This window comes from Roseateles sp. P5_D6, assembly GCF_054049415.1.
Genome location: NZ_JBFUMK010000008.1, coordinates 223,523 through 281,017 on the forward strand (window position 1 = coordinate 223,523; position 57,495 = coordinate 281,017).

General features: G+C 67.2%; 46 protein-coding genes (2 of these 46 only partly in view). 24 read left to right on the forward strand and 22 right to left on the reverse strand.

Annotated features, from left to right (window positions below; translation table 11 throughout):
- The 6 genes in view from pcnB to murJ are tightly spaced (at most 26 nt apart) and all read right to left on the reverse strand, a layout consistent with a single transcriptional unit that may run on beyond the window.
- Positions 1–1,211 carry the 5' portion of a polynucleotide adenylyltransferase PcnB gene (gene pcnB, locus ACXJKM_RS13440; RefSeq protein ID WP_457352885.1) on the reverse strand. The gene continues 325 nt to the left of window position 1, outside the view, so only the first 1,211 of its 1,536 coding nucleotides appear in the window; it begins with the start codon at positions 1,209–1,211; its stop codon lies beyond the left edge, outside the window.
- Entirely contained in the window at positions 1,208–1,876 is a 669-nt protein-coding gene (locus tag ACXJKM_RS13445) for a histidinol-phosphatase (RefSeq protein WP_457352887.1), read from the reverse strand. Before ACXJKM_RS13445 ends, pcnB begins: the two co-directional genes overlap by 4 nt.
- Positions 1,873–2,571 carry a DnaA regulatory inactivator Hda gene (gene hda, locus ACXJKM_RS13450; protein WP_457352889.1) on the reverse strand — a complete coding sequence of 233 codons (699 nt, stop codon included), beginning with the start codon at positions 2,569–2,571 and terminating at the stop codon, positions 1,873–1,875. The genes ACXJKM_RS13445 and hda overlap by 4 nt, the downstream gene beginning before the upstream one ends.
- 7 nt (positions 2,572–2,578) lie before the next feature.
- Positions 2,579–3,640, reverse strand: a complete 1,062-nt coding sequence (locus ACXJKM_RS13455; RefSeq protein WP_457352891.1) for an AI-2E family transporter — start codon at positions 3,638–3,640, stop codon at positions 2,579–2,581.
- 26 nt (positions 3,641–3,666) lie between these two features.
- On the reverse strand, positions 3,667–4,524 hold the full coding sequence (locus ACXJKM_RS13460) for a SirB1 family protein (RefSeq protein ID WP_457352893.1): 858 nt from the start codon (positions 4,522–4,524) through the stop codon (positions 3,667–3,669).
- Entirely contained in the window at positions 4,524–6,086 is a 1,563-nt protein-coding gene (gene murJ, locus ACXJKM_RS13465) for a murein biosynthesis integral membrane protein MurJ (RefSeq protein WP_457352895.1), read from the reverse strand. Before murJ ends, ACXJKM_RS13460 begins: the two co-directional genes overlap by 1 nt.
- Before the next feature lie 120 nt (positions 6,087–6,206).
- Here murJ and rpsT point away from each other — a divergent pair, with 120 nt between their 5' ends.
- Positions 6,207–6,503, forward strand: a complete 297-nt coding sequence (gene rpsT / locus ACXJKM_RS13470) for a 30S ribosomal protein S20 (RefSeq protein WP_056201882.1) — start codon at positions 6,207–6,209, stop codon at positions 6,501–6,503.
- Positions 6,504–6,591: 88 nt separating this feature from the next.
- On the opposite strand, the gene ACXJKM_RS13475 is transcribed toward rpsT, so the two are convergent.
- Together ACXJKM_RS13475 and ACXJKM_RS13480 are read right to left on the reverse strand one after the other, a co-directional pair.
- Positions 6,592–7,467 carry an alpha/beta fold hydrolase gene (locus ACXJKM_RS13475; RefSeq protein WP_457352897.1) on the reverse strand — a complete coding sequence of 292 codons (876 nt, stop codon included), beginning with the start codon at positions 7,465–7,467 and terminating at the stop codon, positions 6,592–6,594.
- Between the two features lie 76 nt (positions 7,468–7,543).
- Positions 7,544–7,882 carry a DUF3579 domain-containing protein gene (locus ACXJKM_RS13480; protein WP_457352899.1) on the reverse strand — a complete coding sequence of 113 codons (339 nt, stop codon included), beginning with the start codon at positions 7,880–7,882 and terminating at the stop codon, positions 7,544–7,546.
- A 150-nt stretch (positions 7,883–8,032) separates the two neighbouring features.
- Between ACXJKM_RS13480 and ACXJKM_RS13485 the strand changes: the two genes are divergently transcribed.
- Together ACXJKM_RS13485 and argF are read left to right on the forward strand one after the other, a co-directional pair.
- Positions 8,033–9,238 (forward strand): acetylornithine/succinylornithine family transaminase, encoded by a 1,206-nt coding sequence (locus ACXJKM_RS13485; RefSeq protein WP_457352901.1) that lies wholly within the window; start codon positions 8,033–8,035, stop codon positions 9,236–9,238.
- Complete coding sequence (gene argF / locus ACXJKM_RS13490; protein ID WP_056201873.1) at positions 9,235–10,197, forward strand: ornithine carbamoyltransferase; 963 nt, start codon at positions 9,235–9,237, stop codon at positions 10,195–10,197. Before ACXJKM_RS13485 ends, argF begins: the two co-directional genes overlap by 4 nt.
- A gap of 67 nt (positions 10,198–10,264) precedes the next feature.
- On the opposite strand, the gene ACXJKM_RS13495 is transcribed toward argF, so the two are convergent.
- Positions 10,265–10,834, reverse strand: a complete 570-nt coding sequence (locus tag ACXJKM_RS13495) for a PEP-CTERM sorting domain-containing protein (RefSeq protein ID WP_056201870.1) — start codon at positions 10,832–10,834, stop codon at positions 10,265–10,267.
- Between the two features lie 160 nt (positions 10,835–10,994).
- Between ACXJKM_RS13495 and ACXJKM_RS13500 the strand changes: the two genes are divergently transcribed.
- From ACXJKM_RS13500 to atpE, 9 genes are all read left to right on the forward strand, one after another.
- Complete coding sequence (locus tag ACXJKM_RS13500; protein ID WP_457352903.1) at positions 10,995–11,450, forward strand: copper chaperone PCu(A)C; 456 nt, start codon at positions 10,995–10,997, stop codon at positions 11,448–11,450.
- 103 nt (positions 11,451–11,553) lie between these two features.
- A complete protein-coding gene (locus ACXJKM_RS13505) occupies positions 11,554–13,836 on the forward strand; it encodes a hypothetical protein (RefSeq protein ID WP_056201865.1) in 2,283 nt (760 codons plus the stop codon).
- A 179-nt stretch (positions 13,837–14,015) separates the two neighbouring features.
- Positions 14,016–14,855, forward strand: a complete 840-nt coding sequence (locus ACXJKM_RS13510) for a peptidylprolyl isomerase (protein ID WP_457352905.1) — start codon at positions 14,016–14,018, stop codon at positions 14,853–14,855.
- Complete coding sequence (locus ACXJKM_RS13515) at positions 14,852–15,811, forward strand: HupE/UreJ family protein (RefSeq protein ID WP_457352907.1); 960 nt, start codon at positions 14,852–14,854, stop codon at positions 15,809–15,811. The genes ACXJKM_RS13510 and ACXJKM_RS13515 overlap by 4 nt, the downstream gene beginning before the upstream one ends.
- A complete protein-coding gene (locus tag ACXJKM_RS13520) occupies positions 15,808–16,434 on the forward strand; it encodes a TIGR02466 family protein (protein ID WP_457352909.1) in 627 nt (208 codons plus the stop codon). Before ACXJKM_RS13515 ends, ACXJKM_RS13520 begins: the two co-directional genes overlap by 4 nt.
- On the forward strand, positions 16,431–18,860 hold the full coding sequence (locus ACXJKM_RS13525; protein ID WP_457352911.1) for a fused MFS/spermidine synthase: 2,430 nt from the start codon (positions 16,431–16,433) through the stop codon (positions 18,858–18,860). Before ACXJKM_RS13520 ends, ACXJKM_RS13525 begins: the two co-directional genes overlap by 4 nt.
- Before the next feature lie 45 nt (positions 18,861–18,905).
- Positions 18,906–19,682 (forward strand): metallophosphoesterase family protein, encoded by a 777-nt coding sequence (locus ACXJKM_RS13530; RefSeq protein WP_457323550.1) that lies wholly within the window; start codon positions 18,906–18,908, stop codon positions 19,680–19,682.
- 56 nt (positions 19,683–19,738) lie between these two features.
- Positions 19,739–21,142, forward strand: a complete 1,404-nt coding sequence (locus tag ACXJKM_RS13535; protein WP_457352913.1) for a protein kinase domain-containing protein — start codon at positions 19,739–19,741, stop codon at positions 21,140–21,142.
- 120 nt (positions 21,143–21,262) lie between these two features.
- On the forward strand, positions 21,263–21,505 hold the full coding sequence (gene atpE, locus ACXJKM_RS13540) for a F0F1 ATP synthase subunit C (protein ID WP_056201848.1): 243 nt from the start codon (positions 21,263–21,265) through the stop codon (positions 21,503–21,505).
- An 8-nt stretch (positions 21,506–21,513) separates the two neighbouring features.
- Here atpE and ACXJKM_RS13545 read toward each other — a convergent pair whose 3' ends face one another.
- Complete coding sequence (locus ACXJKM_RS13545; protein WP_457352915.1) at positions 21,514–22,185, reverse strand: plastocyanin; 672 nt, start codon at positions 22,183–22,185, stop codon at positions 21,514–21,516.
- Positions 22,186–22,243: 58 nt separating this feature from the next.
- Between ACXJKM_RS13545 and ACXJKM_RS13550 the strand changes: the two genes are divergently transcribed.
- Positions 22,244–22,570, forward strand: coding sequence for a YkgJ family cysteine cluster protein (locus ACXJKM_RS13550; protein ID WP_457352917.1), 327 nt, complete (start codon positions 22,244–22,246; stop codon positions 22,568–22,570).
- Between the two features lie 6 nt (positions 22,571–22,576).
- Here ACXJKM_RS13550 and ACXJKM_RS13555 read toward each other — a convergent pair whose 3' ends face one another.
- On the reverse strand, positions 22,577–23,794 hold the full coding sequence (locus tag ACXJKM_RS13555; protein WP_056201840.1) for a tetratricopeptide repeat protein: 1,218 nt from the start codon (positions 23,792–23,794) through the stop codon (positions 22,577–22,579).
- 290 nt (positions 23,795–24,084) lie between these two features.
- On the opposite strand from ACXJKM_RS13555, the gene ACXJKM_RS13560 reads away from it, so the two are divergent.
- Both ACXJKM_RS13560 and ACXJKM_RS13565 read left to right on the forward strand, forming a co-directional pair.
- Positions 24,085–27,672, forward strand: coding sequence for an alpha-1,6-glucosidase domain-containing protein (locus ACXJKM_RS13560; protein ID WP_457352919.1), 3,588 nt, complete (start codon positions 24,085–24,087; stop codon positions 27,670–27,672).
- 11 nt (positions 27,673–27,683) lie between these two features.
- Positions 27,684–28,235 (forward strand): PEP-CTERM sorting domain-containing protein, encoded by a 552-nt coding sequence (locus ACXJKM_RS13565; protein ID WP_056201838.1) that lies wholly within the window; start codon positions 27,684–27,686, stop codon positions 28,233–28,235.
- A gap of 42 nt (positions 28,236–28,277) precedes the next feature.
- Here ACXJKM_RS13565 and ACXJKM_RS13570 read toward each other — a convergent pair whose 3' ends face one another.
- Positions 28,278–29,426 (reverse strand): GGDEF domain-containing protein, encoded by a 1,149-nt coding sequence (locus ACXJKM_RS13570; RefSeq protein WP_457352921.1) that lies wholly within the window; start codon positions 29,424–29,426, stop codon positions 28,278–28,280.
- A 147-nt stretch (positions 29,427–29,573) separates the two neighbouring features.
- The gene (locus ACXJKM_RS13575; protein ID WP_457352923.1) at positions 29,574–32,282 is read right to left on the reverse strand and encodes an alpha-1,6-glucosidase domain-containing protein; all 2,709 of its coding nucleotides are present in this window, start codon (positions 32,280–32,282) and stop codon (positions 29,574–29,576) included.
- Positions 32,283–32,408: 126 nt separating this feature from the next.
- Between ACXJKM_RS13575 and ACXJKM_RS13580 the strand changes: the two genes are divergently transcribed.
- Both ACXJKM_RS13580 and ACXJKM_RS13585 read left to right on the forward strand, forming a co-directional pair.
- Entirely contained in the window at positions 32,409–34,034 is a 1,626-nt protein-coding gene (locus tag ACXJKM_RS13580; RefSeq protein ID WP_457352925.1) for an alpha-amylase family glycosyl hydrolase, read from the forward strand.
- Positions 34,031–35,860 carry a glycoside hydrolase family 13 protein gene (locus tag ACXJKM_RS13585; RefSeq protein WP_457352927.1) on the forward strand — a complete coding sequence of 610 codons (1,830 nt, stop codon included), beginning with the start codon at positions 34,031–34,033 and terminating at the stop codon, positions 35,858–35,860. The genes ACXJKM_RS13580 and ACXJKM_RS13585 overlap by 4 nt, the downstream gene beginning before the upstream one ends.
- 48 nt (positions 35,861–35,908) lie before the next feature.
- On the opposite strand, the gene ACXJKM_RS13590 is transcribed toward ACXJKM_RS13585, so the two are convergent.
- The 5 genes from ACXJKM_RS13590 to ACXJKM_RS13610 form a co-directional block, all read right to left on the reverse strand.
- The gene (locus tag ACXJKM_RS13590) at positions 35,909–36,586 is read right to left on the reverse strand and encodes a PEP-CTERM sorting domain-containing protein (RefSeq protein ID WP_457352929.1); all 678 of its coding nucleotides are present in this window, start codon (positions 36,584–36,586) and stop codon (positions 35,909–35,911) included.
- A 159-nt stretch (positions 36,587–36,745) separates the two neighbouring features.
- Positions 36,746–38,257 (reverse strand): 4-alpha-glucanotransferase, encoded by a 1,512-nt coding sequence (gene malQ / locus ACXJKM_RS13595; RefSeq protein WP_457352931.1) that lies wholly within the window; start codon positions 38,255–38,257, stop codon positions 36,746–36,748.
- The gene (glgX, locus tag ACXJKM_RS13600) at positions 38,254–40,332 is read right to left on the reverse strand and encodes a glycogen debranching protein GlgX (protein WP_457352933.1); all 2,079 of its coding nucleotides are present in this window, start codon (positions 40,330–40,332) and stop codon (positions 38,254–38,256) included. The genes malQ and glgX overlap by 4 nt, the downstream gene beginning before the upstream one ends.
- An 86-nt stretch (positions 40,333–40,418) precedes the next feature.
- A complete protein-coding gene (gene glgB, locus ACXJKM_RS13605; RefSeq protein WP_457352935.1) occupies positions 40,419–42,596 on the reverse strand; it encodes a 1,4-alpha-glucan branching protein GlgB in 2,178 nt (725 codons plus the stop codon).
- A 2-nt stretch (positions 42,597–42,598) separates the two neighbouring features.
- Positions 42,599–45,055 carry a glycogen/starch/alpha-glucan phosphorylase gene (locus ACXJKM_RS13610; RefSeq protein WP_457352937.1) on the reverse strand — a complete coding sequence of 819 codons (2,457 nt, stop codon included), beginning with the start codon at positions 45,053–45,055 and terminating at the stop codon, positions 42,599–42,601.
- Positions 45,056–45,417: 362 nt separating this feature from the next.
- Here ACXJKM_RS13610 and ACXJKM_RS13615 point away from each other — a divergent pair, with 362 nt between their 5' ends.
- The 7 genes from ACXJKM_RS13615 (at position 45,418) to ACXJKM_RS13645 (ending at position 54,846) form a co-directional block, all read left to right on the forward strand.
- Positions 45,418–46,539, forward strand: a complete 1,122-nt coding sequence (locus ACXJKM_RS13615; RefSeq protein ID WP_056201815.1) for an ABC transporter ATP-binding protein — start codon at positions 45,418–45,420, stop codon at positions 46,537–46,539.
- Positions 46,536–47,777, forward strand: coding sequence for a maltose/maltodextrin ABC transporter substrate-binding protein MalE (gene malE, locus ACXJKM_RS13620; protein ID WP_457352939.1), 1,242 nt, complete (start codon positions 46,536–46,538; stop codon positions 47,775–47,777). Before ACXJKM_RS13615 ends, malE begins: the two co-directional genes overlap by 4 nt.
- Before the next feature lie 5 nt (positions 47,778–47,782).
- Positions 47,783–49,366: a maltose ABC transporter permease MalF gene (malF, locus tag ACXJKM_RS13625; RefSeq protein ID WP_457352941.1), complete on the forward strand. Its 1,584-nt coding sequence runs from the start codon at positions 47,783–47,785 to the stop codon at positions 49,364–49,366.
- 278 nt (positions 49,367–49,644) lie between these two features.
- Complete coding sequence (gene malG, locus ACXJKM_RS13630) at positions 49,645–50,535, forward strand: maltose ABC transporter permease MalG (RefSeq protein WP_056201809.1); 891 nt, start codon at positions 49,645–49,647, stop codon at positions 50,533–50,535.
- A gap of 5 nt (positions 50,536–50,540) precedes the next feature.
- Complete coding sequence (locus tag ACXJKM_RS13635) at positions 50,541–52,913, forward strand: glycoside hydrolase family 13 protein (protein ID WP_457352943.1); 2,373 nt, start codon at positions 50,541–50,543, stop codon at positions 52,911–52,913.
- Positions 52,910–53,788 carry an aldo/keto reductase gene (locus tag ACXJKM_RS13640; RefSeq protein WP_457352945.1) on the forward strand — a complete coding sequence of 293 codons (879 nt, stop codon included), beginning with the start codon at positions 52,910–52,912 and terminating at the stop codon, positions 53,786–53,788. The genes ACXJKM_RS13635 and ACXJKM_RS13640 overlap by 4 nt, the downstream gene beginning before the upstream one ends.
- Positions 53,770–54,846 carry a hypothetical protein gene (locus ACXJKM_RS13645; protein WP_457352947.1) on the forward strand — a complete coding sequence of 359 codons (1,077 nt, stop codon included), beginning with the start codon at positions 53,770–53,772 and terminating at the stop codon, positions 54,844–54,846. The genes ACXJKM_RS13640 and ACXJKM_RS13645 overlap by 19 nt, the downstream gene beginning before the upstream one ends.
- Before the next feature lie 230 nt (positions 54,847–55,076).
- On the opposite strand, the gene ACXJKM_RS13650 is transcribed toward ACXJKM_RS13645, so the two are convergent.
- The 4 genes in view from ACXJKM_RS13650 to ACXJKM_RS13665 are tightly spaced (at most 31 nt apart) and all read right to left on the reverse strand, a layout consistent with a single transcriptional unit that may run on beyond the window.
- Positions 55,077–55,916, reverse strand: a complete 840-nt coding sequence (locus ACXJKM_RS13650) for a PA4780 family RIO1-like protein kinase (protein WP_457352949.1) — start codon at positions 55,914–55,916, stop codon at positions 55,077–55,079.
- A 31-nt stretch (positions 55,917–55,947) separates the two neighbouring features.
- Entirely contained in the window at positions 55,948–56,331 is a 384-nt protein-coding gene (locus ACXJKM_RS13655; protein ID WP_457352951.1) for a RidA family protein, read from the reverse strand.
- Entirely contained in the window at positions 56,324–57,070 is a 747-nt protein-coding gene (locus ACXJKM_RS13660) for a sugar nucleotide-binding protein (protein WP_457352953.1), read from the reverse strand. The genes ACXJKM_RS13655 and ACXJKM_RS13660 overlap by 8 nt, the downstream gene beginning before the upstream one ends.
- Positions 57,067–57,495, reverse strand: the 3' end of a protein-coding gene (locus ACXJKM_RS13665) for an alpha-amylase family glycosyl hydrolase (RefSeq protein WP_457352955.1). Its footprint extends 864 nt past the window's final position; 429 of the gene's 1,293 nt are visible here — the last part of the coding sequence; its start codon lies beyond the right edge, outside the window; it ends in the stop codon at positions 57,067–57,069. Before ACXJKM_RS13665 ends, ACXJKM_RS13660 begins: the two co-directional genes overlap by 4 nt.

Below are 57,495 nucleotides of genomic sequence, written 5' to 3' on the forward strand. Positions count from 1 at the left end.
AACACACCCGAGCCGGTACGGCGCTCGAAGCGGGTCTGCATCATCCAGATTTCGCGCATGTCGGCCGCCAGCTTGCCGCGGCCGGAGATGTCGCCGATGCGGGCATCGAAGACGGCGTCGATCGCCTGGGCCAGTGCCGGCACGGGCGGCTCGCCGCCGTTGCGGATCTTGGTCCAGCGGTCCAGCACTTCATGCCAGAGCATGCAGGCGAGCATGAAGCTGGGGCTGACGCCGCGGCCTTCCTGCACGCGCCGGTCGGTGTCCTCGAAGGCCTGACGCACGAAGTTGCCGCGAATACCCTCGTGCAGGTCACCTGTTTCGGTCAGCATGGCGTCCAGCACTGCGAACACGCCGCGCCCCAGGCCCAGCTTCTTCAGCTGCGCGATGCTGGCCAGGGAATGGCCGGTCTGCAACAGCTTGATCATCTCGTCGAAGAGGCGCGAAGCCGGCACATTGGCCAGCAACGCCGACGAGGCCTTCACCGGCGCCAGCGTCTTGGGCTCGAGCGTGAAGCCCAGCTTGGCGGCGAAGCGCACGGCGCGAATGATGCGGACCGGGTCCTCGCGGTAGCGGGTTTCGGGATCGCCGATCATGCGCAGCAGCTTGGCCTTGGCGTCGGCGAGGCCACCGTGGTAGTCCACCACCAGTTGGCGCTGCGGGTCGTAATACATCGCGTTGACCGTGTAGTCGCGACGGGCAGCATCCTCGATCTGCGGGCCCCAGACGTTGTCGCGCAGCACGCGGCCGCTGGCATCCACAGCGTGATGCTTGCCATCCAACTCGGCTTTGCCCGTCTTCTCGTTGCCGGCGATGGCTTCCGATTCCGTCGGCAGCGCGCGGAAGGTCGAGACCTCGATCACTTCGTGCTCACGACCGCGGCCGTAGACAACGTGAACGATGCGAAAGCGCCGGCCGATGATGAATGCGCGGCGAAACAGCCCCTTGACCTGTTCGGGCGTCGCATTGGTCGCGACGTCGAAGTCCTTGGGCCGCATGTTCAGCAGCAGGTCGCGCACGGCGCCGCCGACGATATAGGCCTCGAAACCCGCATCGGTCAACGTCTTGACGACCTTGACGGCGCGCTCGTCAAGCAGATCCGGGTTGATGCCGTGAACCTCGGCCGTCACCTCCACCCGTTTGCCCAGCGGGCTGGTCTTCTTGGGGGCTGCGGCGGGTTTGCCAAGCAGTTTGTCGATGAACTTTTTGATCATGCGAAGAGGTGCAACTGGGGCCAGCCCCGTTCGGCGGCGATCGCAGCGAGGGTCGGGCTGGGATTGGTCGCCACGGGGTGGCTGACGCGTTCAAGCAGGGGCAGATCGTTGGTCGAGTCGCTGAAGAAGTTCACGCGCTCGAAATCGCGCCATTGTGCCCCCAGGCCCTGCAACCAGGCCTCGACGCGCGCGATCTTGCCCTCGCGGAAGCTCGGGATGCCGCGAATGGCTCCGGTGTAGCGCTGCTCGGCGTCCCGTTCCAGCTCGACGGCGATCAGGTGCGCGATGCCAAAGGCCGCGGCAATCGGCGCTGTGACGAATTCATTGGTCGCCGTGACCAGGGCGATGAGGTCGCCCGCTGCACGGTGCTTCTCGACCAGCGCAACGGCCTCGGGCCGCAGCGCCGGGCGCATGACCTCGGCCATGAAGCGCTCCCGCATGGCCAGCGCCTCGGCCAGCGGGCGGGAGCGCCAGGCGGACGTTGCGAAGTCGATATACGCCGGCAGGTCCAACGTTCCCGCGTTGTACTGGGCAAAGAACTCGTCGTTCTTCGCACCCCAGACCACGCCGTCCACCCAGCCCACCTCCACCATGAAACCACCGAAGGCATGGTCGGAATCCATGGGGATCAGCGTCCCATCCAGGTCAAACAGCGTGAGATTCATAAATTAGGGTCAGAGTCGATTTTTTCTTCAACGGCCTCGTCGGCCAGCATGGCCTTCAGCAGCGGCAGTGTCAGCGCGCGCTTGGCTGACATCGCGAATTCATCCAGCCGCTCGAGCAAGGCCATCAGCCCCTTGAGATTGCGCTCGAAGCGGGTCAGCAGATAGGACAGCACCTCGTCGCCGAGCAGCAGGCCGCGGCGATCGGCCTCGCGGCGCAGCACGGCACGCATTTCGGCCTCGCGCAGCGGTTCAAGCGCAAAGCTCGGGCCCCAGCCCAGGCGCGTACGCAGGTCTTCGCGCACGGCCAGGTCGACGGCTGGCGCATCGGCCGTTGCAACGACGGTATAGCCCTGCCCCGCCGTCGCTACAAAAAGGGCAAAAGCGGCATGCTGCTGGCCGGCGTCAAAGCGCTGGCAATCGTCCAGCAGCAACAGGCTCTCGTGGGCCGGCAGCTCCCAGGGCAAGGCCGTCTCGGCGTCGTACCAAGCGACGCGCTGGCCGGCCGCCTGCCAGCGCTCGGCCAATGCCTGCAGCAGATGGCTCTTGCCCGAGCCGGTCGGGCCCCAGAGCAGCGCGGGTGGATCGCCCGGCTGCAGGCCCATCAGGTAGGCCAGAGCCTCGGCATTGGCGCCGGGCAGGAAGTTGTCGAAGCTGTGCGCGGGCGGCGCCAGCAGCGCAAGCGGGATCTGCCTCATTGAACGGCTAACGGAACAGCGAACTCTCGAGATAGGCGCGATGCAGGCGCTTGACCGCGACTGCCGCCACAGCCGACAGCGGCAGCGCAATCAGCACGCCGACAAAGCCGAGCAGATGACCGAAGGCCAGCAGCGCGAAGATGACCATCAGCGGGCTCATGCCGATGCGCTCGCCGACGAAGCGCGGCGTCAGCACGAAGCTTTCCAGCAGTTGGCCGATGCCAAAGACGATGGCGACGGCGAGAACGCCATAAAGATTTGCGAATTGCAGCAAGCCTGCCAGCAGCGCCAGCACCAGGCCCAGGCCAAAGCCCAGATAGGGAATGAAAACCGCCAGGCCGGTGAAGACGCCGATGGGCAAGGCCAGATCGAAGCGCGCCAGCGCCAGGCCGACGCTGTAGAAGATGGCCAGAGCCCCCATGACGAGCAATTGACCGCGCAGGTACTGGCCCAGCGTCTCATGGCATTCGTCGAGGAAGCTGCCAACCGAATCGCGCGCCGCTGGCGGCACGAGAGCGCGCATGCGCTCGACCAGGCCCGGCCAGTCGTCCAGCAGATAGAAAAGCACGACGGGCAGCAGCACCGCGTTGCCGATGAAGGCGAGCAGGAAGCTGCCGCCGATGCGGGCCGAGCTCAGCGCCGTCGCCAGCCACTCTTCGAAATTGGCATCCAGGTACTTCAGCACGAAGGCCTTGATGCTGGCCGGGTCGAGCTGCATGTAGATGCCGTGCTCCGCCAGCCAGGGTGAAAGCTTGTCATTGGCCAGTTTCGCCAATGCAGGAATCTGCTCGCGCAGCGCCGGCAGCTCTTTGCTGAGGATGGGCAGCACCAGCAGCACCAAAGCCAGCAGGGCCATCGCAAACATCAGCTCGACCATTAACACCGCCAGCGACCGCGGCACGCGCCGGTTCACCAGGGCCTGCACCGCGGGCGCCAACGCGTACGCCAGCACCAGGGCCGCGATGAAGGGCGCCAGCACGGGCGACAGCAGCCACAGCAGAAGAATGACGCCCAGGGCGACACCGCCCCAGGCCAGGGCGGTGCGTTGGTGCTTGCTGAGCTTCATCATGGTGGTGGGCGGGCGGGCGCGGATTGTCACTGAAGCGGCGGCCGGGCCTGGTCAAGCAGCATCGCCAGGCGGGTTCGCAATCCCGCGGCGTCGGGTGCATCGCCCCGCTCGGCAAGATAGAAGGCCAGATCGTCGGCGGCAGCAGCAAACGCGCCCAGCGTCGCCAGCACCAGGCCGCGATCGCGGCGCTCGACCGGGTCGCCCGGCAGCAGGATGACGAGGCGCTGTTGCACGGCCAGCAGCCGCGGCCAGTCCTCGGCGGCGCGGTGAACTTCCTTCAGATTGCGCAGCATGCGTGCCAGGATCTGGCGCTTGGATGCAGCGCGCAGGAAGAACTCCAGCGGCAACTCCAGGTCGGCGGGCAGCTCGCTGCCATGGCGGTAGACGGCCAGGCGCTCGTCCAGCCGCGTGGCTGACAACGATTCGCCCGTGAAGGGGTCGATAACGACCTCGCCAAGCCCGACGCGGCATTTGACGAGGAAATGCCCCGGGAAAGCGACGCCCGCAGCGCGCAGGCCCGCCTGCTCGGCAAGCTCCAACAGCAGCACGGCCAGCGTGATGGGAATGCCACGCCGCGTCTCCAGCACGCGATGCACGAAGCTGTTCTCGGCCGCGTAGTAATTGTTCAGATTGCCGGCAAAGCCGAGTTCGCCGTGGAAGAAACGTGTCAGCTGATGCAGCCGCTCGGCCGGCACAGTCTCCGGCGTGATGCGCTCACGCAGGCGGCGCGCCAGCGCATCCACCTTGGACAGCGCAGCCTGGACATCAAGCTGGGGATATTCGTCCTGGGCCAGGCTGATGGCGGCCTCGAGCAGATTGAGGCTCTCATCCTCCGCCACCAGCGTGGCGAAGTAGTCCAGCGGAGTCGGCGCTGCGTACTTCATCAGCTTGGGCGCCCGAGCGCACGGGGCCGCATGCCAACCAGCAGCAGCACCGCGAAATAGACGAGGGCGCTGCCCGCCAGGCTGGCCGCCATGACGAGACCGCGCCGGATCTCATGCGCGCCGAGGCCGAGCCAGTCCAGCCTGCTGGCCAACCCCCATTGCAACAGGCCCATGGCTGCACAAGCCAGCACCACACGCAGGCCGAAGGCCAGCCAGCCGGGCTCGGGGCGGTAGCTACCCAGCTTCTTCAGCCCCCAGAACAGCCAGCCCGCGTTGACCAGCGCGCCCAGGCCGATGGACAGGGCCAAGCCCGCGACACCGATCCACGGCACGAAGATAAGGTTGAATCCTTGCGTCAGCACCAGCACGGCGACGGCGATCTTGGCCGGCGTGCCGGTGTCCTGGCGGGCGAAGAAGCCGGGCGCCAGCACCTTCACCGCGATCAGGCCCAGCAGGCCAACACCCCAGCCCATGACCGACTGCGCTGTGTGGGCCACGTCGGTCGCCGTGAAGGCGCCGCGGTGGTAGAGCACGGCCGTCAACGGTTCGGCGAAGACCAGCAGGGCGACGGCGCAGGGCAACGCGAACAGCATCACCATGCGCAGGCCCCAGTCGAGCAGGCGGCTGTAGCGCTCGCTCTCGCCCGAAGCCTGGGCAGCGGACAACTGCGGGGTCAGGACCGCGCTGAGCGCCACGCCGAGCAGGCCGATGGGGAATTCCATCAGGCGGTCGGCATAGTTCAGCCAGGAGGTCGCGCCCTCGCCGAGGCGGCTGGAGATCTGCGTGTTGATCATCAGCGACAGCTGGGACACACCGACACCCAGCAGCGCCGGCCCCATGCCCAGCATGACGCGGCTGACACCCGGATTGGCACGTGCCTCCCGGAAGCCTTGCCAGCTGAACCGCATGCGCGGCGTCACGCCGATGGCCCGCAGCGCCGGCCACTGCGCCAGCAATTGCAGCACGCCGCCGAGCATGACACCGAAGGCCATCGCATAGATACCCGGATAGCCCGCGCGCTCAAGCGGCCCGACCAAGGCCCAGCCGACGGCGACGACGCTGAGGTTGAGCAGCACCGGCGTTGCCGCCGGCACGACAAAGCGTCGCCAGGTGTTCAGGATGCCCGCCGACAGGGCCACCAGCGACATGCAGCCGATATAGGGGAACATGAAGCGCGTCATGACGACGGATGCGTCGAACGCCGGCTCCGGCAGCCCGCCGCCGAGCAGCCAGACCAAGAGGGGCGCTGCGACCACACCAATCACCGAGGTCGCCATCAGCGCCCATAACAGCACGGTCGCGACGGCGTCGATGAGGCGCTTCGTTGCCGCTTCGCCCTCGGTGGCCCGCGTCGCCGCCAGCAGCGGCACGAAGGCCTGCGAAAATGCGCCCTCAGCAAACAGACGTCGCAGCAGGTTCGGGATCCGGAACGCGACGAGAAACGCATCGGTCATTCCGGTGGCGCCGAAAAGGCCCGCCACCATGGTTTCGCGGACAAGGCCGGTGATGCGCGAGGTCAGGGTCAGCAGGGAAATGGTCGACGCAGCGCGCAGCAGATTCATGGCGGCGGATTATCTGTGTCGTGAATGGCGCCTTCTTCGATACTCGTCCCAGGCACTTGGCTTTAACCCTGATTTCGGGCTATACTCGTCGTCTTTGCACCAACTGGGTATAGATACAGCATGGCTACCAGCTCCAAAGCCAAGAAGAAGACGGTTCGCCTGGCGTCGGGTCTCAAGCGCGTCCGCCAGGACGCCAAGCTCAACGCCGCGAATACTGCGCTTCGCTCCAAATACCGTACGGTCGTCAAGAACGTGCAAAAGGCTGTGACCGCGGGCGACAAGTCCAAGGCCGCTGACCTGTTCAAGGCTGCCCAAGCCGTCATCGACTCTGTCGCCGACAAGGGCATCTTCCACAAGAACAAGGCTGCTCGTCACAAGAGCCGCCTGTCCGCCAAGATCAAGGCGCTCGCCGCCTAAGAAACAATCCAGCTCTGGTGCAAGCAAAGAGGCCCGCGCAAGCGGGCCTCTTTGCATCTGCGGCCCGCACCTGCGGGCCGCTTGCATTTCAATGCCACTCGCCTGGCACGACGCCCTGGATGCTGCGGTCGCGCAGCCACTCGGCGACGGCCCGGGCCACCCACTGCGGGTCATCCAGCGGAAGATCGTGGCCGGCCTTGGTGTGCAGGCGCAGCGGCGCTCCCCAGGCACGGCTGATGGCCTGCGAGCAACGCCAGTCGACGAGCCCATCCGCTTTGCTGCACAACAGCAGCATGGGCGCAGCCGGGCGAGTGCGGCTGGCGCGATAGCGCATGCTGGCGAGCAACTGGCGGGCCGTGTTGCGAACACCGAGCGGGTGCTGGCGCTGCAACTCCACCCAGCGGTCGATGATGGCCGGAGTCGGCGTCAACCGCGTCGTCAGGCTGAGCACCCTCTCCTCCCGCATACGGGCGCTGAAGCGGCTCAGGGACAGCAGCAACAGGCCAAGATAGTTCAGCGGATGCGGCTTGCGAAACAACTCGCTGAAAGGCCGCAGGCTGGGGTTGATCAGCACGCCGGCCTCAACCTCGCTGGGATAGCGGCTCGCCCATTCGCTCAGCACCGCCCCGCCCAGCGACATGCCGACCAGCGACACCGGCCCATTGACGCCGAGGCGTTGCAACTGTTCACGGCAAGCATCAACGATGGCCAACACCTGGGTAGGACTGGCCTGGCGGCGCAGCGCACCCGTACCGGGCAGATCCAGCAGCAGCAGCCGGGACGCCGGTTGCAACGCACGCAATTCGCGCAGCAGATGTTCGGGGAAAACCCCCCAATGCCCGCTGGCACGTGACAGGCCGCGCAACAGCACCCAGACCGGCGTCAGCGTGCGCTCCGCCGCCACGGCCGGCGCGGTGGGGAGCGGATCTGCGGCGATGGTGGCGGCGCTGGCGTTTATCGGCATGTTTCCAAACATTGCCGGCGAGGATAACGGCGCCCCGCCCAGGTGCGTCCTGGGACTCTTGCTAGGAGAGACGAAATCAAGCGCCCGATTTGCCGCCTGGGCCGTCGGGCAGCAGGCAGGCGTCGGCAACTTGCAGGTTGTTGTCGCGCGCGAAGTTCATGACGAAGTCCCAGGCCATGGGTTCGAGGCGCTTGAGCTCTTCGTTGACGACAACGCACTTCACGCCGTTGATGACGGTGGGGACACACAGCGGCGAATAGCCGATGTAGGCACCAATGCCGCCGCGCGCGCCGCCGGGTCGAAAGCAGGACATTGCGCCCGCCAGCCGCTCGGCCCAGTCGCTCGGTCGGAAGGTTTTTCCATCCTGGGTGACACCTTGGATGAAGACTTCGCGCGGCGGGGGGGCAACGGTCATGGACAGAGGGGCTTCGCGGTACAGCGGGGCGCCGCTGCCAAAGACCGGTATTGTGCCTCGACGCCAAGCCATCTGCTGCGGCGCAGCAATTGCTGCGGCATCAACCTTAGAATCAAAAGTTCCTTTTTTCTCGACTCATCAGGAGACCCGATGAACGCTGTCCCTCCCTCGTCCGAGCCCCATGTCATGCCGACCTATGGCCGCCTGCCCGTTGCGCTTTCGCACGGCCAGGGCTGCTGGGTCTGGGACACGGAAGGCCGACGACTGCTGGATGGACTGGGCGGTATCGCGGTCAACACGCTGGGCCACAACCACCCGCGCCTGGTGCCGGCGTTGCAAGATCAGCTCTCCAAGCTGATCCACACCAGCAACTACTACCGCGTGCCGCTGCAGGAGCAACTGGCCGCCAAGCTCTGCGAGGTTTCGGGCCTGGCCAATGTCTTCTTCTGCAATAGCGGACTCGAGGCCAACGAGGCGGCGTTGAAGATCGCCCGCAAGTTCGGCCATGACCGCGGCAATACCTCGCCCGAGGTGCTTGTCTTCGAGGGCGCCTTCCACGGCCGCTCGATCGCGACGCTGTCGGCCACGGCAAATCCCAAGATCCAGGCCGGCTTCGGGCCGCTGGTGCCGGGCTTCGTGCGCGTGCCGCTCAACGACATTGCCGCCCTCGAGGCCGCCCTGGCCGCTCACCCCAACATCACGGCCATCTTCCTGGAGACCATCCAGGGCGAAGGCGGCATCAACCCCGCCCGCATCGAGTTCCTGCAGGCCCTGCGCCGCGTCTGCGACGAGCGCGACCTGCTGCTGATGCTGGACGAAGTGCAATGCGGCATCGGCCGCACCGGCAAATGGTTCGCCCACCAGTGGGCCGGCATCAAGCCGGACGTGATGCCGCTGGCCAAGGGCCTGGGTTCGGGCGTGCCCATCGGTGCTGTCGTCTGCGGCCCGCGCGCCGCCAGTGTGCTGAAGGCCGGCAACCACGGCACCACCTTCGGCGGCAACCCGCTGGCCATGCGCGCCGGCGTCGAGACGTTGAAGATCATGGAAGAGGACGGCCTGCTGGCCAATGCCGAAGCCGTGGGCGCCACGCTGCGCGGCGCCCTCGCCGAGGGCCTGGCTGGCGAGTCGGGCCTGGTCGAGATCCGCGGCCAGGGCCTGATGCTGGGCATCGAGTTGGATCGCCCGGCCGGCCCGCTGCTGGGTCAAGCCCTGGATGCCGGCCTGCTGATCAGCGTGACGGCCGACCGCGTGGTGCGCCTGCTGCCACCGCTGATCCTGACGCACGACGAAGCGCGCGAAATCGCTGCCCGCCTCGTGCCGCTGATCAAAGCGCTGCTTGCGCAGCCCAAGCCATGAAGCCGGGGGATGCACTGATGCGTCACTATCTGCAGTTCAAAGACCTGCGCGCCGAGGAATACGCCCACCTGTTCGACCGCGCCGGCATCATCAAGCGCCGCTTCAAGAACTACGAAAAATACCAGCCATTGCAGGACCGCACGCTGGCCATGATCTTCGAGAAGGCCAGCACGCGCACGCGCGTCAGCTTCGAGGCGGGCATGTACCAGATGGGCGGCTCCGTTGTGCACCTGACGACGGGCGACAGCCAGCTCGGCCGAGCCGAGCCGGTGGAGGACTCGGCGCGCGTCATCAGCCGCATGGTCGACATCGTCATGATCCGCACCTTCGAGCAGAGCAAGCTCGAGGCGTTTGCGGCGCATTCGCGCGTGCCGGTCATCAACGGCCTGACCAACGAGTACCACCCCTGCCAGATCCTGGCCGACCTGTTCACCTTCATCGAGAACCGCGGCATGGACCGGCGCGGCGCCATCGACATGGACTGCCTGAAGGGCCGTGTCGTCGCCTGGGTGGGGGACGGCAACAACATGGCCAACACCTGGCTGCAGGCGGCCGAGATCCTGGGTTTCAAGGTGCATGTCAGCACACCCAGCGGCTATGGTGTGGACCCGGCAGTGGCCGGCATCAAGGACGCGAGCTGCTACCGCGTGTTCAACGACCCGCGCGAGGCCTGCGACGGCGCCGACCTGGTGACGACCGACGTCTGGACCAGCATGGGCTACGAAGCCGAGAACGAGGCTCGCAAGGCTGCGTTCGCGGATTGGTGCGTGGACACGCAGATGATGGCTCGCGCCAAGCCGGACGCCCTTTTCATGCACTGCCTGCCGGCCCATCGCGGCGAGGAAGTGGCGGCGGACGTCATCGACGGACCGCAGTCGGTCGTCTGGGATGAAGCGGAGAACAGAATGCACGTGCAGAAGGCACTCATGGAGTACCTGCTGCTTGGACGCATTGGCTGACACGCCTCATCTCGAAAGCAAAAAGCCGGCTGCGAACAGCCGGCTTTTTCTTTTGGGCGCTCGCTGATCAGGCGCGACGGCGGCGGGCCAGCACCAGGGCGCCCCCGGCGAGCAGCAGTGCGATGCTGCTCGGCTCGGGGACGGCGGAGATGTTGTCCAGCGCGGCAACGCCGTTCGTGCCAGTCAGGTCGAAGGACAGTGCCGTGCCGCTGTAGCTCAGGATCTTCTGGGACCAGGTCGAGTAGTCACCGGTCGCGGTCAGCGTGATGGTGCCCAGAAGCGAGCCTGAACCGTTCAGGCCCGAATAGGCGCTGATGGTGGCCGTGTCAGTGCCGGCGTAATAGAAGCTCAGCCCGCCGGCAACGCCAGCGGCGACATTCATGTAGGCAGCCGTATTGACGACCCCATCGAGCTGCACGAAGGCCACGCCGAGCGGCGACGGTGCATTGCCGAAGTAGCTGAAGTTGGCGTCGTTGGACAGCCCCAGCACATTGGTGAAGGTCACGCCGTCGGCCGCGTAGGTGTTGGCCACCTCGTCGCCATAGGACCAGTTCTTTTCAAAGTCCACGGACAGCGGAGCGGCCGCGAAAGCCGGCGAGGCCAGGCCAAGGGCCAGGGCGAGAGTGGCGAGCTTCATTGAAAACTCCAGAGCTTGAAGGTTGAGGCGGCAAATGGAAGAACGCCGCTGCGTTTGAATCGGGCCGGAGTGTGGTGGTCAAAGACGACAGGCGCGTGACGCCCGAGAGTCATCGGCTTCGTCACAGCGCCGTCACCTGCGCCTGCGATGGTTGCCGCCCATGCCCGCCTCTCCCCTGCCCCGCCGCCGACTGCTGCTCGCCGCCAGCGCTGCCTACCTGGGCTTGGCCCGCCCGGCACGGGCCTGCGAGTTCTTCAGCAGCCATCTGCGCATCTGGCACCCCTGGACTCGCACCGCCCGCGTCGACGCCGACACGGCTGTGCTGTGCATGCGCTTCGATGAGGTGCAGCGCGCGGATCGCTTGATCGGCGTCGAAACCCCGGTGGCTGCTGGAGCACGCCTGGCCGGGCCTGGCGCACCCGCCAAGGCGCAAGACTTGTCCCTGCCGATCCAACCAGGCCAGACGCTGGAGCTGACCGAGGACGGCCTGCACATCGAGCTGCTCGATCTGCAGCAGCCGCTGCAGATCGGCCGCAGCTATCCCCTGCGTCTCATCTTCGAGTTCGCCGAGCCCGTCAACGCCACGCTCAACGTCGACTTCGCCGGCTTGCCCTGAACGCGTCTCAGCAGCGTCGCGATGCCGTCACGCCAGGGTCACGGCCGCTTCCTAGCATCCGCCCCGTTCCACGCCTCCCCTATTCCCTTTCGGAGCCGCTTCCATGCCCCACTATTTCACCAAGAGCCAGATCGCCTTGGCCGCCGTGGCTGCCCTCAGCAGCATCGTCGTCATCGTGCCGACCGTCGCCACCGCCGCAGGCAAGACGCCGGGCAAATACGTCTCCGGTGACTTCCACAACCACACCACCTGCTCGGACGGCTCGATCTCGATGCAGAAGCTGGTGAAGAAGGTCACCGACAAGTCCGAGACGCCATGGGGCCTGGACTGGTTCGTGCAGGCCGGCCACGGCGGCAATGGCAACCGCAATTGCACATTGGTCGAGGATGCTTCGCTGTCCACACCGGCCTTCCCCTATGTCGCCGGCCAGGGCCCGACGACGACCTGGGCCAACAGCATCGGCGCGGCCAACCTCAAGGGCAACGGCGGCGGCGTCGGCGGCACGGGCAACATGTGGCGCTGGCAGTCGCTGCAGGAGTACCAGTACCCCGTCATCGAGTACCTCGCGGCCCAGAAGAACCTGCCGCTGTTCCTCGGGCTGGAGTCTGTCGTCGCCGGCCATGAGCACAGCTCGATGTCGGTGATCACTGGCCAGATGCCGGCCTCCGTCGACTCCGTCACGCTGCCCACCGCCCCCGGCTATTCGCCGCTCGGCAACGCCAACGCGCTGGCCCAGTGGTCCTACTGCTTCGACCGCAACGACACCGATACCAGTCGCGGCAACGTGACCGGCTCGAGCACGGGCAACAACTGGACTTGCGCCAACCCGAACAGCGCCGACTCCACCTCCGCCACCCTGGGCTGGAGCGCCACCGGCCAGAAGCTCATTCCCGCCACCGGCACCGGCGTCGGCACGCGCGGCCACCTCAAGACCGTCGAAGCCATGAAGTGGATGGCGAACTTCCACGGCAATGCCAGCTACTACGTGCCCGCCCACCTGGAGCGCGCCGGCCCGTTCAACCCGAACGGCAACAACGGCTACAACATCGAGCACCTGCGCAACTTCAACAACGCCGCGCCCAACGTCGCCTTCGGCTTCGAGTCGCAGCCGGGCCACGGCGCGTCTGACAACCGCGGTGAGTACCAGGTCAAGCGCAACAATATCGGCGGCGTGCTGACCGACTCCGTCGGCGGCACCACCTACGGCGGCACCGGCGTCTATGCAGGCCAGGTCGGCGGCGTCTGGGACGCCCTGCTCGGCGAAGGCCGCGGCTTCTGGTTCTTCGCCAGCTCCGACTGGCACAACCGCGGCCAGTTCGGCCCGGATGACCGCCGCTCGTCGCAGGACTTCTACCCCGGCGAATACCAGCGCACACACGTGCTGGTCCGCAACGGTGCCGACAAGCTGCGCCCGCAGACCATCGTCGACGGACTGCGCACCGGCAACGCCTGGGCGGCCTCCGGCCAGCTGATCGACCGCCTGGCGTTCGTGGCCTGCGCTTCGTACCCGGGCATCGCCGCCCGGACGAACGCCTCCGTCGAGGCGATTGCCGTCGCCGCGGCGACCAACGCCACCGACATCGACAAGACCGGCTGCGCCACCATGGGCGAGAAGCTCGCGGTCCGCCCTGGTGCCGAGATCGTCGTGGCCGTCGTGCTGCGCGACCCGGACGGTGCGAACTTCGCTCCCTACTCGTTCCCGAACCCGTCGCTGCTCCAGGTCGGCATCAACCAGCCGATCAACAAGCCGGTGCTGGACCACGTCGACGTCGTCCGTGGCCTCGTGACCGGCTACAGGACGCCCGGCTCGGCCGACTACGCCGGCGAATGGCCGCGCAACACCGACTGGCTGCGCGCAGACGGCAGCACCGCCGGCCTGTCGGCCGTGCCGGCCGCCGCCAAGAACACGTCGGCCGCCATCCTGAAGACCTTCAGCGGCAACGGCGGCTCGGCCTGGACGCAAGTGTCGTCAGGCGTGGACAACAGCGTCTTCCTGAAGATGAGCTTGCGCATCCCGGCGGTCCAGGCCTCGCAGTACGTGCGCCTGCGTGGCACCAACATGCCGGCTGCCGTGCCCTACGAGACGGACGCCAACGGCAACCCGCTGGCCGACCTGTTCACCAACGCCAACGACACGACGATGCTGCGCATCCCCTGCACGACGGTGGCCACCAACCTGCCGGCCGCTGGCGCAACCTGGACGCAGGCCAACGGCACCATCAACGGCTGCCCGGCTCACCTGGCCACGGCCACCGGCGCGGGCAACCCGATCGTGGGCCAGAAGGCGGTGTCCTACGACGTCGCGGCCTGGGCCGACCTCTGGTTCTACAGCAACCCGATCTACGTCGAAGTGGCCAATTCGGTCGCCGTCGCAGGCGTCAAGTAAAGGAGCCGGGAGCCCTGCTCCCGACAACACTTGCCAGGGCGCCGCAGCGATGCGGCGCCCTTTTTTCGTCGCGCGTGCGCGTCCCCAGCGGCCACGCTTGTCGTCAATTTGTCTTGCAGCGTCGATAGCATCCGCCGCCTGTGCCCCGCCCCCAGAGACCGATGTCCGCCCAGCTTTCCTTGACCCCCACCGCCAAGGCGCCGCCCCGCCTATCCGGCCTGCCGAACTGGACCCGCGAACCGCTGTTGCACTTCCTGCTGCTGGGCGCTGCCCTGTTCGGCGCCGACCGCCTGCTCAACCGCGACACCGCGGGGTCCAACGAGATCGTCATCAGCGCCGAAGTCGATCGCGAGGCCCGCGAGCTGTTCAAAGCCAAGCGCGGCCATGAGCCCAACGCCGAAGAGACCGCCGCGCTGCGCAAGGTCTGGCTCGACAACGAGGTGCTCTACCGCGAAGGCCTGGCGCTGCAGCTCGACAAAGGCGACACCGCGATCCGAGAACGCGTCATCTTCAAGGCGCTCAGCGTGGTCGACGGCGGCACCCAGCTGCCGCCGGTCAAGGAGCCGGTGCTGCGCGACTGGTTCGAGAAACACCGCGCCCGCTACGACGAGCCGGCACGGTTCGACTTCCAGGAGGCCGTGCTGGGCGACGAGGCGAACGAGGCGGCCGTGCGCACTTTCGTCGACCTGCTGAACAACGGCGTGCCGGGCGACACCAAGGCCGGATTGCGCGTCTTCAAGGGGAGGCCGCACAGCAACCTTTTACAGAGCTATGGCGAGGACTTCGCGAAGGCACTGGAAGGAGCCACCGCGGGCCAATGGCTGGCGCTCCAGTCGCGCGAGGGCTGGCACGCCGTGCGGCTGGACGCCAGCAACGGCGCCAGACCGGCCAGCTTCGAGGCGCTGCGCGGCGTGGTGCTGCAGGACTGGACGGACGCGACCCTGGCCGTCCAACGCAGCGCCGCAGTGGCAGCCCTCGCCAGGAAATACACCATCAAGGTGGAGGCGACTGCCCCATGAAGCGCGGGTGGATGTGGTTGCGTGCCATGCTGTGGCTCGCCGTTGCGGCCGCCGCCCTGCCCGCCTCGGCACACGAAATGAGCATGGCCGAGCTGCAGTTGCGCGAAACGCAGCGCGGCGAATTCGTCTGGCAGTGGTCGGCGGGCGAAAAGCGCCCGGTGGGACAGGATCTGACGCCCGTATGGCCCCAAGGCTGCGCGGCCCAGGCCAATGCGCTGCGCTGCGGCGAGCAAGGCCTGGCCGGCACGATGTCGGTCAAGGGCGTCGGTGAACGCTACTCCGCGGCCGTCGTCAAGGTCGTCTGGATGAAGGGCGACACCCGCGTCTACACGCTGACCAAGGCCCAGCCCACGGTGCAGCTCTACGGTGCCGCCAACGACCCGCGCGGCATGGGCGAGATCGCCAGCGCCTACACGCTGCTGGGCGTCGAGCACATCCTCGGCGGCATCGACCACCTGCTCTTCGTCATTGGCCTGCTGTTTCTCGTCGGCTTTCGCCGCCGCCTGGTCTGGACTATCACCGCCTTCACGGCCGCCCACAGCCTGACGCTGGCGAGCAGCGCCCTGGGGCTGCTGACGCTGCGCTCGGCACCGGTGGAGGCCAGCATCGCGCTATCCATCGTTCTGGTGGCTGGCGAGGCGCTGCACAAGCGCGACACCCTGGCGGGGCGCTGGCCAGCCCTGGTCGCCTTCCTGTTCGGCCTCGTGCACGGCCTGGGCTTTGCCGGCGCGCTGAAGGAAATCGGCCTGCCCGAGAACCATCTGCTGGTCGCGCTGCTGACCTTCAACGTCGGCGTCGAACTGGGCCAGCTGATGACTGTCGGCTTCTGCTGGTGCCTGTGGCGCCTCAGCGCCCGCTGGCCGGCCACGCAGCGGCTGCGCACGGTGCTGCTCTACATGATCGGCAGCGCCGCGGCTTACTGGTCGTGGCTGCGCATCGCGGCAGTTCTGGCATGACAGACGAAGTCATCGGCCTTTTCCCGGTGCCGCTGCTGCGCGCGCCGGGCGTGCTGCCCGTGCCCCTCGTCAATGCGCTGATCGACCACTTCAGCACTCGCGCGCTGCAGGCCAACAATAGCTCGGGAGCCCTGTCGCACACCCAGATGCTGCAGCCCGGCGACAGCCCGTTGCTTGTGCAGGCCGCGGCGCTGATCACACCCAAGATCGCCGAATTCGGCCGCCACCTCTTTGGCGAGACCCTGGGCTGGGCCATCAAGGAGATGTGGGTCAACGTGCTGGACACCGGCGGGCGCCAGGCCATGCACAACCACGCCAACAGTTTTGCCTCCGGTGTGGTCTATCTGACCGCGACCGACGACTCGGCCCGCACCGTCTTCATGAAGTCGCCCGGCGGCCATGACTTCGCGCTGAAGAACGACCACGCCGGCGTGACCGCCGGCCCCTACAACGCCGAGAAATGGGTCGGCCCCGCGCCCAGCCCGGGCGACATGGTGCTGTTCCCCAGCTATCTGATGCACGCCGTGCCGCCCAATGCTGGCGGGCGGCGCATCAGCCTGGCCTTCAACGCCATCCCGACACGGTTGGAGAGCTGGGGCTACACGCTGAGCTTCAACTCTTGAAGCATCTGGCTTTACTGCTGATGGCCGCGTCCGGCTTTGCCGGGCTGGGCTACCAGATCGTCTGGACGCAGCAGCTCGGCCTCGTGCTGGGCCACGAATCGGCCGCCGTTCTCGCGGTAGTCGCGGCTTTCTTCGGCGGGCTGTCGCTGGGGTCATTGCTGCTGGGCCGCCGCATCGAGGCCAGCGCGAGGCCGCTGCGTTGGTACGCCGCCTGCGAGGCGCTGATCGGCATCTGGGGTGCCGTGCTGATGGCTGCCATGCCCATGGCCAGCAACGCGGCACTCGCGCTGATCGGCCCGGACGCCACGCCGCTGTGGCAGTGGAGCATTGCCTTTGCAGCGAGCTTCATGCTGCTGCTGCCGGCCACCGCCGCGATGGGCGCCACGCTGCCAGCCATGGCCCGCATCGGTACCGCGGGCGTCGCGCCGCTGTATGCCGCGAACACACTGGGCGCCGTCGCCGGCGTGCTGGCCACCGCCTTCTGGCTGATTCCGAATTGGGGACTGACACGCAGCGCAGGGCTTTGCGTCGCCCTCAACCTGGGCTGCGCATTGCTGGCCGGCGTTTCATTGCAGTCCCGCCCCGCGCCGGCGCCTGGCTCACCGACATCGAGCCGGCCACTCGTCCTGCTGGCCCTGAGCGGGTTGCTCGGCATCGCCTACGAAGTGCTGGCCGTGCGCGTGCTCAGCCAGGTGGCCGAGGACACCGTCTACACCTTCGCGCTGCTGCTGGCCGTCTATCTCGCTGGCAGCGCACTGGGCGCCGCAGCCCATGCACGCTGGCCAGCGCTGCGCAACGCGCCGCGCCTGCTGCAGGCCCTGGCCGTGAGCATCCTGCTCGGCATGGCCGCGCTGTGGAGCGCCGAGGCGATCAAGGCTTGGTTGCAGCCTGAGACGCTGGCCGCAGCACTGGCCACCGAGGCTGTGCTCGCCGTCGCCGTGTTCGCGCTGCCGACGCTGCTGATGGGCGCGCTGTTCTGCCAGCTCAGCGCCGACGCGTCCGCGGCCGGCATCGCGTTCAGCCGCGCACTCGGCGTCAACACGCTGGGCGCCACGCTGGCCGCGCCGCTGTTCGGCGTGCTCATCGCGCCGGCCCTCGGCCCCAAACTCGCCTTGATCCTCGTCGCAGCGGGCTATCTGCTGCTCCTGCCTGCGTGGCGCAGCTTCGGCTGGTCGCTGCCTGCCGCCGCCACCGCAGCGCTTGCCGTACTGGCGCCGCCGCTGGCCTTCGTCGACCAGCCCGAGGGCGGCCGCATCCTCAGCTACCGCGAGGGCGCGATGGCCGCCGTCAGCGTCGTCGAGGATGCCGCTGGTGTCACGCGCCTGCGCATCAACAACCGCCAGCAGGAAGGCAGCAGCGCGACGCTGCATGTCGACGGCCGCCAGGCACTGCTGCCGCTGCTGCTGCATCCAGCGCCGCAGCTCGCCCTCTTCCTCGGCCTGGGCTCGGGCATCACGGCCGGCGTGGCCGCGCGGCTGCCTGGCGTGCAGGTGGAAGCCGTCGAGCTGCTGCCCGAAGTCATCGAAGCCTCCGCGCTGTTCCGCCCCGCGCTGGGCGAAGGCCCCAGCCCCCATCTGCACGCCGCCGATGCTCGCCGCTTCGTACGCACCACCGCGCAGCACTATGACGTCATCGTCTCCGACAACTTCCATCCCGCCCGCAGTGGCTCGGGTGCTCTCTACACGGTCGAGCATTTCCGCGCCGTGCGCGAGCGGCTTGCGCCGCAAGGCCTGTTCTGCCAATGGCTGCCGCTGCACCAGCTCGACCTGGAAACGCTGCGCAGCATCACGGCGGCCTTCCTGCAGGCCTTTCCCGATGGCGCCGCCATCCTCGCCAGCAACAGCCTGGACACACCCACGCTGGGCCTTGTCGGGCGAATCGGAGATACCCGCTTTGCGCCGAGGGTGGTGCCGGTGCTGGCGGGGCATTTCGGCCTTGGCGACAGCTTCGCCGTGCTCGGCAGCTTCATCGCCGACGCCCCAGCGCTGCGCCGCCTCGCCGCGGACGCGCCGCTGAACACCGACGACCGCCCCTGGGTGGCCTACCGCGCACCGCGCGTCACCTATGCGCCCGACACCGCACCGCGCGACCGCCTGCTGGCGCTGCTGGGCGAGGTGAGCGTCGACATGAGCACCCTGCTCGCCCAGCCCGATGCCGCAGCGGCCGCGCGCCTCTCGGCCTACACCCAGGCCCGCCGCGACTACCTGGACCTGGGCCGCCGCACCACACCCAGCGCAGACCCGGCCGTCATGCTGGCTCGCGTCGGCCCGCCGTTGCTGGCCGTACTGCGCCAAAGCCCCGACTTCCGGCCCGCTGCCGAACCGCTGCGCCGAATCGCGCAAGCGCTGGCCCCGCGCGACCCGGCAACCGCGCAACGCCTGCTCGCATCCCTGGCCGATATCCGCCCCGATCTCGCCTCCCCCTGACCCGGTGTTGGGCCGGCGTCAGCCCTTCGTGGCAAGCTGCGGCCCATGCGTTGGGCTTTCATCACAGACATTCATGCCAATAAACAGGCCCTGCAAGCCGTCCTGGCGGACGCGCGGGCCCAGGGCGCCACGCGCTATGCGCTGCTGGGCGACTTTGTCGGCTACGGCGCCGACCCGGCCTGGGTGGTCGATCAGGTCATGGCCCTGGTCACCGATGGCGCCATCGCCGTGCAGGGCAACCACGATGAAGCCGTGGTCCATGGCGGCACCCCGGGCATGCACCCCGATGCCCGCGCGGTCATCGACTGGACGCGCGCCCAGCTGAACGAAGACCAGTTGCGCTTTCTCGCGCGGCTGCCGTTGCAGGCTCACGGCGAGCCGGGCCATTGCCTGTTCGTGCATGCCAATGCCTTCGATCCCAATGGCTGGGAATACGTGCAAGGCCGCGCCGAGGCCGTGAAGAGCCTGCACGCCAGCGCGGCGCGCATCCAGGTCTGCGGCCATATGCACGAGCCCATGCTCTTCCACCTCTCCGGCACCGGCAAGGCGGGCGACTTCCGGCCGGTGGCCGGCGTGCCCATGCCGCTGCCGGCGCACCGCCAGTGGCTGGTCATTCCCGGCTCCTGCGGCCAGCCGCGTGACGGCAACCCGGCGGCCTGCTACGCGTTGCTCGACCCCGGCAAGTCCGATCTGGACGATGCCCGCATCACCTTCCAGCGTGTGGCCTACGACGTTGACGCGGCCGTCGCGGCCCTGCGCGCAACCGACCTGCCGCCGCTGATAGCTGAGCGTCTCGCCGGCCGCCTCACCCGCGGAGAGTGATGAGCACGACAGCCCCTGCCTCACCCGCCCCGCCAGCTCCGCTAGAAGCGGGCCAGGTGCTGGACGATTTCCGGCTGGAGGCTCGCCTGCACCAGGGCGGCATGGCCAACCTGTGGCGGGTCAGCCGCGTGGAAGGCAGTGACAGCGGCGCCGATGACGGCATCGAACTGCTGATGAAGGTGCCGCGCATCAAGGGCGGCGAGGATCCGGCCACCATCGTCGGCTTCGAGGTCGAGCAGATGCTGATGCCACAGCTCAGCGGCCCGCATGTGCCACGGTTCGTCGCCCGCGGCGACTGGACACGCCAGGCCTTCATCGTCATGGAGCACATTCCTGGCGACACGCTGCGCCCGCGGCTGGACGATGCGCCGCTGCCGCCCGAGGAAGTGGCCGACATCGGCGCCCGCGTCGCCACGGCCCTGGCCGCGCTGCACCGCCAGCATGTCGTGCACCTGGACATCAAGCCGAGCAACATCATGTTCCGCGCCGACGGCACGGCCGTGCTGGTCGACTTCGGCCTGAGCCGGCACGAGCAGCTGCCCGATCTGCTCGAAGAGGAGTTCACGCTGCCCATGGGCACGGGGCCCTATATGAGCCCGGAGCAGGTGCAGTTCGTGCGCAACGACCCGCGCAGCGACCTGTTCGCCCTGGGCGTCATGCTCTATCACCTGGCCACCGGCGAGCGCCCCTTCGGCCAGCCGGACTCGGTGCGCGGCCTGCGCCGGCGCCTCTTCGTCGAGCCCGTACCGCCGCGCGCCATCCGCCCCGAATTGCCGCCCTGGCTGCAGGAAGTCATCCTGCATTGCCTGGAGGTCAAGCCCGAGCGCCGCTACCAGAGCGCCGCCCAGCTCGCGCTGGACCTGCGCGAACCCGCCGGCGTGGCGTTGACCGCGCGCGCTGAGAAGCTGCAAGTCAGCGGCAGCATGAGCCGGCTCAGGCGCTGGTTCCTCGCGCTGGGCGCCGAACCCGCGCCCGCGGCGCCGGCCGGCCAGCAACTGGCGCGCAGCCCCATCGTCATGGCGGCGGTGGACGTGGACAACGCCACGCCCGAGCTGCTGGCCCAGCTCTGCGAGACGGTGCGCCGCATCGTGCAGACCGAGGCCGGCGCACGGTTGGCCTGCGTGTCCGTGATGCGCGTGAACCGCATCGGCATTGATGAGCTGACCGACCAGCATGGCCAGAGCCTGCATGTGAAGCAGCTCATCGCGCTCAAGCACTGGGCGCGGCCCATCAGCAAGGCGCTCAGCCTCGAAGACGGGCGGCTGACCTTCCACGTGCTGGAGGCGCCCGACGCAGCCGGCGCCATCATCGACTTCGCCCACCGCAACGGCGTGGACCACATCGTCATGGGCGCCCGCGGCGCGTCGGCGCTGCGGCGCTACCTGGGCAGCGTATCGGGCCAGGTCGTGGCCGAGTCGGACTGCACGGTCACCGTCGTGCGCGAGCCGGCGGGTGGATAGCGGAAAAACAAGCCTCCAGTTGACCTGAACCGGCGACTGAACTCAATGACTTGCGAGGTCATCGACGCGCCGCAGTGACGCGGCCAGACTCCTTCTCGCCAACACAAAGGAGTAATCAAGATGCCTGCCTTCGATGTCCTGCCCCTCGCCGTCGCGCTGCTGATCGGCATTCCCGCCTTCGGTTCCTGCCTGGGCATCGGCCTGGCCAGCATGAAGCTGCTGGAGGGCATCGCTCGCCAGCCCGAGATCGCGCCCGAGCTGCAGACCAAGTTCTTCCTGGCGGTCGGCGTGACCGATGGCGCCTTCATCATCGCCACCGGCATCGGCCTGTGGTTCGCGACGGCGAACCCCTTTGCCCACTGAGCCTCGGTTCAGCCGCCGAAATAAGGATCGCCCGCGGGCCGCTTCTTGCGCGCCGGAGCGATCTGCGTGGTGATCGTCACCGCGCTGCCGGTGGCGGCGACCTTCACGTCCGTCGGCGAACCTTCGACGAGCTGGTCGGGGTGCCAGATGCGCACCCGGGCCGGGCCTTCCGGCAGCCCCTGCAGCACAGCCTTGCCGTCCTCGCCGCCGAGCTTGGCCCAGGGCGTGTCGGCCACGTAGATGTGGCCGCGCATGGAGCCGTGGATGTGGCAACCCAGCAGATAGGCGCCGGGCTGGCTCAGCACCTTGCTGTCAGAGGCCGGTGGCTTGTTGCCAACGCGGCCGGCGAGTCGGAACTGGGTGTTCTGGCCCGGGTCGACGTAGACACCGCCGGCGCCCATCAGCCCGAGGATGACGTGATGGTCCCAGGTGTCCAGGTTGCTGAAGCTGACCTTGGCGCCCAGGCCGACGACGCTGACCGTGGGCACGAAGCGCAGCTTCTCCTGCACGACGGTCGCCTCCATCACCGTGGTGGGCCGCAGGCCCTGCACCGCACTGTCGACCAGCACGACGGCGTCTGCCAGCGGCTTGCCGTTGCGATCCATCACGGTGACGGTCAGATCCGCGGCCTGGGCTGCGCCGGCGGCCAGCAGCAGGAGGGTGCCAAGGAATGCGCGCATGGTGGGCTGGGATGAGGTGGGGTCGATCCAGTGTCTCACCGCTACCTACACTGGCTGGATGAGTGACAACCCCTGTTTGAGCTGCGGCGCCTGCTGCGCGAGCTTTCGGGTCGACTTCGACCGCAGCGAGCTGGAGAGCGAAGGCGGCGGCGTGCCCGATGGCCTGGCGGTGGAGCTCACCGGCCGCCTGGTGCGCATGCGCGGCACCGACCATGCCCAGCCGCGCTGCGCGGCGCTCAGCGGCAAGGTGGGCGTGAAGGCCAGCTGCGGCATCCACGAGTGGCGCCCCTCGCCCTGCCGCGAGTTCGGCGAGCGGGCGCCCATGGGCATTGGTGACGAGGCCTGTGCCCGGGCCCGAGCCCGGCACGGGCTCGCTGCGATCTGATGGCGACTAGGATCCCGCCGGCCCTCGCAGCGGTATGCGCTGCTGGCGCTGCTGCTCGCGGATCTCGTTCAGCCAGGCCAGCTTGGCGCCGTACATCTCGCGGTCCTTGACCGTCGCGCTGTTCTCCAGCGCCTTGGCGATCTCGCCGCGCGCACCCGACACATCGCCCATGCCGTAGTTGGCTAGGCCCAGCCAGAAATGGAACTCGGGCACATAGGCCGCTCGCGCCAACTCCTTGCGGAACAGCTGGCGGGCGGCCGCGTACTCGCCCGCCCGCATGGCCGCCAGGCCTTCGTCGAAGAACTTGTAGGGCGCAATGGGCTGGATCTGGGCGAGCTGGTTGGAATAGACCAGAGCCTCCTCCCGGCGACCAGTGTCGCTGAGCACGAGAACAAGGTTGGACATCGCCTGGGTGTTGAGCGGCTCGCGATCCAGCACCAGGCGCAGCGTCGCCTCGGCGCGGTCCATCAGGCCCTTGCGGCGGTAGAGCACGGCCAGGGTGTTGTAGGCCGACAGCCAGCGCGCATCGGTGCGGATAGCCTCGCGCGCCCACCAGTAGGCGTCATCAACCTTGCCCACCGTCAGCGCCTCAGCAGCACGGTTGTTCAGGAACATCGCCAGGATGGTGGACTCGTCGACGACCCGGCCGCGATGGCCACGCACCTGGTCGGGCGGCAGGAAGTCGATGGTCAGCAGCTCCGGGTCACCGAAGACGGTTGTGCGGCCGACGGCCAGCGGCCGGGCCAGGCTGATGTTGACGTGGCCGGCAACGAAGAAGATGCCGTTGGAACGGGTCCAGCTCTCTTCCAGGAAGACGCTGTTGAAGCGCACCGGCATGTTCAGGTGGCGGGCGAAGGCCGCCGTCATCAGCACCAGCGACATGCAGTTGCCACGCTTGGCCTCGAAGGCCTCGGCCGCCGTGCGGGTGTTCTCGGCGTCGTAGTCCAGCTGCAGCCGGCCCTTGGTGTAGAGGGCGTCGATGAGGCCATCGCGCAGACCCTTGTTGCGGATCTCGCTGGCCATCTCCGTCTCGGCGAAGCGCTTCATCGCCGGGCTCAGAGCCAGCGCCTCCTGCGCATCGATGTGGACGCTGGGCGGCTTGAACGCGGAATCGACGAAAACGTCGGTGGTCGGCGGTGGCCTGGTTTCGACGGCGCAGCCACTCAGGCCGACCGCCGTGGCGATCACGGCCAGGGCGGCGCTCAAGGTACGGATCTTGTTCATGGCAGTCCCCTGCTCTCGCTGCAGTCTCCTGGTTGAAGCTTAGTCCTGCGCTGCCCGCATGTCGTGAGTCATCCTCACGATTTCCTCAGTCGTCACATCTTTCGTTTCCTTCCAGACGCAAGGCATCATGATTGAAATAAAACTACACATAGATCAAATAGATCCATGAGCCTTCTGGGCGAATCTCTCTATACATAGTGGAAATTCATGAACTTCCCCTCGGGATTTCACCAGCTTCCATATGTAGTTTTGCTTCAATAGCATCCGCGCACTTCCAAGGAGTGCACGACATGAAGGCATGGGCAGGCTGGGCGCTGCAGGCGCGACAGGCGATCACGGGCTTGGCAATCGGCGCGCTGGCGCTGCTGGGGGCCTGTGGCGGCGGGAGCGTCGAACCACAGGCCACCATGAGCAGCGTCAGCAGCGCGGCAGCCGAAGACAGCAGCGGCGTTGAGCTGCTGGCCGGCGTGCCAGTCGCCCAGCAGGCGCCACGCGCCAAGATTGCCGCCGTGGCTACGCCCGCTGCACCCGCCACCTCGCTGCGCGTGCACTACCGCCGCTCGGGCGGCGACTACGCCGGCTGGCAGATCCACACCTGGAACGCCGCCCAAAGCCCGAACTGGAACGGCGGCTGGAACGCGGCCGGCAGCGACGACTTCGGCGTCTATTACGACGTGCCCCTGGCCGCGGGCAGCGGCACCGTCGGCTTCCTGCTGCACAACGGCGACAACAAGGACAACGGCGGCGCCGACCAGAGCTATGCGCTCCAGGCCGGCGCCAACGAGATCTGGCGCTTGGCAGGCGACAGCACCAGCTACGCCAGCAACCCGCTGCTGCTGCCGGTGCCCGACATCAAGACCCTGCGCGTGCACTACAAGCGCTTCGACAGCGGCTACAGCGCCTGGGGCCTGCACCTGTGGAACGGCAGCGGCCTGAACGTGGCCGCCCTGCCAAACTTCCCCTCAGGCGTCAACATCGAGAACTGGGGCCAGCCCGTGCCGCTGAACGCCATGCCCGGCTACGCGGTCGGTGACGGCGAAGTCGTGTTCGACATCCCCGTGCTGAACCCGCAGGGCGACGTGAATCGCAAGGCCCTGGAATTCATCATCCATGGCATGCCGCCCAACGAGAACGACAAGGATGGCCGCAACGACAACATCCATGTCGAGTACGCCGCGCTGAACATCCAGAACCAGGTCGGCCAGATCTGGCTGGTGGAGCGCGACGCCACCGTCTACTTCGCGCCGCCGGACCTGCGCCAGGTCTCCAGCACCGATGCCCGCGCCGTGTGGCTGAACAAGACGCTGGTGAAGTGGCCGCGCATCGCCACCAGCAGCCCGGCTCGCCTCTATTACTCGGCCACTGGCCAGATCAGTGTCGGCCTCGAAGCCCCCGTGCAAGGCGCTGACGGCTACATCACGCTGGACGCCTTCACCGGCACCGTGCCCGCCGCTGACGCGCTGCGCTTCAAGTACGTGGCCAGCGGCACCGTCTTCAACGTGCGTGCAGCCGACGTGGTTCGCCTGCCCAGCCTGCACCAGCAGCAACTCGTGCTCGTGCAGGAAGACGCCAACGGCAAGGTGCAGAACGCCACCACCGCCCAGATCGCCGGCGCACTGGACGACCTCTACGCCGCCGCCAACAACGTGCCCGACCTGGGCGCCGTCGCCAGCAACGGCAACACCAGCTTCAAGCTGTGGGCACCCACCGCGCAGAACGTATCGCTGGTGCTGACGACGGCCCTGGGCAACTCGGGACTGACCCGTACGACCACTGAGCCCATGGCGCGCAACGCCGCCACCGGCGTCTGGAGCCTCACCAAGCAAGGTCATCTGCAAGGCAGCAGCTACCGCTACCAGGTGCAGGTCTTCGTCAAGGGCACGGGCCTGGTGAAGAACCTCGTCACCGACCCCTACTCCCTCGGCCTGACGCTGGGCAGCCAGCAAAGCGTGGTCATGGACCTGCAGGCCCAGGCGACCAAGCCCAACGGCTGGGACCAGAGCGCGCCACCCACCACCGTGGCCGCGCCGTCGGACCTGAGCATCTACGAGCTGCACGTCCGCGATTTCTCGATCAACGACGCGACCGTGCCCGCCGCCAGGCGCGGCAAGTACCTGGCCTTCACCGAAAGCCAGTCCAATGGCATGAAGCACCTGACGGCGCTGGCCGCCGCCGGCCTGACCGACGTGCACCTGCTGCCGGTCTTCGACATCGCCAGCGTCAACGAGAAGAGCTGCGTGACACCCGCCCCCAGCGGCGCGCCCGACAGCAACTCGCAGCAAGCCACGGTGGCCGCCACCGCCGGCACCGACTGCTTCAACTGGGGCTATGACCCGCTGCAGTTCAGCACGCCCGAGGGCAGCTATGCCAGCAACGCCAACGACCCGCTGGCACGCGTCGTCGAGTTCCGCCGCATGGTGCAGGCCCTGAACGTGGCTGGCCTGCGCGTGGGCATGGACGTGGTGTTCAACCACACCACCTCGTCGGGCCAGAACGCCAACTCGGTGCTCGACAAGGTCGTGCCCGGCTACTACTACCGCCTCAGCGCGACCGGCGGCATCGAGCGCTCGACCTGCTGCGAGAACACCGCGGCCGAGAACCTGATGATGGCCAAGCTGATGATCGATTCGGCCGTCACCTGGACGCGCGACTACCGCATCAGCTCGCTGCGCTTCGACATCATGGGCCACCACCCGCGCTCGGTCATCGAGGCACTGAAGGCGCGCGTCAAGGTCGCCACCGGCCGCGAGGTGCAGATCGTCGGCGAGGGCTGGAACTTCGGTGAAGTGGCCAACGGCGCGCGCTTCGTGCAGGCCGAGATGCTGTCGCTGAACGGCTCGGGCATCGGCAGCTTCAACCCGCTGATCCGCGACGCGGTGCGCGGCGGCGGCTGCTGCGATTCCGGCAACGCCCTCGTCGCCAACCAGGGCTATGTGAACGGCTTTTTCTACGACCCCAACGCCAACGCCTCCGGCCAGAGCCGCGGTGAGCTGATGTGGTTTGCCGACCGCCTGAAGGCATCGCTGGCCGGTTCCATCCGCAGCTTCCAGATGCAGACGAGCTGGGACGCCAACCTGCGCCTGGACCAGATCGACGTCGGCGGCATTCCGGCCGGCTGGGTGCTGGAGCCCGGCGAAGTCGTCAACTACGTGGAGAACCACGACAACCTGACGCTGTTCGACAACAACGCCTTCCGCCTGCCCACCGGCACCAGCAAGGAGGACCGCGCCCGCGTGCAGATCCTGGCCAGCGCCATCAATGCCTTCAGCCAGGGCGTGGCCTATTTCCACGCCGGCGTGGACACGCTGCGCAGCAAGAGCCTGGACCGCAACAGCTACGACAGCGGCGACTGGTTCAACCGCCTGGACTGGAGCTATGCCGACAACAACTTCGGCGTCGGCCTGCCGCCCTCGCGCGACAACGGCGACAACTGGGGCCTGGCCCGTCCGCTGCTGGCGAATGCGCTGATCAAGCCCCATGCCAATGACATCGCGTGGACCCGCGACGCCTTCCGCGACCTGCTGCGCATCCGCAAGAGCAGCACGCTGCTGCGCCTGCGCACGGCCGACGACATCAAGTCGCGCCTGAGCTTCCTGAACACCGGCTCCAACCAGGAAGCCACCGTGCTGGTCGGCCGCCTGAATGGTGTGGGCTATGCCGGCGCCAACTTCGACGAACTCGTCTACCTGATCAACGTCGACAAGACCGCCAAGCAGCTCACGCTGCCCACGCTCGCCGGCCACGCGCTGGAACTGCACCCGGCGCACACCGCCGACCAGCACGCTCGCGCAGCCACGTTCGACCGCACCACCGGCGCCTTCAACGTGCCGGCCCGCACGGCCGTCGTCTTCGTCGCTCGCCCCGCGGCATCCAACTGAGAACCCAAGGCATGAACAAGCAACTCCAACGCCTGGCCACTGCGGCGACCCTGGCTTTCGCCGGACTCACCGCCCAGGCCGCGCCCGTCGTCGTCGACGTGAGCGGCGCGCAGAGCATCAACCTGCTGGGCGAAGCGGGCAACACTGTCTGGCTCATCGACATCGGCGCCAACGCGGTACTGAACTCGCTGGCCTGGACGCTGGACCTGAACGCTTTCGCGCCCAGCGTGTTGTCGGAGATGCAGCTCAGCTTCGGCAACTCCAGCGGTCTGGACTTGTTCACCTTCGCGCCGGGCGCCCTGGACAGCACCAGCGGCAGCGGCAGCTACGCCGGCTCGCTTGACCTGACGCTCCTGGGCGTCAGCGCTGGCGCCGACGGCCAGCTGCGCATCGAGTTCAGCGAGGGCTTCAAGGACTTCGCGCTGAACGTCGCCGAGGGCCAGTGGGTCAGCGGCAATCTCAGCTTCGACGTCAGCACCGTGCCCGAGCCGGCTACTGCGGCGCTGGTGCTCCTGGGCCTCGGCCTGATCGGCGCGCATGGGCACCGCACCCGGCGCGGCTGAGTCGCGCACCATTCAAATCAAAGGCCCTGGCTGCCGCGCGTTTCAGCGTTTCGCATATTCGACGCGGTTACGGCCGGAATTCTTGGCACGGTAAAGCGCCTGGTCTGCGCGCGAGATCGATTCCGATATGTCTTCCACCGGCCGATACTCGGTCAGCCCCATCGACACCGTGACCTTGAAGTCATCTCCAAATCCGGGGAATCTGATGGCTTCGATCAGCCGACGGATTCTCTCTGCGCAGGCCTTTGCGCCATCTGCACCCGCCTGCCCCAGGATCATCATGAACTCCTCTCCGCCAAAGCGCGCTGAAAAATCGCAGCCACGCAAAGTCTTTTGCAGTGCGTTGGCCACCTCCTTGAGCACCTCATCTCCTTTGAGATGCCCAAAGCTGTCGTTGACCAGTTTGAAATGATCAATATCGACAACCACGATTGAGAATAGCTGGCCGGTGCGGTCGGCGCGATTCTTCTCGACGGACAGCACATCCATCAAATGGCGCCGATTGAACAGGCCCGTCAATTCGTCATGAATCGACATATCGTGCACCATCTTCAATGCCTTTTCCAGTTCGGCATTGAGCTGGTGCGCAGCGTCCCGGCTTTGTTCAGCAGCGCTTTTCGCCGCCTTCACCTCGGATCTTTGACGGGCATACTGGTCGGAAAGATTGCAGATAAAAAGGGCGGCGGGGAGAAAACAGAGTGCGTAGAAAATCTCGACACCCAGTGATCCAGGCTGCTTCAGATGAACGATTGCAACATATGAGCCGGCCATCTGCAGCAATGTCGCGCTGGCAGTAACGATGAGGGACTGGATCAGGTTTGCGTTCGACAAGAGAAACGACAGCGCCATCAGGGCGCAAAACAGCGCAGCGCCGCGTACTTCCCTGAGAACGAGAAACCAGGCCGAATACATGACGAGCCAGACGGCAAACTGACCGAAGAAGACGAAGTTGGCGAATTTCTTGGCAGCTACATTCTTCAGCCTGATCCACAGCAGGAATATCGCCGTAACACCTAGCGATATCGACGCAAGGAGCAAGACCTCAGGAAGCCTGACCGAAGAAATTCCTGCAAGGTAGGCCCCCAGAGTCGCAATCTGTGTGATGGCATACGCGACAAAAACAAGCGTCGTATATTTGAGAAGGATCTTCTTTCTGCGGACGTTCTTGTCGAAATCTTGCGCAGCTTGCATGGTTGACGTCGCCTGACCTCTGTTGACCCATTCCTTGAATCCTCAACCGGCAAGCCCGCGCACCAGCGTGTCGTCGCGTCTCACCGGAAGCCGTTGGCGGAATATCGTTGCTTGTTCGCGCCGCTGCAAATCCCGCCAACGGCGCCCTCAATCCAGCACGAACACGGCCGCACTGCGGGCCGGCACATCGAAGACACCGCGAACCGCCTTGGCCTCGCGCGCCACGCGCCGATCCGCCGCCTGTGAATGGCGCTGCGCCGGGTGCAGGCGCCAGACGGCAGAGGCCTCCTCGGGGAGCTTCAGCGTCTGCGCCGTCGGCGCGACGTTGATCAGCGTCATCACGGCTTTGAAGCCCGCGCCCGGCAGGCCCTTTCCGTCGATGCGCGTCGCCACCAGCACCGGGTTCTGGCTTGGGCCGCTGCCGGGGAAGCTCAACCGCTTCTTGATCTCGGCGGCGCTGCTCAACCGCAGCAGCGGCGTGCTGGCGCGGATCTGCAGCAGGTCGCGAAAGACGTCGCGGGCCCAGGCGATCTCGGCCGGGCCGGGGGAAATGGCCCCATCGGTCAGCCGCTCGCGGGCCAGCGCCCAGTCGCGGCCGTCCTTGCCGAAGTTGTCCTGCCTGGGCGGCAGGCCGGTGCCGAAGTGGTTGCTCTTGTAGCTCCAGTCCAGCCGGTTGAACCAGTCGCCGCTGTCGTAGCTGTTGCGGTCCATGCTCTTGCTGCGCAGGATGTCCTGGCCGGCATGGAAGTAGGCAATGCCCTGGCTGAAAGCCACCACCGCAGCGCCCAGCATCTGCACGCGGGCGCGGTCCGCGCGGCTGGTCGCCAGCGGCAGCTTCAACGTGTTGACGTCGAACAGCGTCTGGTTGTCGTGGTTCTCTACGTAGTTGACGACCTCGCCCGGCTCGGACGCGAAGCCGGCCGGCTGGTCGCCGCCGTAGAGGATGGCATCGAGGCGCTTGGTCTCGCCACGCCAGGTCGTCAGCTCATAGCCGCGCAGCGAGCCGGCCAGGCCGACACGGATCATGTCGGCGGCGGCCAGCAGCTCTTCCGGCTTCGCGTTCGACAAGGCATTGGGCGCGTACACCAGGCCATTGAGCCAGCCCTGGTTGCGCACGCTGTCGTCGCCGCCCTCGCCTGCGCTGCCACCTCGTGCGGCATCCCGGCCGCGGTCGCTGAACGAGCCGATGCCGCTGCCGTTCAGGCTCAGCTGCGAGGCCTGCACAAAGCGTGCGCCGTTGCCCACCTCGCCGAAGTTCCAGCCCTCGCCCAGCAGTTGCACCGGCCGGCCGGCTTCGGCATTGACACGCTTTTGCAGCCTCTCCATCGCCTCGCGCGGCTGGTGGCCCATCAGGTCGAAGCGCATCGAGTCGATCTTGTAATCGCGCACCCACAGCGCCGCCGAGTCGATCATCAGCTTGGCCATCATGCGATGCTCGGTGGCCGTGTTGTCGCAGCAGGTGGAGCGCTCAACCTCGCCCTTGGCATTGAGGCGGTGGTAGTAGCCGGGCACGAGGCGGTCCAGCACGGACTTGGGCGCCTGGCCGGCCGCGGCCATGTGGTTGTAGACCATGTCCATGCCGACGCGCAGGCCGGCCTGGTGCAGGGCCATCACCATCTGGCGGAACTCGACGACGCGCCGGAGCGGGTCGGTCGCGAAGCTCCCCTCGGGCGCATTGAAGTGCCAGGGGTCGTAGCCCCAGTTGAAGCAGTCGCCGGCCGCCACGGCCATGACGGCGGCCTGCTGGGCCTCGCCGTCGGCGGGCGCGTCGGGCACCGTCGGCGTCATACAGCCGCGCTCCGGCACGCTGGCGAGGTCGAAGACCGGCAGCAGGTGCACGTCGGTCAGGCCGGCCTTGGAAAGCGCCTTGAGGTGCTTCATGCCGTTGGACTCACCTTGCGTGAAAGCCAGGTATTTGCCGCGCCATTCGGGCCGCACAGTCGTGTCGCTGACCGAGAAGTCGCGCACATGCAGTTCGTAGATGACCTGGTCGGTGGCGAGCCTCACGCGTGTCGGGCGCGGCGAGGCGTCCCAGCCACGCGGCTTGAGCGCGGGGGCAGCAAGGTCGGCGACGACGCTGAGCCGCGAGTCGGCCGTCAGCGCGACCGAATAGGGATCGGTGACGAGATTGCGCACCCGGCCATGGGTGGGCGTGACGACGTCGACGAGGTAGCGATAGGCCTGGCCGCTCAGGTCGCCCGGCAGCTCGGCACGCCAGACACCGATGGCGGCATCGAGACGCATCGCATCGACCGCCACCGCGGGCGACTCGGGCCCGGCATGGCGACACAGCAGCACACGCTGGGCCGTCGGCGCCCAGACGGCAAAGCGCGTCTGCGCCTTGGCGGGATGGACGCCAAAATCCGTCACGCGCTCGGCCGCGGCATAGAGGTCGTCCAGGGCGCCGGGCAATTGCAGGCCCGTCGCGCCGATGACCCGGCCGTCGGCAGCTTCGTGCACCAGCATCAACTGCTCACGCAGCAGGGCCGCGGCATCCGCGCCGCCCGCAATGGCGAAGCGCGGCCCCTCACCGATGAAACGGAATCGCGCCGGCAGCGCCACCGTGGCGGGCACGAGTTCGACCGCCCCATCGGCGCCAGTGACCCTGTCGCCAGCCGGCGCCTTCAGCCCCGCCGCCCGGGCGTGATGCAGGCGCACACGGTCGCCGCCCTGCAGCTTCAGCCCCGGCCACTGCACGGTCCGCGCATCCAGCCAATAGGCCTCGGCTGCCGGCCGCGCAGCAGGTGCGGGGATCGGCACTTCGGCATTGCAATCGTCCAGATCGTCGGCGTGCGCTGCACCGGCAATCAGCGTCAGGCCCAGCGCCATGCAGCACAGCAGGGGGCGAGATGGCATGAAGGTCTCCTTGTTGTTTTGAATAGTAGCAAAACTACATTCATCGAAATCCCGCTAGCGAATCAACCAATGTCGTCGCTATGCTCGACATCAGATTGATAAGTAGTTTGATTACATGATTGCCTCATGGACAAGTTTTCTCGTCCACACCGCCACCTGCTGAACACCATGCAAAAGCAACTGCTGCTCACCCTCGCACTGGCCGCAGCGGCCACGGCACAAGCCCAGATCGACACACGGCCGGTACCGCCCCAGCCGCGCGCCAGCGCCCTGCCCGCGAACTGGCAGCACGGCGTCTTCATGGAAGTCTTCGTGCGCGGCTACCAGGACAGCAATGGCGACGGCATCGGCGACCTGAAAGGCCTGACCCGGCGACTGGACTACCTGAAGAAGCTCGGCGTCAGCGGCCTGTGGCTGATGCCCATCACCGCCAGCTCCGATCACGATCACGGCTACGCCACGACCGACTTCCGCGCCATCGAACCGCAGTACGGCACGCTGGCCGACTTCGACGAGCTGATCCGCGAGGCGCACCAGCGCGGCATCGCCATCGTCATGGACTACGTCATCAACCACGCGTCCTGGCAATTCCCGCCCTTCCAAGAGGCCGTGACCGACCGCAACAGCCCCTGGCGCAGCTGGTTCGTCTGGAATACCGCGCCGGGCCCCGGCTGGGACATCTGGGGCAAATATCCCTGGTACGACGCCGCCACCAAGCCGTGGGACTGGCCCGGCGAACTGAAGGACCTGCCCGCGCCGAAGCCTGGTGCGCCGGACGTGTTCTTCGGCACCTTCGGCCCGCAGATGCCCGACTTCAACATGCGCAACCCGGCCGTGGTGCAGTACCACGAGGACTCGCTGCGCTTCTGGCTCAACCGCGGCCTGGACGGCTACCGGCTGGATGCCGTGCCTCACCTCATCGAGAACAACGCCAAGGACTGGAACGACCAGCCCGAGAGCCGCGCGCTGACCAAGCAGTTCCAGGACCTGATCAAGAGCTATCCCGGCCGCTATGTCGTCTGCGAGGCCACGGCCGAGCCGATCGCCTACGGCGACCCCGGCCTGTGCGGCGGCGCCTTTGCGTTCAATCAAAACTACGAGCTGATGAAGGCCGCCAAGGGCGATGCCGCAGCGGTGAAGAAGCTGGCCGACTACTACCGCGCCATGTCGCCGACGATGGCGACCTTCCTGCACAACCACGACATCTTCACCGGCCAACGCGTGTGGGACCAACTGCACGGCGACGAAGCCCGCTACCGGCTCGCCGCGGCGAGCTATCTGCTGCTGCCCGGCACGCCCTTCGTCTACTACGGCGAGGAGATCGGCCAGGCTGGCATCGACGGCAAGGGTGACGATCCGCTGCGTTCGCCAATGAGCTGGACCGCGGCAGGTGGTTTCACGACCAACCCCCAGCCCTTCCGCCCGCTGGCCCTGAACCGCAGTGCCCATAACGCCGAAAGCCAGCAGCGCGACGCCGGCTCGCTGTTCAACTTCTACCGTGAGCTGATCGCGCTGCGCCGCGCGTCGCCGGCACTGACATTGGGCCGCTACGAGTCCGACCGCGTCGACGGCGCCGTCTGGAGCTTCCAGCGCGTGCAGGGCAAGGAGCGTGTCCTCGTTGCCATCAACTACGGCGACACACCGGCCACCATCGAACTGACGGCGCATGCCCGGGCGCTCTATCCCAAGGGCGCCGTCTCCGCCACGCTGCAGCCGCTTTCGGTGCGCATCTACAGCTTGCAAGCGCCATGAAGTCCCTGATCACCCTGACCACCGCCCTGTTGATGAGCCTGAACACGATGGCCGCCGGCCTGCAGCATGTCGAACCGCCCAACTGGTGGGTCGGCATGCACGACACCTCCCTGCAACTGATGCTGCATGGCAGCGGCATTGCCGGCGCCCAGCCGACGCTGGCGCCCTACCCCGGTGTGATGCTGAAAGGCAGCCACCGCGCCACCAGCGCCAACTACCTCTTCATCGACCTCGACGTGAGCTCCGACGCCAGGCCGGGCGAACTGGTACTGAACGTCGCCGGCACGACGCTGCGCTACCCGCTGCTGGCCCGCGCGCCGGGCTCGGCGCAGCGCCAGGGCTTTGGCCCCAGGGACGCCATCTATCTCGTCGTGCCGGACCGCTTCGCCCAGGGCGGCAGCGGCAAGCCCGCCGACATGAAGGAAGGCATCCACCGCGACGACCCCGGCGGCCGCCACGGTGGCGACCTGGCCGGCATGCGCCAGCACCTGGGCTATATCGCTGGGCTCGGGTTCACCCAGGTCTGGCCGACGCCCTTGGTCGAGAACAACAGCGCCAGGTACAGCTATCACGGCTATGCGGCGACGGACTTCTTTCGTGTAGATCCGCGCTTCGGCACCAATGACGATTTCGGCGCCTTCGCCAACGAGGCTCGGGCCCAGGGAGTCGGCGTCATCCAGGACGTGGTGCTCAACCACATCGGCAGCGGCCACTGGTGGATGGCCGACCTGCCGGCGCCGGACTGGGTCAACCAATGGCCAGCCGGATACACCGAAACCCACCACGCGCGCATGACGCTGCAGGACCCTTACGCGTCGCCGAGCGACCGCCTGCGCTTCACCGATGGCTGGTTTGTTCCCGGCATGCCCGACCTGAACCAGCGCCGGCCCGAGCTGGCCACCTATCTGACGCAGATGACGCTGTGGTGGATAGAGCGCTTCGGCCTGTCAGGCATCCGCACCGACACCTACTCCTACTCCGACCGCGACTTCCTGACCCGCTGGTCGGCCCGCGTCATGCAGGAGTACCCGCGCCTGAACATCGTCGGCGAGGAATGGAGCCCGCACCCGGCCGTCGTGTCCTACTGGCAGCGCGGCAAGAAGAACCATGACGGCTATGTGTCATACGCACCCAGCCTGATGGACTTCCCGCTGCAGGGCAATCTGCTGGCCGCGCTGATCGAGGACGACGGCGCCCACACCGGTCTGACCAAGCTCTACGAGGGGCTGGCGCATGACTTCGTCTACCCCGACCCGGCCAACCTCGTGCTGTTCGACGGCAACCACGACACGCCGCGCCTGTTTTCGCTGCTCAAGCGCGATGTCGGCCTGACCAAGATCGCGCTGGCCTACCTCGCCACCACGCGGCGCATCCCGCAGCTGTTCTACGGCAGCGAGATCCTGCTCGAGAGCCCCGTGGAGCGCGACGACGGCCGCGTGCGCGCCGACATGCCCGGCGGCTGGCCCGGCGACACCGTCAACGCCTTCACCGGCGCGGGCCTGACGGCCGAGCAGCGTGAGATGCAGGACTGGACGCGCCGCCTCTTCAACTGGCGCAAGGGCGCCACCACCATCCACGACGGCGCGCTGATGCAGTACGCACCGCTGGACGGCTGCCATGTCTTCTTCCGCTACGAAGCCGACCGCACCGTCATGGTCGTGCTGAACAAGAGCGCCGAGCCGGTGAATCTGGCGCTGTCCCGCTTCAGCGAGCGCGTGGCCGCGGGCGACCGTGCCCGCGACGTCCTCGGTGACCGGGAGTTCAGCCTCGGCGCCGCGCTGACGGTGGCGGCGCGCAGCCCGCTGATCCTGGAAGTCTCGCGCTGAACGGAAAAGGGCTCCTTGCGGAGCCCTTGTTGCCGAGGCGAACGCCTATCAGCAGGGGCGACGGCGGCGTGCCAGCAGGCCGACAACACCCAGGCCGGCGAGCAGCAGCGCGTAGGTCTCAGGTTCCGGCACGGGGTTTGCGGTGAACGCGAAACTCAGCTTGTTCTGCGGCTGCGCGCCGATGGCGGCGAAGCTGCCGCCGGAGGCATTCAGCGTGATGGAAGCGCCCGTCACGGCGAAGCTGCTGAACGCGCCGACCGGCACGCTGGTGGAGCCGGAGAAATAGCCCAAGAAGGGGTTGATGACCGTCTGCGTCAGGGGCGCTGAAGGCAACGCCATGGGCGCGCCGCCATCCAGCGAGACCATGCCCGTCGCGGTGATCGACGTCGTCGCGCCGCCGTTCTGGGCGTAGACGATGTTGCCCAGGCTGGACATGACGGCACCGCTCAAGGCGTAGCCCGGGTTGACCGAGATGGTGAAGTCGGGAATGGCGAAAGTGGCCGACATCGCCACGCCACCCACGCTCGTGACGTTCACCGACGGGTCCACCGACCAATCGAAGCCCACAGCGCCGCCACCGGCCGTGAACCAGCTGCTGATCCAGCCGAAGCCCGTGGTGGTTTCGTCGTAGGTGACTGAGTAGGAGCCGGCGTTCAGCGTCGTGGTGGCGCTGGCCAGGCCGGAAACGAGCAGGGCCACGGCGGCGGCAAGGGTCTTGATCTGCATGGTGGACCTTCTTTGGAAGCGCCCCGGCGCAAAGGCGCACCGAGGAAACCGGCCGATGCTAGCGAAATGCCCCGCAGCCCGCCCCTCTGATTGATCAACAACATGCTACCGATGAAGCCAAACCGCCCCCCCGGTTCAGGGGGAAGGCGGCTTGCAGCGTCAGGCGGGCAGCTTCAACAGCTCGAACGGGCCCCGGCCCGAAGCCGCGGTAATGAGTCCGAGCACACGGGCCGGCTCGCTGCCCAGCATGCCCCAGTGGAAGCGCCAACCCCAGTTGCCACCCAGCACGCCGGGCACATTCATGCGGTGGGCGCTGTTCAGGCCAAGCACGTCCTGCAGCGGATACACGGCCATGTTGGCCACTGAATTCGCGCAGGCGCGGATCATGGCCCAGTGCACGTCGTGGTCGCCGCAGGCGAGGTAAGAGCCGGCAAAGGCGCGCTCGCGAGGCTTGGCCTGGTCCCACCACCCGCGCACGGTGTCGTTGTCATGCGTACCGGTGTAGGCCACCGAGGCCCTGGGCCACATATGCGGCAGGAACTCGTGCTGCGCTGTAGCGCCGAAGGCGAACTGCAGGATTTTCATGCCGGGGAAGCCGCAGCCATCGCGCAGCGCGTGCACGTCATCGGTGATGAAGCCCAGGTCCTCCGCCACGATGGGCAGCGGGCCCAGGGCTTGTCTGATGGCGTCGAAGAGGGCCATGCCCGGGCCGGTCAGCCACTGGCCCTGCGTGGCGTCGGGGCTGCTGGCGGGAATCTCGTAGTAGCCGGCAAAGCCGCGGAAATGGTCGATGCGAAAGACGTCGGCCTGCGTCAGCGCGCGCTGGATGCGCGCCGTCCACCAGGCGTAGTTCTCGTCGGCCATCTTGTCCCACCGGTAGAGCGGGTTGCCCCAACGCTGGCCGAGCGGGCCGAGGTCATCGGGCGGCACGCCGGCCACCACCGTGGTCTGGAAGTTGTCGTCCAGCTCGTAAAGGTCCGGGCGCGACCAGCAGTCGGCGCTGTCGTGGGCGACAAAGATGGGCAGGTCGCCCATGATGTGGACGCCGCGCTCGTTGGCGTAGCTCTTGAGCGCTCCGGCCTGCACGTCGAACTGCCACTGCACGAATTGCCAAAAGGCGATCTCGTCGGCGTAGTCCTTGCGCGCCGCCGCCAGTGCCGCGGACTCGCGCTTCTTCAGGCCTTCGCTCCATTCCCACCACGGCTGGCCGTTCAGCGGCGAGCGGATGGCCATGAAGAGGACATAGTCGTCCAGCCAGCTTTGCGCTTCCAGGCACCACTTGGCGAAGGCGATGCGGTCCGCGTCCGCCGCGTTGGCGAAGAAGCCCTTGGCCGCGGCGCGCAACTGCTGCTCGCGCCAGGGCGTGACCGTGCCGTAGTCGACCAGAGCACCATTGAAGGAGGGAACATGGGGTTGAGCCAGCCAGCCCTTGGCGATCAGCGGTTCCAGCGCCACCATCCACTGGCTGCCGGCGAAGGCCGACACGCCCTGGTAGGGGCTGTCGCCGGGGCCGATGGGTGTCGTCGGCAGCAACTGCCAGACGGACTGGCCGGCGGACTGCAACCAGTCGACGAAACGATAAGCGTCGGGGCCGAAGTCGCCCATGCCATGGGGGCCGGGCAGCGAGGTGATGTGCAGCAGCACACCCGAGGAGCGTTGGTTCAGGTTCATGCGTGGCGCAGTACGACGAGGGAACGGGCCGGCACATTGAGCGGCTGGCCGGGAAGAACGAGGGGCGCGGCCGACTCGCCGCTGCTGTCGAGCACGAGCTGCCAGGGCCCGTTGCAAAGCAGGAAGGGCAGCGGCGCCGGGTCGGGGTTGAAGACGATCATCAGCCGCGGCGCGCCGGCATCCGCTTCGCGCAGCTGGGCGCCGAAAGCGCGCTGGCCGGCGTCGTGCCAGTCGTGCGGACTCATCTCGTGGCCGCTGGGCGCGTACCAGGCAATGCTGGCGTCTCCCGGGCCACTGGCAAACCAGCGCGGGTGGCGCAGCAGCGGCTCGCTCGCGCGCAGGGTCAGCAGTTGCGCGACGAGCTCGGTCGTGCGGCCTTCAGCCTGGTCCCAGTTCAGCCAGGTGATGCCGTTGTCCTGGCAATACGCGTTGTTGTTGCCGCCCTGGCCATTGCCGATCTCGTCACCGGCGCACAGCATCGGCGTGCCTTGCGCCAGCAGCAGCGTGGCCAGCAAAGCGCGGCGAACGCGTTCGCGGGTGGCGTTGATGGCGGCGTCCTCGGTCGGGCCTTCGGCACCGAAGTTGGCGCAGAGCTCGCCGTCGCGGCCATCACGGTTCTCTTCGCCATTGGCGTGGTTGTGCTTGGTGGAATAGCTCGTCAGGTCTGCCAGCGTGAAGCCGTCATGAACGGCCACGAAGTTGACGGAGGCGGTGGGCAGCCGCTGCCCATGGTGAAAGACATCACTCGAGGCCATGAAGCGCCGCGCCAGCTCTCCGCGCCCGACGCCCGGTCCGGCGCCGAGCCAATAGCCGCGCACGGCATCGCGGAACTTGTCGTTCCACTCCAGGAAGCGGCCGGGGAAGCGGCCGACCTGGTAGCCGTCGTAGGCCGCGTCCCAGGGCTCGGCGATCAGGTGCACGCCGGCCAGCAACGGGTCCTGGCGCAGCGCGGTGAAGAAGGCGGCATTCGGGTCATAGCCCTGGTTCGTGCGGCCCAGCACCGGCGCCAGGTCAAAGCGGAAGCCGTCGACGCCCATCTCGGCGACCCAGTAGCGCAGCGAGTCCAGCACGAACTGCGTCACGCGCGGGTGGGCACAGTTGACGGTATTGCCGCAGCCGGTCAGGTTCTCATTGCGGCTCTTGTCATCCGCGACGAGCCGGTACCAGGTGGCGTTGTCCAGGCCACGCAAGCTCAGCGTCGGGCCGAACTCGTTGCCCTCGGGCGTGTGGTTGTAGACGACGTCCAGCACCACCTCCAGGCCGGCCTCGTGCAGGGCGCCCACCATCTGGCGGAACTCGGCCGTCACGGCGGTCGGGTCGTTGCGGTGAGCCGCATTCGCCCAACGCGGGTCCGGGCAGAAGAAGCCCAGCGTGTTGTAGCCCCAGTAGTTGTGCAGGCCGCGCTCAGCGAGGTGGGGCTCGTCGATGCAATAGTGCACCGGCAGCAGCGACAGCGTCGTCACGCCCAGGCGCTTGAAATGAGCGATGGATGCGGGGTGGGCCAGGCCGGCATAGGTGCCGCGCAGTTCCTCGGGCATGCCGGGCAGCAGCTTGGAGAAGCCTTTGACATGGGCCTCGTAGAGCACGACGTCGGCCGGCGCGCGGCGCGGCTGGTGGGCACGCGCGTGATTCACGGGTGGTGGCGCGACACGCGCCTTCAGCGCCTGCGTCGCGTTGTCGCGCGCATCCAGCGAGCGCGGGCCGTCCGGGTGGCCCAGCTCGTAGCCGTGGTGCTCGGCCCGCCAGCCGAAGTGGCCGACGATCTCGCGCGCGTACGGGTCCAGCAGCAGCTTGTGCGGGTTGAAGCGGTGGCCCTGTTCGGGCACATAGGGACCGTGGGCGCGCAGGCCGTAGACCAGGCCGGGGCCAACGCCGGGCAGGAAGCCATGGAACACGCCGTCGTGCGGGCCGTCCAGCGCGTAGCGGCGCAGCTCGCGCTGGCCTTCGCCGTCGAAGACGCAGAGCTCGATGCGCGTCGCGTGCTCGCTCGCGAAGGCGAAGTTGACGCCGCCGTCACGGGCGAGCGCTCCCAACGGCTCGTGCCAGCCGGGTTGCAGATCAGGCAGATGAGCCATGGACTCAGCGCCCGCTGGGCCGCCCCGAGGGCGTTGGCGCCCCCTCGGGGGGCAGCGAACAGAGTGAGCGTGGGGGCTTCATTACTTCAGATCGGAACGAAGAACAATGTAGCCAGCGGCGGCAGGTTGATCGTGATGGACAGGCGCTTGCCATGCGCCGGCATCGCCTGCACGGGCAGGCCCGCCGCGGCGACGCCGTTGCCCATGTTGCTGCCGCCGTAGTAGGCCGAATCGGTGTTGAGGGCCTCGCGCCAGGCGGTCACGCCGTCGGGCACGCCCAGCGAATAGCCCTCGCGCGGCACAGGCGTCATGTTGCAGACGACGACGACCATGCGGCCCGTGCCGTCGCGGCGCACCCAGGCGTAGATGGAATGCTCGGCGTCATGGGCACTGATCCACTCGAAACCGCCCTGCTCGCAATCCAGCCGGTGCAGGGCCGTGTGGTCGCGGTAGAGCTTGTTGAGGTCGCGCACCAGGCGCTGCACGCCGGCATGGCGGTCGTCTTCCAGCAGGCCCCAGGGCAGGCTCTCGGCATGGTTCCACTCCTGGCGCTGGGCGAACTCCTGGCCCATGAAAAGCAGCTTCTTGCCGGGGTGGCCCCACATGAAGCCGTAGTAGGCGCGCAGGTTGGCGAACTTCTGCCAGTCGTCGCCGGGCATCTTGGCCAGCATGGAGCCCTTGCCGTGCACGACCTCGTCGTGCGAGATGGGCAGCATGAAGTTCTCGCTGAACGCATAGATCAGGCCGAAGGTCATCTTGTCGTGATGCCAGCGGCGGTTGATCGGGTCCTCGGCCATGTAGCGCAAGGTGTCGTTCATCCAGCCCATGTTCCACTTGTAGTGGAAGCCCAGGCCGCCCGCGTAGGTGGGCGCCGAGACGCCGGGGAAGCTGGTGCTCTCCTCGGCCACGCTGATGGCGCCCTCGATCTCGCCGACATGCTCGTTCATCTCGCGCAGCATCGAGATGGCCTCGAGGTTCTCGCGGCCGCCACGGATGTTGGGAATCCATTCGCCGGCGGGCCGCGAGTAGTCGCGGTAGAGCATGCTGGCCACCGCGTCCACGCGCAGGCCGTCGACGCCCCAGCGCTCGATCCAGTAGGTCGCGCTGCCGATCAGGAACTCGCGCACCTCGGTGCGGGCGAAGTTGTAGATCAGCGTGTTCCAGTCGCGGTGGAAGCCTTCCTTGGGGTCGGCGTACTCGTAAAGGCGCGTGCCGTCGAACTCTGCCAGGCCATGGGCATCGGCGGGGAAGTGGGCGGGCACCCAGTCCAGCAACAGGCCGAGGCCCTGCTCATGGCAAGCCTTGACGAAGCGGGCGAAGCCCTCGGGCGGGCCGAAGCGCGCACTGGGGGCGTACATGCCCAGCGTCTGGTAGCCCCAGGAGCCGTCGAAGGGATGCTCGCTGACGGGCATGAGTTGCACATGCGTGAAGCCCATGTCGACCACGTAGGCGGGCAGGTGCTCGGCGAGTTCGTCCCAGGTCGGGAAGTCACCGGCCACGCCGCGGCGCCAGGAGGCGGCGTGCACCTCGTAGACGCTGATGGGCGACTCGCGCCGGTTGGCGCGCTCACGCTGGCGCGGCAGCGGCGTCGGCTCGGGCAGGGCCGCGACGACGCTGGCCGTCTCCGGCCGCAACTGGGCGCGGCGGGCATAGGGGTCGGCCTTGAGCGGCAGCAGCGCGCCGTTGCCGTTGACGATCTCGAACTTGTAGAGATCGCCTTCGATGGCGTGGGGCACGAAGATCTCCCACACGCCGGCCAGGTGGCGCAGCCGCATCGGGTGGCGCCGGCCGTCCCAGTTGTTGAAGTTGCCGACGACGCTGACGCGCTTCGCATTGGGTGCCCAGACCGCGAAGCGCACGCCGCTGACGTCGCCGTACTGCACGACATGCGCACCCAGGCTCAGCCAGGGCCGGAAGTTGCGGCCTTCGGCAAAGGCCTTGAGCTCGTCGTCGCCGAGCTGGGGGTAGAAGTTGTAGGGGTCGGCATAGACGCCCTCGCCGCCCCCGGTCCAGCGCACGGCCAGGCGGTAGTCGAAGCGGTGCTTGCGACGTGGCACCTGCGCCTCGAAGAAGCCGCCGCGGCGCTCCTCCAGGTCGACGATGTGCTTCTTGCTGCTGGCATCCAGCAGCGCGACTTCCGCGGCGCCGGGCAGCAGCGCGCGCACCCAGAGCCGACCGTTGTCATCCGCGTGCAGGCCCAGCCGGCCGAAAGGATCGGCATGGCGGCCCGCCAGCAGGGAATCAACGTCGGCGTCGTTCAGCATCGTCAGGTGTTCAGACTCTTCACGGACCAGACACGGTCCACGTACTCGTTGATCGTGCGATCGGACGAGAACGGGCCCATGCCGGCGATATTGCGCAAGGCGCGTTCGGCCCAGGCCGCACGGTCGGCAAACAGCGCATCGACCTTGGCCTGGGTGGCGACGTAATCGGCGAAATCGGCCATCAGCAGGTAGACGTCGCGGTGCAGGAGGCTGTCGACAAGTTGCCGGTAGCGCTCGGTGTCGCCGTTACTGAAGACACCCGCCGCGATGGCATCGATGACGCGCTTGAGCTGGCGATTCTCTTCGACATACAGGCGCGGGTCGTAGCCCAGCTGCTTGATCTTGGCGACCGCATCGGCGCGCAGGCCGAACACGAACATGTTCTCCACGCCCATGGCCTCGGCCATCTCGATGTTGGCGCCGTCCCAGGTGCCGATCGTGACCGCGCCGTTCATGCCGAACTTCATATTGCCGGTGCCCGAGGCCTCGGTGCCGGCCGTCGAGATCTGCTCGGACAGGTCGGCCGCCGGGATGATGCTTTCGGCCAGTGTGACGCTGTAGTTGGGCAGGAAGACGAGCTTGAGCTTGTCGCCCACGCGCGGGTCGCTATTGATGACGCGAGCGACGTCATGTGCCAGACGCACGATGCTCTTGGCCGTCTGGTAGGCCGAGGCCGCCTTGCCGGCGATGACGACGGTGCGCGGCACCCAGTTCGCGTCGGGGTTGTCGCGGATCGCCTGGTAGCGGCTGATGACGTGCAGGATGTTCAGCAGCTGGCGCTTGTATTCGTGGATGCGCTTGATCTGGATGTCGAACAGGCTGTCGACATTGACCGAGATGCCCAGCTCACGGCGGATGACGGCGGCAAGGCGTTCCTTGTTGGCGCGCTTGACGGCCAGGAACTCCTCGCCCAGCTCCTTGTTGGCGGCCAGCGGCGCCAGTTCGCCCAGCTCGGCCAGGTTCTTGCGCCAGCCCTCGCCGATGCGGCTGTCCAGCAGGCCGGACAGCAGCGGGTTGGCCTGCTCCAGCCAGCGGCGCGGCGTGACGCCATTGGTGACGTTGTGGAAGCGCTCCGGCCAGATGCGAGCGTAGTCGGCAAAGATGGTCTGCACCATCAGCTCCGAGTGCAGCGCGGCCACGCCGTTGACGCGGTGCGACGAGACCAACGCAAGCGCGGCCATGCGCACGCGGCGCTCGCTGCCGTGGCTACCTTCGTCAATGAGGGACACCCGCGAGGCGAAGGCGTGATCACCGGGAAAGCGGGCCTGCACCTCTTCCAGGAAACGGTGGTTGATTTCGTAAATGATCTCGAGGTGACGCGGCAGCAGGTTCTCGAACATGCGCACGGGCCAGGTCTCCAGCGCTTCGGGCATCAGCGTGTGGTTGGTGTAGGCCACGGCTTGGCGCGTGATCTTCCAGGCCTCGTCCCAGCCCAGGCCATGCTCGTCCAGCAGCAGGCGCATCAGCTCGGCGGGTGCGAGCGCCGGGTGGGTGTCGTTGAGATGGATGGCGTTGGTCTTGCCGAGGTTGTGCAGCGAGCCGAACTCGCGCAGATGGCGCGCGATCAGGTCCTGCAGCGAGGCGCTGACGAGGAAGGCCTCCTGCTTCAGACGGAGCTCGCGGCCGGCTTCGGTGGAGTCGTCCGGGTAGAGCACCCAGTTCAGCGCATCGGCCAGCACCTGGTGGCGGGCAGCGCGGGCGTAGTCGCCCTCGCAGAAGGGCTTGAAAGCGATGGGCGCCGCCGTGGCCTGCCACTGGCGCAGCGTGGAGACGCGCTCGCTGTGGTGGGCGGGCACGATGAAGTCGAAGGCCTGGGCCTCGATGCTGTCGGCCGGCTGCCAGCGGCGCACGCCCGAGGCATCGACCTCGATGCGGCCGCCAAAGCCAACCTCGTAGCGCAGGTCCTGTCGAGGCAGCTCCCAGGCGGGCGAGTCGCGCGTCCAGTCGTCGGGCTGCTCCAGCTGGCGGCCCTGGCTGATGACCTGGGCGAAGGTGCCATAGCGGTAGCGCAGGCCGTAGCCGAAGGACGGCAGCTCCAGCTCGGCGAAGCTGTCCAGGAAGCAGGCCGCGAGGCGACCGAGGCCGCCGTTGCCCAAGGCCGCATCGGGCTCGCGCTCCAGCACATCGCCCAGGGCCAGACCCTGCTCGGCCAGCTTGGCTTCCAGCGGGTCGACCAGCTTCAGGGCGGCCAGCGCATTGGACAGCGCGCGGCCCATCAGGAATTCCATCGACAGATAGTGCACGCGGCGCACGGGCGCCTTGTCGCCACGCTGGGCGTCAGCGGCCTGCGTGGTGGCCCAGCGGCGGGCGAGCGTCTCGCGGCAGGCGATGGCCGCCGCGTGCAAGGCCGCCTGCGGCGTGGGGCCATGACTGGATTGGGACAGCTCGCGCTCGTAGGCGGTCTCGAAGGCGGCGCGCAAGGCCTTGTCTTCGGCGGAGAGGGCAGTCGGCTTCTTCATCGCGGTGGAGGCCTTGGCGGCGGGCTTGCGTTGAACGGGTAACGCGAAGCTCTTGGGTGTTGGGGAGTTCATCAGTGCCGGCCCCCAGCGACGGAGGCAAGAATGCTACTCGACGGGCAGCGTTGGCTGAAGTATCGACCAGCTCCGCCCCGTTGTGTAGTTTGACTACATCGGGAAAACCCGGAACGTTTTGCAAAGCATTGATTTTCAAGGATTTCGCAAAGATTCAAGCGAGTCAACTCTGTTGTTGCAAGCTCGTCACGAATGTATATTGTCTACAAAGGCGGCCAAAGAAGAGAAATTTAGCCGTCGAACGACGAGACAAGCCGACCACCAGACGGCCGGCGACTGAAAGGTTAGAAGTGGCAGACGTTCGACTGACCGGTGTGGAGAAAGCCTACGGCGACATCCGCATCCTTCACGGCATCGACCTGGAGATCCGCGACGGTGAGTTCATGGTCTTCGTCGGCCCCTCGGGCTGCGGCAAGTCCACGCTGCTGCGCACCATCGCCGGCCTGGAAGAGATCACCGGCGGCGAGCTGACCATCGGCGGGCGCGTCGTCAACGAGGTGCCACCCAGCGAGCGCGGCATTGCCATGGTGTTCCAGTCGTATGCGCTCTACCCGCATATGAACCTGTTCGACAACATGGCCTTCGGCCTGAAGTTGGCCAAGGTGCCCAAGGCCGAGATCGAGACGGCCGTGCGCAACGCGGCCAAGATCCTGCACATCGAGCACCTGCTGGACCGCAAGCCGAAAGACCTCTCCGGCGGCCAGCGCCAGCGCGTCGCCATCGGCCGCGCCATCGTGCGTAAGCCCGATGTCTTCCTGTTCGACGAGCCACTGTCGAACCTCGATGCCGCCCTGCGCGTGCGCATGCGCTATGAGTTCGCCAAGCTGCACGAGGATCTGAAGACCACGATGATCTACGTGACCCACGATCAGGTGGAGGCCATGACGCTGGCCGACCGCATCGTCGTGCTGTCGGCCGGCAAGATTGAGCAGGTCGGCTCGCCGCTGGAGCTGTACGAGCATCCGCGCAACCTCTTCGTGGCAGGCTTCATCGGCAGCCCGAAGATGAACTTCATCGAGGGTGAGTTGGTCGTCATCGAGGCGGGGCATGTGGACGTGAAGCTGGCCGGCAGCGGCGTCGTCCTGCGCGCGCTGGTGGATGGCAGTGGCGCCAAGGTGGGCGACAAGGTGACTCTCGGCGTGCGGCCGGAGCACATCCGTCAAGGTGGCGAGAACAACCTGGTGTACAGCACCGTCGCCTTCGTCGAATCCCTCGGCGGCATCACCTTCGCCTACTGTCCCTACCCCGGCCTCGAAGAGCCGCTGACCTGCCAGTTCGAAGGCCGCAACGGCTGCGACCGCCTGCGCAGCGGCCAGGATCTGGACCTGCATCTGCCGGCTGAAGCCTTGTACGTGTTCGACGCCAACGGTCTGGCCTTGCGCCGGCTGGCTGCGCCGGAGCTGCAGGCATGACGGCTGTGAAGAAAACACAGCCACAGAGGCACAGAGGCACAGAGAAGAAAGCTCTGAAAGCCCTTTCGCGTTTCACTGTGTCTCTGTGCCTCTGTGGCGGCATTTCGGCGGCGTCGGCGGACACACCCAAGCTCCTGGTCTGGATCAATGGCGACAAGGCCTACAACGGCCTGCAGAAGGTCGGCGATGCCTTCGAGAAGGCCTCGGGCGTCAAGGTCGTCGTCGAGCACCCGGTCGATGCGACCGACAAGTTCCAGCAGGCCGCCGGCGCCGGCAAGGGCCCGGATATCTTCTGCTGGCCTCACGACCGTGTCGGCGAATGGGCCAAGGCCGGCCTGCTGACGCCGCTGCGCCCCTCCGCCAAGCTGAAGGCCGAGTCCGAGGAACAGGCCTGGAATGCGCTGAGCTACCGGGGCCGCATCTGGGGCTACCCCATCGCCATCGAGACCACGGGCCTGATCTACAACAAGGCCCTGGTGCCCACGCCGCCTGCGACCTGGGACGAACTGATTGCACTGGACAAGAAGCTCCAGGCCAGCGGCAAGCACGCCGTGCTGTGGGACTACAACAAGAGCTTCTTCAGCTGGCCCATGATTGCCGGCGCGGGTGGCGTCATCTTCGGCCGTGATATCCAGGGTGATTTCGATCCCAAGAAGGTGGACGTCAACAACGAAGGCGCCCTGGCTGGTGCCCAGATGATCGAGCGCCTCATCAAGGGCGGCCACATGCCCAAGGGCGCGCGCTACTCCGAGATGGAGTCCGCCTTTGCCCGTGGCGAGGTGGCCATGATGATCTCCGGCCCCTGGGCCTGGGACAACGCCAGGCGCGCCAAGATCGACATCGGTGTGGCAGGCATCCCGGCCGTCATCGCCGGCAAGCCGAGCAAGAGCTTTGTCGGCGTGCTGGGCTGCATGATCTCGGCGCCCAGCAAGAACAAGGACATCGCCAAGGAGTTCATCGAGAACCACCTGATGCGCCCCGAAGCGCTGAAGGTGCTGGATGCCGACGTGCCCATCGGCGTGCCGGCCAACAAGGCCTTCTACGCCGAGCTGTCAGTCAACCCGCTGATCGCAGCCAGCATGACCAATGCGCGCAACGGCGCGCCCATCCCCAACATCCCCGAGGTCGGCCGCTTCTGGACCGCGATGGACGCGGCGCTCGAAGCCATCACCAACGGACTGCAATCACCGAAGGACGCGCTCGACGGCGCCGCCGCACGGATGCTGCTGAACAAATGAACGCCTTGTCCTCATCCCTCGGCCAAGGCGCCTACACAACGCTGCCGCCCTCGCTGACCGAGAAGCTGTCCAAGTGGCTGCACTGGCCGCTCGCCATCCTCGGCATGGTCGCCGCGCTGTATCTCGTCTTCCTGATCTACACGACCGGCCAGGCCGCCTGGGCTGCCGGCGTGCTGCTGCTGTTCACGGCGGGCTTCTACGTCTACCTGAGCCGTGGCGGCTTTGCGTGGCGCTACCTCTTCCCCGGCGTGGCCGGCATGCTGGTCTTCATCGCCTTCCCGCTCGTCTACACGGCGCAGATCGGCCTGACGAACTACTCCAGCATCCACCTGCTCAGCGAAAGCCGCGTGCGCGAGTACCTGCTGGAGCAGCATGACGCGGTGGAAGACCGGGTGCTGAACTACAGCCTGCATGCCAGCGGCGCCGAATTCCGCCTCGTGCTTAAAACCGAGGGCGAAGCCAACCCGCAGTGGATGTCGCCACCGCTGGCGCTGCGCGCGGGCAAGGACCTCCGAGTGGACCTGGCCGCGGCGGACGCCACGTCCGCACCGACAGGCGCCGCCCTGCCCTTGCCCGAGCTGATCAAGCACCGCGACGCCCTCGCCAAGCTCGTGCTCGTTGCGCCCGACAGGACCGAGCTGCATTACCTCGGCCTGCGCGAGTTCGGGCCCGTCAAGCCGATGTGGACGACGAATGCCGACGGCAGCCTGACCCGCGCGCTGGATGGCGCCGTCTTCAAGCCCAACCGTGACACCGGCTTCTTCGAGGCCCAGGCCGACGGCGGCAAGGTCGAGACGCTGCAACCCGGCTTCAAGGCCTTCATCGGCGTGGCGAACTACACGCGCATGCTGTTCGACGCCGAGTTCCGCGGCCCCTTCCTGTCCATCTTCAGCTGGACGGTCATCTTCTCTGCGCTGACCGTCGTCTTCTCAACCGCCATCGGCATGCTCTTCGCCGTGCTGCTGAACTGGGAGGGCATGAAGTACCGCACCACCTACCGCACCCTGCTCTTCCTGCCGTATGCGGTGCCGGGCTTCATTTCCATCCTCGTCTTCAAGGGCCTGTTCAACCAGAACTTCGGCGAGATCAATGCCATCTTGAACGCACTGATCGGCGTCAAGCCGGCCTGGTTTGCCGACCCGCTGCTGGCCAAGACCATGCTGCTGATCGTCAACGTGTGGCTGGGCTATCCCTACATCATGATCCTGTGCTCAGGGCTACTGAAGGCGATTCCCGCGGACCTGTACGAAGCCTCGGCGCTGGCCGGCGCCAGCCCCGCGACCAACTTCCTCAAGATCACTGCGCCGCTGATCATCAAGCCGCTGGCGCCGCTGCTGGTCAGTGCCTTCGCCTTCAACTTCAACAACTTCGTGCTGATCGCGCTGCTGACCGACGGCCGGCCGGACTTCCTGTCCACCAAGCTGCCCGCGGGCCAGACCGACATCCTCGTCAGCTACACCTACCGCATCGCTTTCAAGGACTCGGGCTCCGACTTCGGCCTGGCTGCGGCGATCTCGACGCTGATCTTCTTCCTCGTGGCGGCGCTGTCGCTGATCAACCTTCGCATGAGCGCCAAGGCACAAAAATGATGCTGGCATCGATGGGTTGCCAAGCGCGGCAGACGAGGGACTACGTGTCCCCCGGCCGCTACGCGACCTCCTCCTTTACCTTCGTCCCTCGCCCGCCGCACTCGGCAACTGGACCCAGTGGGTTTCTTCAGCGAAGGAAACCGCTGGTGTTGGATCGGGCCGGGTGGGCGGGCTGCGCAGGTAAAGGAGGAGACCGCGCAGCGGGCGGGGGACACGGAGCAGACCGCTCACCCGGGCCGATCCCGACCCATCCAGAAAGACATTCGGAGTTCTGAACCATGGCCATCGTCCTCGGCAAACAAGCCCGCTGGCGCACCCTCGCCGGCCACGCGGTGATGTGGCTCTTCATCGCCACCACCATCTTCCCGCTGCTGGCCGTCGTGTCCATCTCGCTGCGCCCCGGCAACTTCGCCACCGGCAGCCTGATCCCGACCGAGATCAGCCTGGAGCATTGGAAGCTCGCTTTGGGCATCCCCTACCAGGCCGCCGACGGCAGCCTCGTGCAGCCGCCCTTCCCCGTGCTGACCTGGCTGTGGAACTCGATCAAGATCGCCACCATCTCGGCCTTCCTCATCGTCGCCATCTCCACCAGCGCCGCCTACGCCTTCGCGCGCATGAAGTTCCGCTTCGACAAGCCGGTGCTCAACGGCATGCTGCTGCTGCAGATGTTCCCGCCGGTGCTGGCGCTCGTCGCCATCTACGCCATCTTCGAGACCATCGGCACCTATGTGCCGGCGCTGGGCATCGAGACGCACGCCGGCCTGGTGCTCGCCTACCTGGGCGGCATCGCCACGCATGTGTGGACCATCAAGGGTTACTTCGAGACCATCCCCGTCGAGATCGAGGAGAACGCCAAGGTCGACGGCGCGACGCACTGGCAGGCCTTCTCGCGCGTGCTGCTGCCGATGGCGATTCCCATCCTGATGGTGGTCTTCGTGCTGGCTTTCATCGGCACCATCATCGAGTACCCGGTGGCGTCCATCCTGCTGCGCGAAGAGGGCAACCTCACGCTCGCGGTGGGCTCCAAATACTTCCTGCACGACCAGCGTTTCCTGTGGGGCGACTTCGCGGCCGCGGCCGTGCTGTCGGGCCTGCCGATCACGTTGGTCTTCCTGCTGGCACAGCGCTGGATCGTCTCCGGCCTGACTGCTGGCGGCGTCAAGGGCTGATCCATATGTTGAAGACATTCGCGCTGTGCGCAGCGTTGCTTTCGCTCGTCCCTGCGGCTCATGCCGCCAACTGCAAACCCGCACCGCTCGGCGACGCCACTCTTTATCTGCGCGGTGGGCTGAACAACTGGGCGGCGCAGGATGACCACGCCTTCGAGTACCGCTGCGATGCCTACTTCCTCAACCTCAAAGCCAAAGGGCCGCAGGAGTTCAAGCTCGCCGATGAGGACTGGACGGCCGCCCTCACCTTTGGCGGCGACGCCAAGGGCGACCCGGCTCGCGGTGCCGGTGGCAACCTCAAGCGCGACTTCAAGGGGGAGCAGACGCTACGCCTGGCGATTGCCGCCGACGGCAGCGCCACGCTTACCGTCGGCCCCAGGACCTTCAAACCCACGCCACCCAAGCCCCTCACCGACAAGGCTGCGCTGACGACCCACTTCGACTCCCGCAGTGCCGAGTCCAAGGCGCCTTTCGGTGCCCAGCCCGCCGGCAGCGAGATCCGCTTCAGCATCGGTAACGACGTGCCCGGCCTGAAGCAGGCCACCCTCGTCATCGAACGCCGCCAGATGACCGGTAACCAGGAGCAGCTCGCCTACGAATCTGTGGCCCGCATCGCCATGACGCCACATTCGCGCGGCATGGGCATCGGCTTCACAGCGAGCTATCGCTTCGACGCCACTGGCATCTACGGCTACTGGTTCGAGATCGAGACCGCCCAGGGCAAGTACGCGCTGCAGAACAACAAGGACCCCATCTACTGGACGCGCGAGAAGGGCTCCATGGGGCCTGCCTCGGTCGAGCGCCTGCCGTCCAACACCAACCGCGTGCGCCGCTACCGCCAGACCATCCATGCGCCCGGTTTCGAGGTGCCGGCCTGGGCCCGGGACATCGTCTACTACTACGTCTTCCCCGAGCGCTTCCGCAATGGCGACAAGGGCAACGACCCTCGCCCCGGCGGCGGCCGGCCACAGGACCGCTACCAGGACCGCGACGTCGAACGCCACGAGAAGTGGAACGAGAAGCCCTTCAAGCCGAGTACGGGTGACGGCTCGGACAAGCTCTACAACAACGACTTCTTCGGTGGCGACCTCGCCGGCATCATCGAGAAGCTGGACTACATCAAGAGCCTGGGGGCCAACGCCATCTACCTGACGCCGGTGTTCCGCGCGCCCAGCAACCACAAGTACGACGCGGCCGACTACAAGCAGATCGACCCGGCCTTCGGCAGCAACGACGACTTCGTTCGCCTGTGCGCCGAAGCCGCCAAGCGCGGCATCCGCGTCATCCCCGACACCTCGCTGAACCACGTCGGCGCAGACTCTCCCTACTTCAACCGCTTCTCCAATTTCCCCGCGGGCGGTGCGTTTGACGGCGGCAAGATCAACCCCGCCTCGCCGTATGCGAGCTGGTTCAAGTTCAAGCCCGAGGAGACTGACCCCAACAAGCAGTTCCAGGGCTGGGTCGGCGTGTCCGATCTGCCGGAGATCGACAAGAGCGCCCCGTCCTTTCGCGCCTACGCCTACCGCGACAAGGACTCGGTGACCAACCTCTGGCTGGACCGCGGCGCGGCCGGCTGGCGCATGGACGTGGCGCCCTGGGTGCCCGACGACTTCTGGCGCGAATGGCGCCAGGCTGTCAAGGCCAAGAAGCCCGACGCGCTGACCGTCGCCGAGACCTGGTTCGATTCGTCGAAGTACTTCCTCGGCGACATGTTCGACTCGACGATGAACTACATCTTCCGCAACGCCGTGCTGGACTACGCCGCCGGCAAGAGCGGCAAGCTGATGGCCGCCAACCTGGAGCTGATGCGCGAGGCCTATCCGGCGCAGTCCTTCTATGCGCTGATGAACCTGTTGTCGACCCACGACCAGCCGCGCGCCCTGCACCACTTCGGCGAGGACCGCGATCTGGCGCTGGCCAAGCAGCGCCTGCGCCTCGCCGTCTTCTTCCAGATGACCTACCCCGGCTCGCCGACCATCTACTACGGCGACGAAGTGGGCTTGGGCGGTGGCGACGACCCCTACAACCGCGCGCCCTACCCCTGGGCCGACGAAGGCGGCCAGCCCGACAACGCGCTGCTGGCCGACTTCAAGCGCCTGACCCAGCTGCGTCACGACCTTCCCGTGCTGCGCCATGGCACGCTGAGCGCACCGCTGCATGTTGACGACCATGTCGTCGTGCTGGCGCGCCAGGACGGCAAGACCTGGGCCATCACGGCGACCAACAACAGCGACAAGCCACGCACCGTCAGCGTTGGCCTGCCCTTCCCGGCCGACCAACTGCGCGACGCACTGGGCGGCTCCACCGTGACCGTGAAGAACGGCTGGATTCAACTCACCGTGCCGCCGCTGTTCGGCCGCGTCCTCATCACCCCATGATCCTGAACCCTCTCGGCCACACAGGCCTCAAGGTCTCCGCGCTGGGCTTCGGCGCGATGCACATCAACGACGAGCGCACGACCGAGGCTGAAGCCGGCGCGTTGCTGAACCATGTGCTGGACCTTGGCATCAACCTCGTCGACACCGCCCGCGGCTACGGCCTCAGCGAGGAGCGGATCGGCCGCCACCTCAACACGCGCCGTGCGGACTTCGTGCTGTCCACCAAGGTGGGCTACGGCGTCGAAGGCGTGCCGGACTGGACGTACGACTGCATCGTGCAGGGCGTCGAGCGCGCGCTGCGGCTGATGCAGACCGACTGGCTCGACATCGTCCACCTGCATTCATGCCCGCTGCATGTGCTGGAGCAAGGCGAGGTGACGCGCGCGCTGAACGACTGCCGTGCGAGCGGCAAGCTGCGCGTGGCCGCCTACTCGGGTGACAACGCCGAGATCGACTTCGCGATCGCCAGTGACGCCTTTGGCAGCCTGCAGACCTCGGTCAGCATTTGCGACCAGGCCCATCTGAACCTGCGTGCCGCTCGGGCCGACCATGCCGGCATCGGCGTCATCGCCAAACGCCCGCTGGCCGGCGCCGTCTGGCGCCATGCGCAGCGGCCGGATGACTTCGCAGAAGGCCAGTACTGGGACCGCTTCAAGGCCATGAGCCTGCCCGCGAAGGAAGACTGGGCTGACCTGGCCCTGCGCTTCGCGGCCTTCCACACGGGCGTTGCCAGCGCCATCGTCGGCACCGCCAAACCGGCCAACCTGCGCCGCAACATCGAAGCGATCTCGCGTGGACCGCTGCCAGCCGAACTGGTGGTCGCCGTCCGCGCGGCCTTCGACCAACATGGCGATGCATGGCCGGGCCTGATCTGACGCTGGACGAAGCACGCCAGCGAACCAACCTGGCTTTCATCTCCAGTGGTGCCGAGTTCGCCTTTGGTGATGCGGCCGCGCTGCCCTTGCCGGTCGCGCAACTGAAGGCACTGAACGCCGACAGCCCCGGCGTTGAAGCCGCGCACAACGGCGGCTTGACCGCCGAGGTGCTGTGCCTCAACCACGCCGGCCAGCGCTGGGCCATCAAGCGCGCCCGCGCCGAATGCCGGGTGCGCAACCCCGACGGCCAGACATCCTTCCTGAACGAGCTGCAGCGCCACGCCGAGCTGGCCGGGCTGGCCTTGCCGGGCGTCGTCGCGCCCGCCTACGGCTCGCTACGCGATGGCCTCGTCGTATCGCCCTGGATTGCCGGCCGCCCCCCGGGCGTGCTCGACGAGCGCCAGGCGCGCACGCTGCTCGAAGCCGGCTGCGCGCTGATCGAGCACGGCTTCTTCGAGTGGGACTACAGCGCCGGCAATCTGCTGGACGACGGCGAACGCGTCTGGCTCTACGACTTCGGCTACTGCTACCGCTTCGACCCGCTGACACAGTTCAACAGCGCCGGCGATGGCCACAACCGCCCCCAATACCACCTCGCCGAACGCATCGAAAGCCGCCACCTGTTCGGCGCCTTGCTCGATGCGGGCAGCGATGGCGACGCCCTGTCCCATTTCCTGGGTTTCAAGCGGCTGGCAGCGCAGGCCTATGAGGGCCTGGCCGAGCGCCTGGCCTGCCGCGGCGCCACCGGGCGCGTCATCGGTCACTACCGTGGGCTGGCCGTTCGCTGGCGCCACGAACTGGTCCACGCGCCGGGTCGGCTCTACCTGGCCGACGCCTGGCGCGCCCACCGCAGCGATCTCGAAGACGACCTGCGCGGCCGCTCCTGCACGCCGCGCACCCTCAGGCGTGCCCAGTGGCTCCAGCAGGCGCTGCGCGAGCACGGCCACACCCTGCGCAGCTGCGGCGCATTGGCGCAGCAAGATGCAGCCCTGGACGACGCGGCTTTGCTGCACCAGCTGCGCGAACAACAACTCGAAGCCGAGCGCCACCAGCTCTAGGGTCAACCCCGTCACCTCGGCGGGACTGGCCATCGCGCCCAACCTGATGCTGCACTACCCCGCGGCGGCCTATCTCTTCGTCAGCCCGAGTCGCCCCGGCCTGGCCGCCGAGCTGAAGACCCGCCTGGAGGCGGCGATCACCGACGGCATCTTCCAGCGTCTGCATCGCGAGTTCTACGGCGCCGTGCTGCAGGCCAGCGGCGCGAGCTGTAGCTGCAGCCGGGCGAAACCTAGCTCATGCGAAGAACGCGCGCTGCCTCTTCCAGGCGCGCGTCCTCGATCTCCCTCAACACGCCCGACAGGTCCACCTCGCCGCGCTTGTGCTCGTAGCGGCCCGTCAGCGGCATGCCGGGCACCAGCAAACCGGCAGCGTAGAGCGACCAGATCTCGGGGCCGTACTGCGTGGCCAGCAAGTCCGGCGCGTGCTGGCCGAAGAAGTTGCGCAGGTTGTTCACGTCGCGTATGAGCATGCGCGGCGCATGGTTGTTGCCGGCGGCGTCCACGGCCTGCGGCAGGTCGATGATGACCGGGCCATCGGCGGCCAGCAGCACGTTGAACTCGGACAGGTCGCCATGGATGACACCCGCGCAGAGCATGCGAACGACCTCGCCGATCAGCGTGTCGTGGTGCTGGCGCGCCTCGGCCGCGCTGAAGCTCAGGTCATTGAGCCGCGGTGCAGCGTCGCCGAACTCATCGGCCACCAGTTCCATCAGCAGCACGCCATCATGGAAGTTGTCGGGCCGCGGCACCCGCACGCCGGCCGCAGCCAGGCGGTAGAGCGCGTCGACCTCGGCGCTCTGCCACGCCGCCTCCTGCTGCTGGCGGCCGAAGGTCGTGCGCTTGGCCATCGCGCGCGCCTGCCGGCTGTTGCGGACCTTGCGGTTCTCGGTGTAGTCGACGGCCTGGCGGAAGCCCCGCTTGTTGGCCTCCTTGTAGACCTTGGCGGCACAGGTGTCATCGCCGCAGCGCACGACGTAGACATCGGCTTCCTTGCCGCTCTTCAGTTGCCTAACGACGCTGTCGATCAGGCCTTCATCAATCAGTGCCTGCAGGCGGGCGGGTGGTTTCATGGCGTCATTGTCGACGCGGGCGGGCCTGGTCTCAGGAGCCCAGCTTCTGCCCCGCCGAAACAGGCGCCGCGACGACCACCAGTTCGATCAACAACCCCGGCGCCAGGCCAGATTGGAAGCAGGCCCGCTGCGGCCAATGTTCGGGATGCGGCCCGATCCATGCCTGCCATTGCAGGTCGAAAGCATCCCGGTTGGCGATGTCGGTGAGGATGACCTGCAGCGACAGCAGGTGGGTGCGCGCCGAGCCGGCTTCCTGCAGATGCGCTTCGAGCATCTGCAGGCTTTGACGCACCTGTTCTTCAAAGCCGGCCGAGAAGTCGGTCGCGTTGGCCACCGTCCAGACCAGGCCGCCAAAACCCCCATGAGCCACCGTGCGGCTGCGGCCCTTGCCGTTGATGGGCCAGCGCTCAATCACGGGTGAGCCCAGGCAAGCGCGCCGAAAGCGGTGGCAAGCGGCTGACGCCGCCGATGAGGCGCTGGTCATGCCGGTAGCCCTCGTCCGCCTGGACTTGCCAGTCGCGGCCGAACTCGATCGCGAGTGCGCGCGCCACCTCATCAAAGCGCCAGCCCTCCTCGGAATTGCTGTCCAGGTGGTGCACACCGAGCAGCGGCCGTTCGATCAACGCCAGCAGCGCGGCGGCCGTGTCGGTCATGAAGGAGCAGGCCGGCGTCCATGCTCGGCTTGCGGCCACATGGCCATCGCGCTTTTGCCATTCATCCAGCGTCATCAGCATGTTGTTGCCAGGCCGGGTCGCGTCGATCTGCCAGCCGATGCGGGCGATGACGGGCCTCTCATTGGCCAGCAACACGGCGTCTTCGCACTCGGCCTTGTAGCGGCCGTATTCGTCCTTGGCGTTGCGCGCGTCGGCCACGTCATGCGGACCGTCGGGCTCGTGGTCGAAGACCATGACCGTGCTGGTAAACAGGAAGTTCGGACAGCGCGACGCCAGCCAGCCCGCGAAGCGCGCCGAAGCCATGCCCAGGTGGGCGATCGCGTCCACCGACTGCGCGGAAAGCCAGGTGGCTGACAGCTTCTCATCGTCGAGGTTCACCGCGGTACGGTCCCAGCCGATGACCTGATGCCCGGCTGCGCGCGCAGCCTCGGCCAAGCGTGGCGCCAACGTGCCGTTCAGGCCAGTAATGAGGATTCTCATGACAACTGCCACCCCCATGGGCGCAGCTTGTGGCCCTGCCAGAGCTGTTCCATCTTCGACAGGTTGACAGCCACGCGCACCAGGTCCTGGTCCAGGCGGCGCTCGAAGGCGACGATGTCGGGCGGGCTGTCCAGCAGCTTCACCGGCGCGCCGTACTGGCCGGCGGCCAGCGCCGGATGCTGGTGCTTGAGCGCAGCGAGGCTGGCGTAGAAGTCGCTCAGCTCATAGGTCTTCCAGTCGATGGCGTCCTTCTCGAAGAACTCCAGCTTCTTGGTCAACCGCGACTCCTGGCCGTTGTAGACCAGCGGCATGCCGGGCAGCGTGAACGTCAGTACCGCCAGTGCGGGGTAGGCGTCGCCGTAGAGATCGGCGTCGGTGCCGTGCCAGGAGTTGAAGTCGTGATTGCTCGTGAAGCGCATGCGGTA

What these genes read in the sequence shown, in the direction of transcription:
- ACXJKM_RS13500 (WP_457352903.1), top strand. Translation starts at nt 10,995, where the DNA reads ATGCCCGCCTCTCCCCTGCCCCGCCGCCGACTGCTGCTCGCCGCCAGC.
- ACXJKM_RS13635 (WP_457352943.1), top strand. Translation starts at nt 50,541, where the DNA reads ATGTTGAAGACATTCGCGCTGTGCGCAGCGTTGCTTTCGCTCGTCCCT.
- malQ (WP_457352931.1), bottom strand. Translation starts at nt 38,257, where the DNA reads ATGAACCTGAACCAACGCTCCTCGGGTGTGCTGCTGCACATCACCTCG.
- ACXJKM_RS13460 (WP_457352893.1), bottom strand. Translation starts at nt 4,524, where the DNA reads ATGAAGTACGCAGCGCCGACTCCGCTGGACTACTTCGCCACGCTGGTG.
- glgB (WP_457352935.1), bottom strand. Translation starts at nt 42,596, where the DNA reads ATGCTGAACGACGCCGACGTTGATTCCCTGCTGGCGGGCCGCCATGCC.
- ACXJKM_RS13550 (WP_457352917.1), top strand. Translation starts at nt 22,244, where the DNA reads ATGAGTGACAACCCCTGTTTGAGCTGCGGCGCCTGCTGCGCGAGCTTT.
- ACXJKM_RS13660 (WP_457352953.1), bottom strand. Translation starts at nt 57,070, where the DNA reads ATGAGAATCCTCATTACTGGCCTGAACGGCACGTTGGCGCCACGCTTG.
- ACXJKM_RS13485 (WP_457352901.1), top strand. Translation starts at nt 8,033, where the DNA reads ATGAACGCTGTCCCTCCCTCGTCCGAGCCCCATGTCATGCCGACCTAT.
- murJ (WP_457352895.1), bottom strand. Translation starts at nt 6,086, where the DNA reads ATGAATCTGCTGCGCGCTGCGTCGACCATTTCCCTGCTGACCCTGACC.
- ACXJKM_RS13650 (WP_457352949.1), bottom strand. Translation starts at nt 55,916, where the DNA reads ATGAAACCACCCGCCCGCCTGCAGGCACTGATTGATGAAGGCCTGATC.
- rpsT (WP_056201882.1), top strand. Translation starts at nt 6,207, where the DNA reads ATGGCTACCAGCTCCAAAGCCAAGAAGAAGACGGTTCGCCTGGCGTCG.
- malG (WP_056201809.1), top strand. Translation starts at nt 49,645, where the DNA reads ATGGCCATCGTCCTCGGCAAACAAGCCCGCTGGCGCACCCTCGCCGGC.
- ACXJKM_RS13555 (WP_056201840.1), bottom strand. Translation starts at nt 23,794, where the DNA reads ATGAACAAGATCCGTACCTTGAGCGCCGCCCTGGCCGTGATCGCCACG.
- ACXJKM_RS13475 (WP_457352897.1), bottom strand. Translation starts at nt 7,467, where the DNA reads ATGCCGATAAACGCCAGCGCCGCCACCATCGCCGCAGATCCGCTCCCC.
- ACXJKM_RS13480 (WP_457352899.1), bottom strand. Translation starts at nt 7,882, where the DNA reads ATGACCGTTGCCCCCCCGCCGCGCGAAGTCTTCATCCAAGGTGTCACC.
- ACXJKM_RS13520 (WP_457352909.1), top strand. Translation starts at nt 15,808, where the DNA reads ATGACAGACGAAGTCATCGGCCTTTTCCCGGTGCCGCTGCTGCGCGCG.
- ACXJKM_RS13580 (WP_457352925.1), top strand. Translation starts at nt 32,409, where the DNA reads ATGGACAAGTTTTCTCGTCCACACCGCCACCTGCTGAACACCATGCAA.
- ACXJKM_RS13585 (WP_457352927.1), top strand. Translation starts at nt 34,031, where the DNA reads ATGAAGTCCCTGATCACCCTGACCACCGCCCTGTTGATGAGCCTGAAC.
- ACXJKM_RS13565 (WP_056201838.1), top strand. Translation starts at nt 27,684, where the DNA reads ATGAACAAGCAACTCCAACGCCTGGCCACTGCGGCGACCCTGGCTTTC.
- ACXJKM_RS13570 (WP_457352921.1), bottom strand. Translation starts at nt 29,426, where the DNA reads ATGCAAGCTGCGCAAGATTTCGACAAGAACGTCCGCAGAAAGAAGATC.
- ACXJKM_RS13640 (WP_457352945.1), top strand. Translation starts at nt 52,910, where the DNA reads ATGATCCTGAACCCTCTCGGCCACACAGGCCTCAAGGTCTCCGCGCTG.
- ACXJKM_RS13445 (WP_457352887.1), bottom strand. Translation starts at nt 1,876, where the DNA reads ATGAATCTCACGCTGTTTGACCTGGATGGGACGCTGATCCCCATGGAT.
- ACXJKM_RS13575 (WP_457352923.1), bottom strand. Translation starts at nt 32,282, where the DNA reads ATGCCATCTCGCCCCCTGCTGTGCTGCATGGCGCTGGGCCTGACGCTG.
- ACXJKM_RS13560 (WP_457352919.1), top strand. Translation starts at nt 24,085, where the DNA reads ATGAAGGCATGGGCAGGCTGGGCGCTGCAGGCGCGACAGGCGATCACG.
- glgX (WP_457352933.1), bottom strand. Translation starts at nt 40,332, where the DNA reads ATGGCTCATCTGCCTGATCTGCAACCCGGCTGGCACGAGCCGTTGGGA.
- ACXJKM_RS13545 (WP_457352915.1), bottom strand. Translation starts at nt 22,185, where the DNA reads ATGCGCGCATTCCTTGGCACCCTCCTGCTGCTGGCCGCCGGCGCAGCC.
- ACXJKM_RS13530 (WP_457323550.1), top strand. Translation starts at nt 18,906, where the DNA reads ATGCGTTGGGCTTTCATCACAGACATTCATGCCAATAAACAGGCCCTG.
- ACXJKM_RS13455 (WP_457352891.1), bottom strand. Translation starts at nt 3,640, where the DNA reads ATGATGAAGCTCAGCAAGCACCAACGCACCGCCCTGGCCTGGGGCGGT.
- ACXJKM_RS13645 (WP_457352947.1), top strand. Translation starts at nt 53,770, where the DNA reads ATGGCCGGGCCTGATCTGACGCTGGACGAAGCACGCCAGCGAACCAAC.
- ACXJKM_RS13515 (WP_457352907.1), top strand. Translation starts at nt 14,852, where the DNA reads ATGAAGCGCGGGTGGATGTGGTTGCGTGCCATGCTGTGGCTCGCCGTT.
- ACXJKM_RS13505 (WP_056201865.1), top strand. Translation starts at nt 11,554, where the DNA reads ATGCCCCACTATTTCACCAAGAGCCAGATCGCCTTGGCCGCCGTGGCT.
- argF (WP_056201873.1), top strand. Translation starts at nt 9,235, where the DNA reads ATGAAGCCGGGGGATGCACTGATGCGTCACTATCTGCAGTTCAAAGAC.
- malE (WP_457352939.1), top strand. Translation starts at nt 46,536, where the DNA reads ATGACGGCTGTGAAGAAAACACAGCCACAGAGGCACAGAGGCACAGAG.
- ACXJKM_RS13495 (WP_056201870.1), bottom strand. Translation starts at nt 10,834, where the DNA reads ATGAAGCTCGCCACTCTCGCCCTGGCCCTTGGCCTGGCCTCGCCGGCT.
- ACXJKM_RS13610 (WP_457352937.1), bottom strand. Translation starts at nt 45,055, where the DNA reads ATGAAGAAGCCGACTGCCCTCTCCGCCGAAGACAAGGCCTTGCGCGCC.
- atpE (WP_056201848.1), top strand. Translation starts at nt 21,263, where the DNA reads ATGCCTGCCTTCGATGTCCTGCCCCTCGCCGTCGCGCTGCTGATCGGC.
- ACXJKM_RS13590 (WP_457352929.1), bottom strand. Translation starts at nt 36,586, where the DNA reads ATGCAGATCAAGACCCTTGCCGCCGCCGTGGCCCTGCTCGTTTCCGGC.
- hda (WP_457352889.1), bottom strand. Translation starts at nt 2,571, where the DNA reads ATGAGGCAGATCCCGCTTGCGCTGCTGGCGCCGCCCGCGCACAGCTTC.